49 protein-coding genes (1 of these 49 cut by a window edge) are annotated in these 57,671 nt (G+C 69.9%); 25 read left to right on the plus strand and 24 right to left on the minus strand.

From position 1 onward, the window contains the following. Window positions 1-123: 123 nt before the first annotated feature. The 5 genes from ACFWWR_RS15540 to ACFWWR_RS15560 all read right to left on the minus strand — a co-directional run bounded on the left by ACFWWR_RS15540 (window position 124) and on the right by ACFWWR_RS15560 (window position 4,947). Entirely contained in the window at window positions 124-2,463 is a 2,340-nt protein-coding gene (locus tag ACFWWR_RS15540; protein WP_383858088.1) for an FtsX-like permease family protein, read from the minus strand. After that, a complete protein-coding gene (locus ACFWWR_RS15545; protein WP_384303652.1) occupies window positions 2,460-3,149 on the minus strand; it encodes an ABC transporter ATP-binding protein in 690 nt (229 codons plus the stop codon). The genes ACFWWR_RS15540 and ACFWWR_RS15545 overlap by 4 nt, the downstream gene beginning before the upstream one ends. Further along, window positions 3,146-3,670: a PadR family transcriptional regulator gene (locus ACFWWR_RS15550; protein ID WP_383858094.1), complete on the minus strand. Its 525-nt coding sequence runs from the start codon at window positions 3,668-3,670 to the stop codon at window positions 3,146-3,148. Before ACFWWR_RS15550 ends, ACFWWR_RS15545 begins: the two co-directional genes overlap by 4 nt. A gap of 99 nt (window positions 3,671-3,769) precedes the next feature. Then, a complete protein-coding gene (locus ACFWWR_RS15555; protein WP_383858097.1) occupies window positions 3,770-4,015 on the minus strand; it encodes a hypothetical protein in 246 nt (81 codons plus the stop codon). Next, on the minus strand, window positions 4,012-4,947 hold the full coding sequence (locus ACFWWR_RS15560) for an SPFH domain-containing protein (protein ID WP_383858100.1): 936 nt from the start codon (window positions 4,945-4,947) through the stop codon (window positions 4,012-4,014). Before ACFWWR_RS15560 ends, ACFWWR_RS15555 begins: the two co-directional genes overlap by 4 nt. Before the next feature lie 270 nt (window positions 4,948-5,217). Here ACFWWR_RS15560 and ACFWWR_RS15565 point away from each other — a divergent pair, with 270 nt between their 5' ends. Beyond that, window positions 5,218-7,509, plus strand: coding sequence for a transglycosylase domain-containing protein (locus ACFWWR_RS15565; protein WP_384303654.1), 2,292 nt, complete (start codon window positions 5,218-5,220; stop codon window positions 7,507-7,509). A gap of 155 nt (window positions 7,510-7,664) precedes the next feature. Here the strand turns inward: ACFWWR_RS15565 and ACFWWR_RS15570 are convergent, their stop codons facing one another. The 4 genes from ACFWWR_RS15570 to ACFWWR_RS15585 form a co-directional block, all read right to left on the minus strand. Next, a complete protein-coding gene (locus tag ACFWWR_RS15570; RefSeq protein ID WP_383858105.1) occupies window positions 7,665-9,761 on the minus strand; it encodes a SpoIIE family protein phosphatase in 2,097 nt (698 codons plus the stop codon). Between the two features lie 295 nt (window positions 9,762-10,056). Further along, a complete protein-coding gene (locus ACFWWR_RS15575) occupies window positions 10,057-10,752 on the minus strand; it encodes a DUF402 domain-containing protein (RefSeq protein WP_383858108.1) in 696 nt (231 codons plus the stop codon). A gap of 83 nt (window positions 10,753-10,835) precedes the next feature. Continuing rightward, window positions 10,836-12,245 (minus strand): class II fumarate hydratase, encoded by a 1,410-nt coding sequence (locus ACFWWR_RS15580; protein ID WP_383858111.1) that lies wholly within the window; start codon window positions 12,243-12,245, stop codon window positions 10,836-10,838. A 312-nt stretch (window positions 12,246-12,557) separates the two neighbouring features. Further along, window positions 12,558-14,225: a fumarate hydratase gene (locus tag ACFWWR_RS15585; protein ID WP_384303656.1), complete on the minus strand. Its 1,668-nt coding sequence runs from the start codon at window positions 14,223-14,225 to the stop codon at window positions 12,558-12,560. Between the two features lie 176 nt (window positions 14,226-14,401). Here ACFWWR_RS15585 and ACFWWR_RS15590 point away from each other — a divergent pair, with 176 nt between their 5' ends. Both ACFWWR_RS15590 and ACFWWR_RS15595 read left to right on the plus strand, forming a co-directional pair. Beyond that, window positions 14,402-15,094 carry a DUF1707 domain-containing protein gene (locus ACFWWR_RS15590; protein WP_383858116.1) on the plus strand — a complete coding sequence of 231 codons (693 nt, stop codon included), beginning with the start codon at window positions 14,402-14,404 and terminating at the stop codon, window positions 15,092-15,094. Window positions 15,095-15,266: 172 nt separating this feature from the next. After that, window positions 15,267-15,644 (plus strand): WhiB family transcriptional regulator, encoded by a 378-nt coding sequence (locus ACFWWR_RS15595; RefSeq protein ID WP_217241151.1) that lies wholly within the window; start codon window positions 15,267-15,269, stop codon window positions 15,642-15,644. 94 nt (window positions 15,645-15,738) lie between these two features. On the opposite strand, the gene glpX is transcribed toward ACFWWR_RS15595, so the two are convergent. Further along, a complete protein-coding gene (gene glpX / locus ACFWWR_RS15600) occupies window positions 15,739-16,773 on the minus strand; it encodes a class II fructose-bisphosphatase (protein WP_217241150.1) in 1,035 nt (344 codons plus the stop codon). A 126-nt stretch (window positions 16,774-16,899) separates the two neighbouring features. Between glpX and ACFWWR_RS15605 the strand changes: the two genes are divergently transcribed. Beyond that, entirely contained in the window at window positions 16,900-17,421 is a 522-nt protein-coding gene (locus tag ACFWWR_RS15605) for a DUF4245 domain-containing protein (RefSeq protein ID WP_383858119.1), read from the plus strand. A 121-nt stretch (window positions 17,422-17,542) separates the two neighbouring features. Here the strand turns inward: ACFWWR_RS15605 and ACFWWR_RS15610 are convergent, their stop codons facing one another. From ACFWWR_RS15610 to xseA, 3 genes are all read right to left on the minus strand, one after another. Then, the gene (locus tag ACFWWR_RS15610; RefSeq protein WP_383858122.1) at window positions 17,543-18,133 is read right to left on the minus strand and encodes a malonic semialdehyde reductase; all 591 of its coding nucleotides are present in this window, start codon (window positions 18,131-18,133) and stop codon (window positions 17,543-17,545) included. Between the two features lie 188 nt (window positions 18,134-18,321). Then, on the minus strand, window positions 18,322-18,561 hold the full coding sequence (locus tag ACFWWR_RS15615) for an exodeoxyribonuclease VII small subunit (protein WP_383858124.1): 240 nt from the start codon (window positions 18,559-18,561) through the stop codon (window positions 18,322-18,324). A gap of 185 nt (window positions 18,562-18,746) precedes the next feature. Further along, window positions 18,747-20,000: an exodeoxyribonuclease VII large subunit gene (gene xseA, locus ACFWWR_RS15620; protein ID WP_384303658.1), complete on the minus strand. Its 1,254-nt coding sequence runs from the start codon at window positions 19,998-20,000 to the stop codon at window positions 18,747-18,749. Between the two features lie 165 nt (window positions 20,001-20,165). Between xseA and ACFWWR_RS15625 the strand changes: the two genes are divergently transcribed. Further along, complete coding sequence (locus tag ACFWWR_RS15625) at window positions 20,166-21,182, plus strand: 4-hydroxy-3-methylbut-2-enyl diphosphate reductase (protein WP_383858129.1); 1,017 nt, start codon at window positions 20,166-20,168, stop codon at window positions 21,180-21,182. A gap of 70 nt (window positions 21,183-21,252) precedes the next feature. After that, window positions 21,253-21,999 carry a polyphosphate--glucose phosphotransferase gene (ppgK, locus tag ACFWWR_RS15630; protein ID WP_383858131.1) on the plus strand — a complete coding sequence of 249 codons (747 nt, stop codon included), beginning with the start codon at window positions 21,253-21,255 and terminating at the stop codon, window positions 21,997-21,999. A 3-nt stretch (window positions 22,000-22,002) separates the two neighbouring features. Here ppgK and ACFWWR_RS15635 read toward each other — a convergent pair whose 3' ends face one another. Then, complete coding sequence (locus ACFWWR_RS15635) at window positions 22,003-22,587, minus strand: DUF6542 domain-containing protein (protein ID WP_384303660.1); 585 nt, start codon at window positions 22,585-22,587, stop codon at window positions 22,003-22,005. A gap of 195 nt (window positions 22,588-22,782) precedes the next feature. Here ACFWWR_RS15635 and ychF point away from each other — a divergent pair, with 195 nt between their 5' ends. The 8 genes from ychF (at window position 22,783) to ACFWWR_RS15675 (ending at window position 31,217) form a co-directional block, all read left to right on the plus strand. Beyond that, window positions 22,783-23,871, plus strand: coding sequence for a redox-regulated ATPase YchF (gene ychF, locus ACFWWR_RS15640; RefSeq protein ID WP_383858137.1), 1,089 nt, complete (start codon window positions 22,783-22,785; stop codon window positions 23,869-23,871). Window positions 23,872-24,199: 328 nt separating this feature from the next. Further along, window positions 24,200-24,442 (plus strand): hypothetical protein, encoded by a 243-nt coding sequence (locus ACFWWR_RS15645; protein WP_384303662.1) that lies wholly within the window; start codon window positions 24,200-24,202, stop codon window positions 24,440-24,442. Window positions 24,443-24,531: 89 nt separating this feature from the next. Then, window positions 24,532-25,746: a DUF4190 domain-containing protein gene (locus tag ACFWWR_RS15650; RefSeq protein WP_383858142.1), complete on the plus strand. Its 1,215-nt coding sequence runs from the start codon at window positions 24,532-24,534 to the stop codon at window positions 25,744-25,746. A 147-nt stretch (window positions 25,747-25,893) separates the two neighbouring features. Further along, the gene (locus ACFWWR_RS15655) at window positions 25,894-26,646 is read left to right on the plus strand and encodes a GntR family transcriptional regulator (RefSeq protein ID WP_383858145.1); all 753 of its coding nucleotides are present in this window, start codon (window positions 25,894-25,896) and stop codon (window positions 26,644-26,646) included. Between the two features lie 404 nt (window positions 26,647-27,050). Then, window positions 27,051-27,242 carry an SPOR domain-containing protein gene (locus ACFWWR_RS15660; protein WP_030041955.1) on the plus strand — a complete coding sequence of 64 codons (192 nt, stop codon included), beginning with the start codon at window positions 27,051-27,053 and terminating at the stop codon, window positions 27,240-27,242. A gap of 45 nt (window positions 27,243-27,287) precedes the next feature. Next, on the plus strand, window positions 27,288-27,698 hold the full coding sequence (locus tag ACFWWR_RS15665; RefSeq protein WP_383858149.1) for a (deoxy)nucleoside triphosphate pyrophosphohydrolase: 411 nt from the start codon (window positions 27,288-27,290) through the stop codon (window positions 27,696-27,698). A gap of 180 nt (window positions 27,699-27,878) precedes the next feature. Next, window positions 27,879-28,340 carry an ATP-binding protein gene (locus ACFWWR_RS15670; protein WP_383858152.1) on the plus strand — a complete coding sequence of 154 codons (462 nt, stop codon included), beginning with the start codon at window positions 27,879-27,881 and terminating at the stop codon, window positions 28,338-28,340. 252 nt (window positions 28,341-28,592) lie between these two features. Then, complete coding sequence (locus ACFWWR_RS15675; protein WP_383858154.1) at window positions 28,593-31,217, plus strand: SpoIIE family protein phosphatase; 2,625 nt, start codon at window positions 28,593-28,595, stop codon at window positions 31,215-31,217. 26 nt (window positions 31,218-31,243) lie between these two features. Here the strand turns inward: ACFWWR_RS15675 and ACFWWR_RS15680 are convergent, their stop codons facing one another. Continuing rightward, complete coding sequence (locus tag ACFWWR_RS15680) at window positions 31,244-32,683, minus strand: hypothetical protein (protein ID WP_384303664.1); 1,440 nt, start codon at window positions 32,681-32,683, stop codon at window positions 31,244-31,246. A 200-nt stretch (window positions 32,684-32,883) separates the two neighbouring features. On the opposite strand from ACFWWR_RS15680, the gene ACFWWR_RS15685 reads away from it, so the two are divergent. Further along, the gene (locus ACFWWR_RS15685) at window positions 32,884-34,170 is read left to right on the plus strand and encodes a hypothetical protein (protein ID WP_384303666.1); all 1,287 of its coding nucleotides are present in this window, start codon (window positions 32,884-32,886) and stop codon (window positions 34,168-34,170) included. 334 nt (window positions 34,171-34,504) lie between these two features. Continuing rightward, on the plus strand, window positions 34,505-35,449 hold the full coding sequence (locus tag ACFWWR_RS15690; RefSeq protein ID WP_384303668.1) for a class I SAM-dependent methyltransferase: 945 nt from the start codon (window positions 34,505-34,507) through the stop codon (window positions 35,447-35,449). Here ACFWWR_RS15690 and ACFWWR_RS15695 read toward each other — a convergent pair. The 4 genes from ACFWWR_RS15695 to ACFWWR_RS15710 are packed head-to-tail and all read right to left on the minus strand — an operon-like array spanning window position 35,441 to window position 39,332. Continuing rightward, the gene (locus ACFWWR_RS15695; RefSeq protein WP_384303670.1) at window positions 35,441-36,217 is read right to left on the minus strand and encodes a succinate dehydrogenase/fumarate reductase iron-sulfur subunit; all 777 of its coding nucleotides are present in this window, start codon (window positions 36,215-36,217) and stop codon (window positions 35,441-35,443) included. The genes ACFWWR_RS15690 and ACFWWR_RS15695 overlap by 9 nt on opposite strands. Beyond that, on the minus strand, window positions 36,214-38,148 hold the full coding sequence (locus tag ACFWWR_RS15700) for a fumarate reductase/succinate dehydrogenase flavoprotein subunit (RefSeq protein WP_384303672.1): 1,935 nt from the start codon (window positions 38,146-38,148) through the stop codon (window positions 36,214-36,216). The genes ACFWWR_RS15695 and ACFWWR_RS15700 overlap by 4 nt, the downstream gene beginning before the upstream one ends. A gap of 17 nt (window positions 38,149-38,165) precedes the next feature. Then, window positions 38,166-39,005, minus strand: coding sequence for a hypothetical protein (locus ACFWWR_RS15705; protein ID WP_383858171.1), 840 nt, complete (start codon window positions 39,003-39,005; stop codon window positions 38,166-38,168). Between the two features lie 36 nt (window positions 39,006-39,041). After that, window positions 39,042-39,332: a hypothetical protein gene (locus ACFWWR_RS15710; RefSeq protein ID WP_217241121.1), complete on the minus strand. Its 291-nt coding sequence runs from the start codon at window positions 39,330-39,332 to the stop codon at window positions 39,042-39,044. Window positions 39,333-39,618: 286 nt separating this feature from the next. Here ACFWWR_RS15710 and ACFWWR_RS15715 point away from each other — a divergent pair, with 286 nt between their 5' ends. From ACFWWR_RS15715 to ACFWWR_RS15745, 7 genes are all read left to right on the plus strand, one after another. Then, the gene (locus ACFWWR_RS15715; protein ID WP_384303674.1) at window positions 39,619-41,820 is read left to right on the plus strand and encodes an ABC transporter family substrate-binding protein; all 2,202 of its coding nucleotides are present in this window, start codon (window positions 39,619-39,621) and stop codon (window positions 41,818-41,820) included. A gap of 139 nt (window positions 41,821-41,959) precedes the next feature. Continuing rightward, window positions 41,960-43,867, plus strand: a complete 1,908-nt coding sequence (typA, locus tag ACFWWR_RS15720) for a translational GTPase TypA (protein WP_383858177.1) — start codon at window positions 41,960-41,962, stop codon at window positions 43,865-43,867. A gap of 662 nt (window positions 43,868-44,529) precedes the next feature. Further along, window positions 44,530-45,564, plus strand: coding sequence for an ABC transporter permease (locus ACFWWR_RS15725; protein WP_383858180.1), 1,035 nt, complete (start codon window positions 44,530-44,532; stop codon window positions 45,562-45,564). A gap of 101 nt (window positions 45,565-45,665) precedes the next feature. Then, entirely contained in the window at window positions 45,666-47,474 is a 1,809-nt protein-coding gene (locus ACFWWR_RS15730) for an ABC transporter substrate-binding protein (RefSeq protein WP_383858182.1), read from the plus strand. A 151-nt stretch (window positions 47,475-47,625) separates the two neighbouring features. Then, the gene (locus tag ACFWWR_RS15735) at window positions 47,626-48,606 is read left to right on the plus strand and encodes an ABC transporter permease (RefSeq protein WP_383858185.1); all 981 of its coding nucleotides are present in this window, start codon (window positions 47,626-47,628) and stop codon (window positions 48,604-48,606) included. Window positions 48,607-48,616: 10 nt separating this feature from the next. Then, a complete protein-coding gene (locus tag ACFWWR_RS15740) occupies window positions 48,617-49,678 on the plus strand; it encodes an ABC transporter ATP-binding protein (RefSeq protein ID WP_383858189.1) in 1,062 nt (353 codons plus the stop codon). A 107-nt stretch (window positions 49,679-49,785) separates the two neighbouring features. Further along, on the plus strand, window positions 49,786-50,910 hold the full coding sequence (locus tag ACFWWR_RS15745) for an ABC transporter ATP-binding protein (protein WP_384303676.1): 1,125 nt from the start codon (window positions 49,786-49,788) through the stop codon (window positions 50,908-50,910). Window positions 50,911-51,041: 131 nt separating this feature from the next. Here ACFWWR_RS15745 and ACFWWR_RS15750 read toward each other — a convergent pair whose 3' ends face one another. Continuing rightward, window positions 51,042-51,782: a class I SAM-dependent methyltransferase gene (locus ACFWWR_RS15750; RefSeq protein WP_384303678.1), complete on the minus strand. Its 741-nt coding sequence runs from the start codon at window positions 51,780-51,782 to the stop codon at window positions 51,042-51,044. Window positions 51,783-51,870: 88 nt separating this feature from the next. Between ACFWWR_RS15750 and ACFWWR_RS15755 the strand changes: the two genes are divergently transcribed. Both ACFWWR_RS15755 and ACFWWR_RS15760 read left to right on the plus strand, forming a co-directional pair. Then, window positions 51,871-52,260 (plus strand): VOC family protein, encoded by a 390-nt coding sequence (locus ACFWWR_RS15755; RefSeq protein ID WP_384303680.1) that lies wholly within the window; start codon window positions 51,871-51,873, stop codon window positions 52,258-52,260. A 99-nt stretch (window positions 52,261-52,359) separates the two neighbouring features. Continuing rightward, on the plus strand, window positions 52,360-52,863 hold the full coding sequence (locus tag ACFWWR_RS15760; RefSeq protein WP_384303682.1) for a DinB family protein: 504 nt from the start codon (window positions 52,360-52,362) through the stop codon (window positions 52,861-52,863). Between the two features lie 159 nt (window positions 52,864-53,022). Here the strand turns inward: ACFWWR_RS15760 and ACFWWR_RS15765 are convergent, their stop codons facing one another. The 4 genes from ACFWWR_RS15765 to ACFWWR_RS15780 form a co-directional block, all read right to left on the minus strand. Further along, a complete protein-coding gene (locus tag ACFWWR_RS15765; RefSeq protein ID WP_384303684.1) occupies window positions 53,023-54,069 on the minus strand; it encodes an ABC transporter ATP-binding protein in 1,047 nt (348 codons plus the stop codon). A gap of 26 nt (window positions 54,070-54,095) precedes the next feature. After that, window positions 54,096-55,133, minus strand: coding sequence for an ABC transporter ATP-binding protein (locus ACFWWR_RS15770; protein ID WP_384303686.1), 1,038 nt, complete (start codon window positions 55,131-55,133; stop codon window positions 54,096-54,098). Between the two features lie 48 nt (window positions 55,134-55,181). Next, complete coding sequence (locus ACFWWR_RS15775) at window positions 55,182-56,162, minus strand: ABC transporter permease (protein WP_384303688.1); 981 nt, start codon at window positions 56,160-56,162, stop codon at window positions 55,182-55,184. A gap of 96 nt (window positions 56,163-56,258) precedes the next feature. After that, on the minus strand, window positions 56,259-57,671 hold the 3' portion of the coding sequence (locus tag ACFWWR_RS15780; RefSeq protein WP_384303690.1) for an ABC transporter substrate-binding protein. It continues 345 nt past the right edge of the window; only the last 1,413 of its 1,758 coding nucleotides appear in the window; its start codon lies off the right edge, out of view — the gene reads right to left on this strand; it ends in the stop codon at window positions 56,259-56,261.

Consider the following 57,671-nt stretch of genomic DNA (forward strand, 5'->3'; position numbering starts at 1 on the left):
CACCCCCCCCGCCCCCGCCCCCCCGCGGCGAGATCCCGTCCCCCCCCCCCCGGGGGGCCCCCCCCCCGGGGGGGGGGGGGGGGGGGGGGGCCCCGGGGGCGTCCGGGGCCCCCCCCACTGCCGCTACTCCGTCCGCAGCCCGTCCGGCCGCATCAGTCTGAGCAGCGGCGGCAGGCTCAGCAGCGTCACCACCAGGACGACCGCGGCACCGACGCCCGTCATCGACAGCACGCTCGGCCAGTCCACGCGTACGGTCGTGTTCGTCATCCGCAGCAGGACCGCGCCCAGCGTCAGCCCCACCACCGAAGCCAGCAGCAGACCGAGGGCGATCGGGATCGCCGTCTGCCACAGCACCGACAGACTCAGCGTGCGCCGCCGGGTGCCGAAGGCGACCAGGGCCGACAACAGCTTCTTGCGCTCGCGCAGTTGCTCCAGCTGCGACACCAACAGGCTCGCCCCGATCAGCGCGAGCACGCACGCGGCGCCGACGAACAGGCCGGTGCGGATGGCGACGTAGCGCTCGGACCGGTCGAACGACTGCCAGACCAGCGGGTCGCCCAGCGGGTCGATGGTCGCCGCCGTGTTCCGTACCAGGTCGTGCACGTCCGGCACGGACTCGTCGAGCTTGAGATAGACCTGCCCTGTCAGCGCGGGCGCGGCCGCGGGCGGCACCGCCTTCGGGGTGATCAGGAAGCCGCCCCGCTCCATCCCGGTCGGGTCCTTGCGGGTCTGCGCCTGCTTCAGGTCCGCCGGCAGCACGAAGGGGGCCTCCGCGCTCTTCGGGCCGTCCTCGTAGGACGGGTCGAGGTAGAGCGTGCGGCCGGGCTTCGCCAGCTTCGGGGTGTCGGTGTCGTACACGGCGCCCTGTAGGGCGAACACATCGCCGTCCTGGCAGGAGGGCAGGTCGGCCACCTCGCGCAGCGACGCGCAGTCGCCGACGGTGACCTGGGCGCCGAGCTGCGCATCCCTGCGCCGCTCGCCGAGGTATCCCTCGGAGTAGGAGTAGACCTGGCGCACACCCTCGGTCTGCCGCAACTTCTCGGCGGCCTGGGCGAGCGGAAGTTCCTTCGGCACCGGGACCTGCATCTGGGCCCGTGTCACGTCGTAGCTCGTGTTCTTCGTGTAGTCGCTGTCCACCCCGGCGAACAGCATCTGCAGTGCGATCGCCCCGGCCACCGCGACGGCGATGCCGTTGACCATGCGGGCCGCCGTGCCGCTGCTCAACTGCAGCCTGCGTACGGCCAGCTGCCAGGCCACGCCGCCCCCACCGAGCCGTCCGACGACCGCCTCGACGATCCACGGCAGCAGCGCGGTGACGCCGATGAGCAGCAGGACGACACCACCGGTGACGAGGTACTGGTTGAAGTCGCCGTTGTCGCGCCCCTGCCCGACCATCGGGTAGAGCATCGCGAGCCCGGCCAGCGGCAGCAGCAGCCGCCACCACAGTCGGCGCCGGGCGGGCTGCGCCGTACGCACCACACCGAGCGGCTCGATCACCACACGGCGCAGCGCGAGCAGCGTGACCAGCACGGCGGCCGCCGGTACGGCGAGGCCGACCAGCAGGGCCAGGGCGGGGGAGGGGTTGAGGTAACTCGGGTACACGCTGATGTCGAACACCTCGATCGAGCCCGCTACCTGACGGCCGATCAGGAAGAAGCCCGCCCCGAGGACCAGCCCCAGCACCGCGCCCGCGAGCGCCTCGCCGGCGGCGATCCGCCGGGTGGCCCGGCTGTCGGAGCCCACCAGCCTGAGCGCCGCGAGCCGCCGGTCGCGGCTCTCGCCACCGAACCGTACGGCCGCGGCGATGAAGATGGCGACCGGCATCAGCAGGACGACGAAGACGACGAGGATCAGCAGGAGCAGGACGGGGTCCAACTCGTCGGACGTCTGCTGGGTGACCCCGAACCGCTCGATCCGCGCCGCCCCGCCTCCGTCGAGCCCGTCGGCGAGGCCCTGGCCGCCCCGGTAGAAGGCGAGCTCGGCCGAGCCGACCAGCCCGCTCTCGTTGATCGTGCCGACGATCCGCTGCGGCAGCCGCTCCCGCAGCAGCTTCCCGGAATCGGACTCCAGGAGGTCCTTCAGCGCGCGGGAGACCACCATCTCGCCCTGCGCCGGGAACTTCTCCACCCCCGGCGGCAGCGGTGCCCGCGGTCCCTCCGGCTCCATCTCCCGTCCCCGTACGTTCTTGTCGCGGAAGGCCGTGTCGGCGTTCGCGATCAGGAGGGAGTGGTCCGACCTGGACACCTTGGTGTCGGTGTCGCCGTAGTAGAGGTCGTTGCGGGCGTTCTCCCGGTCGTTCCGCGCGGCCAGCGCGTTCGGCACCGCGGTCGTCAGCAGCAGCAACGCCACCCCGAGCCCCACCCCGACAGCCGTGAGCAGCGCCCGCAACCACCCCTCGCGCCCGCCGGCGAACGCGAACCTGACCCCCATGGCAAGGTCCCTCGTCCACTGCCTGAGGCTCATACGACCCGCTCCATGTCCCGGGACTTCCCGTCCCGTACGACGATCTCGCGGTCGGAGTAGGCGGCCACCCGCGCCTCGTGCGTGACCAGCACGACGGCGGCGTTGGTGGACCTGGCGGCGTCCGTGAGCAGCTCCATCACGCGCTCGCCGTTGAGGGAGTCGAGTGCGCCGGTCGGCTCGTCGGCGAACAGCACGCGCGGGTTGGTGACGAGGGCCCGGGCGACGGCGACCCGCTGCCCCTGCCCGCCGGACACCTCACCGGGCCGCTTCTTGCGCAGGTCGTCGACCTCCAGCCGCTCCATCCACGACAGCGCGGCCCGCTCCGCCTCCTTGCGGGAGGTGCCGTTCAGCCTGAGCGGCAGGGCGACGTTCTCCACGCAGGTCAACTCGGGCACCAGCTGCCCGAACTGGAAGACGAACCCGAACTCGCTGCGCCTGAGCGCACTGCGCCGGGCGTCGTTCATGGTGGCCATCTCGAGCCCGTTGTACGTGATCGACCCGGAGTCGGGCGGCACGATCCCGGCGAGACAGTGCAGCAAGGTCGACTTGCCGGACCCGGACGGGCCCATCACGGCGACGACCTCACCGGCGTGGATGGAGAACTCGGCACCGTCGAGGGCGACGGTCGGCCCGTACGCCTTGCGCAGCTCGTCGGCGGCGAGCAGGGAGCCTGCGGGCGCGGTCACTTGGTCACCACCTCGGCGAGCTTCTCCAGCCGCGCGGCGGTCAGCTCCAGCCAGCGCAGGTCGGCTTCCAGGTGGAACAGCGCGTGGTCGCAGATCAGCTGGTCGGCCAGGTCGCCCTTGCGCTTGCGGTCGGTGAGGATCCGCATCATGCGCAGGTGCTCGGCGCGCTGGGTGTCGAGGATGTCGCCCGCGTCGCGCCGGGTGAGCAGTGCGAGGACGACCTTGGTGTACAGCGTCGACTGGAGGTACGGCTCCGGCTTCTCCGGGGTCGCGAGCCACCGCTGTACGTCGGTGACGCCGGCCTCGGTGATGGCGTACCGCTTCCGCTCCGGCCCGTCGCCGGGTTCGATCCCGTCGACCTCGACGAGCCCGTTCTTCAGCAGGCGGGACATCGTCGAATAGACCTGGCCGTAGTGCAGCGGCCGGTCGTGACCGAACTTCTCGTCGAAGGCCCGCTTCAGGTCGTAACCGTGACGGGGGCCGGACTCCAGGAGTCCCAGGAGGGTGTGACCGATGGACATGGAGAGGACTGTACACGGGGTGTATACCTCGTGTGTATAGACCGAGGAATCCGGGCAGGGACCGAGGCTTCAGGCATTCGGGCGCCGGACCGGGAGTGCTCAGGCGGGGTCGGAGCCCCCGGGCGGCCGTCCCCGCCGGGGGATCGGCCTGGCCTCCCCCGGCAGCCGCCCGGCCTCCGCGAGCGCGCGCCGCAGCAGGAACTCGATCTGTGCGTTCGCCGAGCGCAGCTCGTCCCCGGCCCACCGGGCCAACGCCTCGTACACCGCAGGGTCCAACCGCAGCAGCACCTGCTTGCGCTGCTGCGGCCGACGTTGAGGGGCCGGGCCCTCTGAGGGATCCGTCACTGGTACAGGGTCCCCGTGTTCAGGACCGGCTGCGGTGCCCGGTCGCCACACAGCACCACCATCAGGTTGGACACCATCGCCGCCTTGCGCTCCTCGTCCAGTTCCACGATGCCCTGCTCGGAGATCCGGGCGAGCGCCGCCTCGACCATGCCCACCGCTCCGTCCACGATTTCCCGCCGCGCCGCGACGACCGCGCCTGCCTGCTGCCGCTGGAGCATCGCCGAGGCGATCTCGGGGGCGTAGGCGAGGTGCGTGAAGCGGGACTCGATGATGGAGACGCCGGCCGCCTCCACGCGTGCGTGCAGTTCGACGGCGAGCTTCTCGGTGATCTCCTCGGCGTTGCCGCGCAGCGAGAGGCCGTCCTCCTCGTGGGCGTCGTACGGGTACTCGATGGCGATGTGCCGAACCGCCGCCTCGGTCTGGGTGGAGACGAACTCCAGGAAGTCGTCCACCTCGAAGGTGGCCTGCGCGGTGTCCTCGACCCGCCACACCACGACCGCGGCGAGCTCGATGGGGTTGCCGTAGGCGTCGTTGACCTTGAGGACGGCGGTCTCGTGGTTGCGGACGCGGGTGGAGATCTTCTCCCGGGAGGTGAACGGGTTCACCCAGCGCAACCCGTCCTCGCGGATCGTCCCCCGGTAGCGCCCGAAGAGCTGGACCACCCGGGCCTCGCCCGGCGCCACCGTGTTCAGGCCGCACATGGCGATGAAGGCGGAGAGGGCTATCACGATGCCGACGATGATCAGGGCCGCCTTGGTGCCGGTCGCGGTGAGCGTCGTGGCGGTGACGATCATGCCGATGCCGAGCAGCAGGCCGACCAGCCCCAGCAGCAGCGCGAGGGCGCCGCCGATGCTGTGCGCGGCGAACTCCCGCACGCGTGGGGCGGGCATTCTGGGCAGGTCGGTGGTGGGCGCGGAGTCGTGCGTGGACATGGGTCCCCCCGGTTCTCGTACTGCGAAAGACGAACTGCGAAAGACGAAGTCTGCCTAGCTTCGTTCTATCTAAGTGATAACACTTTACCCCGGCACGGCAACCCTGAAGCCCTCTCGGCGGTCAGGTTCCATGGACGCAGGTGCTGATTCTCACGTCCGTAAAAGACCGGATCGAAGGCCCTTTGTCACAGAGAGCGGTGTTAGCTTTCTGAGCTGACTTGGACCACCAGCCTGTGTGACAGCCGAGAAGGAAGCGGAGCGAGCGGACTCATGGGACGAGCGGAAGAGAGACGAGCGCGGCAGCGCGGTGGTCGCCGCGCGGCGCCCAAGAACCGCCGTTCAGCGGCCGCCGCGGGCGGCAAGCCCGGGAAGAGCGTCATACGCAGGCTCTTCACCTGGAAGAAGATCCTCGGCACCTTCTTCGGCCTCTGCCTGCTCGGCATCGGCGCGTTCATCGCGCTGTACATGATGGTGGGCGTCCCCAAGGGCAACGCGGCCGCCCAGCAGCAGAGCAACGTCTACAAGTACAGCGACGGCACGATCCTGACCCGTAAGGGCGAGACCAACCGCGAGATCGTGGATCTCAGCGTGGTCCCCAAGCCCGTCCAGTACACCTTCGTCGCGGCGGAGAACAAGTCCTTCTACACGGACGCCGGCGTCGACTTCAAGGGCACCGCCCGCGGTCTGATCAACACGCTGTCCGGCAAGGGCAAGCAGGGTGGCTCGACGATCACCCAGCAGTACGTCAAGAACTACTACCTGAACCAGGACCAGACCGTCACGCGCAAGCTGAAGGAACTGGTCATCTCGTTGAAGGTGGACCGCACCACGTCCAAGAGCGACATCCTCGCGGGCTACATCAACACCAGCTACTACGGCCGCAGCGCCTACGGCATCCAGGCCGCCGCCCAGGCCTACTACCGCGTCGACGCCAAGGACCTCACCGTGGAGCAGGGCGCCTACCTCGCCGCACTGCTCCAGGCCCCCAGCCAGTACGACTGGACGGCCGCGAGCGACACCGGCAAGGCGCTGGTCACGGAGCGCTGGAACTACGTCCTGGACAACATGGTCGAGGAGGGCTGGCTGAGCAAGGCCAAGCGCGACGCCATGACGTTCCCGAAGCCGAAGGAGCCGAAGGGCGCCCCCGGCCTGGACGGCCAGAAGGGCTACCTGGTCGACCTCGCCAACCGTCAGCTCGAGGACCAGCTCATGCAGGAGCAGGGCATCTCGCGGGACGAGGCCGAGGCGCAGGTCGACAACCAGGGCTGGACCATCACCCTGAACATCGACAAGAAGGAGCAGGCCCAGCTGGAGAAGGCGGCCAGGACCCAGCTGACCAGCAAGCTGGACCCCGAGAAGCGGCCGGTCGACAAGAACATCCAGGCCGGTGCCGTCTCCGTGGACCCCAAGACGGGGAAGATCCTCGCGCTGTACGGCGGTGAGGACTACTACAAGCACTACCGCAGCAACGCGACCCGCGCCGACTACCAGCCCGCGTCGACGTTCAAGCCGGTGATCCTCGCCGCCGCGCTGGAGGAGAACGCGAAGACGCAGGACGGCAAGCCGATCACCGCGAGCACGATCTACGACGGCACCAGCAAGCGTCCCGTGGAGGGCAGCGACATCGCCTTCTCGCCGGAGAACGAGGACGACCACAACTACGGCGACGTCACCGTCCAGACGGCGATGAACAAGTCCATCAACTCCGTCTTCGCCCAGCTGGGCGTAGACGTCGGCATGGACAACGTCCTCGAGGTGGCCGCCAAGCTCGGCATGGACACCGCCGACCTCAAGGCGGTACCCGCACAGACCCTCGGCACCATGGGCGCCAGCCCACTGCAGATGGCCGGCGTCTACGCCACCCTCGACAACCACGGCAAGAAGGTCACGCCGACCATCCTCAAGTCGGCCGAGCACAACACCCGCACGGTCGAGCTGCCCGACCCGATCGGCGAGCAGGTGCTCAGCCGTGAGACCGCCGACACCGTCACCTCGGTCCTGACCGGTGTGGTCGACGACGGTACGGCCCGCACCTCCGTCCGCGACAACGCCGAGCGCGACGGCCAGCAGGTCGCCGGCAAGACGGGTACCTCCGACGACAACAAGTCGGCCTGGTTCACCGGCTACACGCCCGACCTGGTCACCTCGGTCGGCCTGTTCGGCGAGGACGCGAAGACCAGCGCGCAGACCAAGATGTATGGCGCGGGCGGCGAGGACCGGGTCAACGGCGGCGGCTTCCCGGCGCAGATCTGGGCGGCGTACACCTTCGGCGTCTCGGCCAAGAACTCCAAGTTCGACCTGGACACCGACCAGGGCGCGGCGGTCCAGCCGACGAAGTCGCCGACCCCGACTCGCACCCCCACCCGGACCCCGACCCAAGAGCCGACCACCGAGCCCCCGTCGACGGAGCCCGAGACCTCGGAACCGGCGACGACATCGCCTCCGGCGCAGACCCCGTCGACGACTCCGACGAGCAAACCGCCAACAACTCCGACGACATCGCCTCCGGCGGACAACACCAGCCCGGAGGACCCGCTGGACCCGAGAGACGACGACCTCTAGCAACAGCAAGGGCGCCCGGTACGCACCGGGCGCCCTCGGCGTTCCCAAGGGGCGCGGGGAACTGCGCGACAAGCCACAACGAACCCGCAGCCGCCCTACGACCAAAACCCCCGCGGCGCCGGCGAACCCCGCCCCACCGCCGGGGGTATCAGGCCTCAGCTGCTGTTCAGCTCGAACCAGACGACCTTCCCCGTGCTCAGCCGCGTCGCCCCCCACCGCCGGGCCAGCCGGTTGACCAGGTACAGGCCGCGTCCGCCCTCGTCGGTGGCGCGAGCCTGCCGCAGCCGAGGCAGTTGCGGCACGTCGTCCCCGACCTCGCAGCGCAGCACGTCCGTCCGCAGCAGCCGCAGTGTGATCGGCCGGGTCGCGTAGCGCACGGCGTTCGTCACGACCTCGCTGACCAGCAGCTCCACGGAGTCGGTGATGTCCTCCATGCCCCAGCGGGACAGCGCCCGCCGGGCCAGCCGCCGGGCCCGGCCCGGGGCCGCGTCCTCCGGCTCCAGGAACCAGTAGGCCACGTCACTCGGCGCGATCCCGTCGAAACGGGCGGCGAGCAGGGCGATGTCGTCGTCCCGGTCGCCCGGGCCGAGCATGTCGAGCACCTCGTCGCACAGCGCTTCGAGGGGCGGCGGATGGTCGGGCCCGGTGAGCTGCGCGGTGGCGGCGAGCTTCTCGCGCAGCTGCTCTATCCCGGTCCACACGTCCCGCAGACGCGACTCGACGAGCCCGTCCGTGTACAGGAGCAGGGTCGCTCCGGCCGGGGCGTCCAGCTCCACGGCCTCGAAGTCGACGCCGCCGACCCCGATCGGCGCGCCCGGCGGCACCCGCAGCACCTCTGCGCGGCCGCCCAGGTGCAGCAGGACCGGCGGGGGATGGCCGGCGTTGGCGATGGTGATCCGGTGCGCGACCGGGTCGTAGACGGCGTACAGGCAGGTCGCCATGCGGTCGGTGCCGAGCCGCTGGGCCTGCTCGTCGAGGTGGTGCAGGACTTCCTGCGGCGGCAGGTCGAGCCCGGCGAGGGTCTGCGCGGTGGTCCGCAGCTGGCCCATGATCGCGGCGGACGTCATGGAGTGCCCCATGACGTCACCGACCACCAGCGCCACGCGACTGCCCGGCAGCGGGATCGCGTCGTACCAGTCGCCGCCGACCCGCGCGGTCTCGGCGGCCGGCAGATAGCGGGACGCCAGCCGCACGCCCGTGGGCCGCGGCAGCGTCTCCGGCAGCATCGTGCGCTGCAGCTCGTCGGCGATGTACGCCTCACGGCCGTACAGCACCGCCTTGTCGATGCCGAGCGCGCTGTGCGTGGCGAGCTGGGCGGCGACCAGCAGGTCGTCCGGCTCGAAGTCGATGCGCTCCGGGCGGCGCAGGAACAGCGCCGCACCGATCACCCGCCGCCGGCCGCGCAGCGGGGCGAGGATCGCGCGCTGCCCGGCGGGTACGGCGAACTCGGAGCTCTCGCCGAGAAGTTCGGTCAGCGCGGCGCGTACGTCCGAGGTGTCGGTGAAGACGGGGCGCACCCCGCGCAGCACCTCGGCGAGCGCGCTGCCGGGCCGTACCTCGCACAGTTCGGTGCCGATCGTGTCCAGCTCGGACGGCTCCGCCTGGAGCGCGGAGCTGAACCCGCCGTCGGTGTCCCGCTCCTCCGGGATCCGGTCGGTCCGGCGCAGCCGCAGCACCAGAGGCCCGGTGGGCCGCTCGTCGCCGACCGGCAGCGGGTCGCGCAGATAGACGAGGATGGCGTCGGAGAAGGTCGGCACGGTCGCCCGGCACAGCCCCATCACGATCTCGTCGAGGTCGATGCCACGGGCGATCCGCCGGGTCGCGGCTCCCACGAACCGCAGCCGGTCCCCGTCCCGCCGCATCGGCGTGGGCCGGCCGGGCGGCAGCCCCTGTCCGGAACGGCGCTCCGCGCTGGTGGCGGCGCCGTCGGTGCCCGGCTGGGCCGGGATCACCTCGGACACGGGCCGCGGACGGTGCGTGTCGGGCTCCGCGGAGGCGGCGGGCTGGGAGTGCTCGGGGTCGGTACCTACGGCTCTGGTGTCCTTACCGCTCGATGTCGTCGTGCCGGGACCGGCGGGCGGCGTCTCGCCGGCGCGTGCCTGTGCCGGTAAGGCGCCGGCGCCGGGCGCGTGCGACGGCGTATCGGCGCTGTGCGGATGCGACGGCGTCGGGGTACGCAGGAGCGCCCCGCGGGGATCCGCGGGGGCGACGCCCGCCTGGGGGCGTTCGAAGGAGGTCGGCTGCTCCGTCACGCGTGTCGAATCCGTCCGTCCGGCGCTGAATGCCGCGCGTGCAGTTGGTCCCGCCGAAAACCCGATACCCGGAATACGTGTCCCAGGAACGGATTTCCCGCGTGGTCAGAGGCTGTTTCTGTGCCAGCGGCGAAAACGCTGCCGTCCGCACCGGTGTTGCCCTCGTACCCCTCGCTCACGTCCTGCCGCCCCTCGGTGACGATCGGTCAAGCCCAGAGCGTGCTCCGGTAGTTACCACTGCGCGCCCTTGCGGAGGACGATCCTACGTTTCTTGCCCGGGGGCGCATCAAGGGTCTCATGACGACATGTGCGCGGGCGTACGATCCCAGTCCTCGGGCAGGGCCGGGACACTCCAGGACGGATCGGGACGCCAGTGCTGCCATCCGTCCGAGAACGGCGGCCCCCAGTCCCGGATCACCTCCACCACACGGTGGCCCGCCTCCCGTACCTTCCGCGCCCGTTGGCCGTCCATCAGCCCGTCCCGCTGGGCCTGCGCGAACTCGTCCTCGTCCAGCCAGCGCCAACTGCGGTCGGACTGGACGGAAATGTCGAGGAAGTGATCCTCGGAGTCCACCCCGCCGTCCCAACGCGCCAGAGGCTCCTCCAGGTTCACGTACCAGTTCTTGAACCGCCACCCCGGTTCCCAGAACAGCCACACCGACCACGGCTCGCCGGGCCGCGCGAGCTTCAGCACACCCGTCCCGAACCACCGGTCGCGCTGCACGGACCGCGGCTTGGTGTAGCGGCTCTCCAACGGCTCGACGTGCACGGGCGTACCGTCCGCGAGCACCGGCTTCACGCACTCGGTGCCCGGAGCCATCCACACGGCGAGCAGTTCACTGTCGTCCCGCACGACGGTGACGGGACGCACGATGTGGAACCGCGCGCCGCCGTTCTCCCGGTAACGCCACAGGATGTGACTCCCTGGCGCCCAGAACACCGCCGACCCGCCCGCGTTCACGTCGGCTCTCACCGCTCCACCGTCTGCCATGCACAGATATTAGGTGCCATAGGCATACGACGCTGCGGCGCGTGTCACGGTTCACGCGCGGAGGGCGACGGGTGCGCGATTGGTTACGGGTGCGTCATCCGCAGGACATCCAACGCCTCGTCGAGTTGTTCGGCAGTGAGGTCGCCACGCTCCACGTACCCGTTCTCGACGACGACCTGACGGATGGTCTTCCGCTCCGCCAGAGCCTTCTTGGCGACCTTCGCGGCCTCCTCGTACCCGATGTACTTGTTGAGCGGGGTCACCACGGAGGGCGACGACTCGGCGTACTCACGTGCCCGCTCGCGGTGGGCGACGACGCCGTCCACCGTCCGGTCGGCGAGCAGCCTCGACACGTTGGCGAGCAGCCGGATCGACTCCAGGACGTTCTTGGCGATGACGGGCAGCATCACGTTCAGTTCGAAGTTGCCGGCGGCTCCGGCGGTGGCGACGGTCGCGTCATTGCCGATGACCTGGGCGGAGACCATGAGCACGGCTTCCGGGATCACCGGATTGACCTTGCCGGGCATGATCGAGGAGCCGGGCTGGAGGTCGGGGAGACTGATCTCGGCGAGGCCGGTGCGCGGACCGGAGGCCATCCACCGCAGGTCATTGGCGATCTTCGTCAGCCCGACGGCGATGGTCCGCAACTGCCCGCTGGTCTCGACGATCCCGTCCCGGGCCCCCTGCGCCTCGAAGTGGTCGCGCGCCTCGGTGAGCGGCAGCCCGGTGGTGCGGGCGACTTCTTCGATGACGGCGGCGGAGAACCCGGGGGGCGTGTTGATCCCGGTCCCGACGGCGGTCCCCCCGAGCGGCAGCTCGGCAAGGCGCGGGAGGGAGGCCTGCAGCCGCTCGACGCCGTACCGCACCTGCGCCGCGTACCCCCCGAACTCCTGCCCCAGGGTCACCGGAGTGGCGTCCATGAGGTGGGTCCGCCCCGACTTCACGACGTCGGCGAACTCGTCCGACTTGCGGGCCAGGGAGTCGGCGAGGTGCTGGAGCGCCGGGACGAGATCCCGGGTGACGGCGGCGGTGGCGGCGATGTGGATGGACGAGGGGAACACGTCGTTGGACGACTGGGACGCGTTGACGTGGTCGTTGGGGTGTACGTCCCTGCCCAGCCGCTCGGTCGCGAGCGTGGCGATGACCTCGTTGGTGTTCATGTTGGACGAGGTCCCGGACCCGGTCTGGAACACGTCGACCGGGAAGTGTTCGTCCCAGTCCCCCCGGGCGACCTCGTCGGCCGCCTCCTGGATGCTCTCGGCGATGTCCTTGTCCAGCACCCCGAGACTCGCGTTGACCTTGGCGGCTGCTCCCTTGATCCGGGCGAGCGCTTCGATGTGGGCCCGTTCGATCCGCTGCCCGGAGATCGGGAAGTTCTCCACGGCCCGCTGCGTCTGGGCCCGCCACTTCGCGTCGGCGGGCACCTGCACCTCGCCCATGGAGTCGTGCTCGATCCGGTAGCGCTCGTTGCCGTCGTCGGCAGTCGTCGTCATCGTCGTACCTCCGGTAGGAGAGCATGGCCGCGCGAGGGCGTATTCCCCTGCTGGTTCCCCTGTCAGCATGATCTTCACGAACCGGGTTGTCGCGACGACGAGCCCCACCGTTCTTCGACCGACCGAGACGGGTGGTGGGCTCAGCCCGTCCGGCGCTTGAGGACGAGGCCGTTCAGGCCGATGGGGTCTGGGGCGCGGCCCCGTCGAGGTGCGGGGGCGGAGCCCTGGCGGGGTCGAAGGGGCGGAGCCCCTGGGTGACGGGACGGGTAGGGGCGGCGGGGGAGACATCCCTCCCCGGCCGCCCCGTCGGCGCTACGCCAGCCCAGGCCCCCGCACCGGAATCGACGTGAACGTGGGCGCGGGCGCCGGGTCCTGGAAGAAGTCGTTGCCCTTGTCGTCGACGACGATGAACGCCGGGAAGTCCTCGACCTCGATCTTCCAGACGGCCTCCATGCCGAGCTCCTCGTACTCGACGACCTCGACCTTCTTGATGCAGTCCTGGGCGAGGCGGGCGGCGGGGCCGCCGATGGAGCCGAGGTAGAAGCCGCCGTGGGTGTCGCACGCGTTCGTGACCTGGGCGGACCGGTTGCCCTTGGCCAACATCACCTTGGAGCCGCCGGCGGCCTGGAACTGCTCGACGTAGGAGTCCATGCGGCCGGCCGTCGTCGGGCCGAAGGAACCGGACGCGTAGCCCTGCGGGGTCTTCGCGGGGCCCGCGTAGTACACCGGGTGGTCCTTCAGGTACTGCGGCATCTCCTCGCCCGCGTCCAGCCGCTCCTTGATCTTGGCGTGCGCGATGTCGCGGGCCACGACCAGCGGACCGGTGAGCGAGAGGCGGGTCTTGACGGGGTACTTGGTCAGCTCGGCGAGGATGTCGTCCATCGGCTGGTTCAGGTCGATCTTGACGACGTCACCCTCGGTCTCCAGGTGCTCGTCCGTCGTCTCCGGCAGGAAGCGCGCCGGGTCGGTCTCCAACTGCTCCAGGAAGACGCCCTCGGCGGTGATCTTCGCGACCGCCTGACGGTCGGCGGAGCAGGAGACCGCGATGGCCACCGGGCAGGACGCGCCGTGCCGGGGCAGGCGCACCACGCGTACGTCGTGGCAGAAGTACTTGCCGCCGAACTGCGCCCCGATGCCGATCTTCTGCGTCAGCTCGAAGACCTTCCCCTCCAGCTCCTTGTCCCGGAAGCCGTGGCCCAGCTCCGAGCCCTCGGCGGGGATCTCGTCCAGGTAGTGCGCGGAGGCGTACTTGGCCGTCTTCAGCGCGTACTCCGCGGACGTACCGCCGACGACGATCGCCAGGTGGTACGGCGGACAGGCGGCCGTACCCAGCGAACGGATCTTCTCCTCCAGGAACTTCATCATGGAGGACTCGTTCAGGACGGCCTTCGTCTCCTGGTAGAGGAAGGACTTGTTGGCGCTGCCGCCGCCCTTCGCCATGAACAGGAACTTGTAGGCGCCGCCGTCCGTCGCGTACAGCTCGATCTGCGCCGGCAGGTTCGAGCCGGTGTTCTTCTCGTCCCACATGGTGAGGGGGGCCATCTGCGAGTAGCGCAGGTTCAGGTTCAGGTACGCGTCGTAGATGCCGCGGGACAGGGCCGACTCGTCGCCGCCGTCCGTGAGCACGTTCTGGCCGCGCTTGCCCATGACGATCGCCGTGCCGGTGTCCTGGCACATCGGCAGCACGCCCGCGGCCGCGATGTTCGCGTTCTTCAGCAGGTCCAGCGCCACGAACTTGTCGTTGCTCGACGCCTCGGGGTCGTCGATGATCCGGCGCAGCTGGGCCAGGTGGGCCGGGCGCAGGTAGTGCTGGATGTCATGGATGGCCTCCTCGGCGAGCTTGCGCAGCGCCTCCGGCTCGACCTTGAGGAACGTCCGCCCGTCGGCCTCGAAAGTGGAGACACCCTCGGAGGTCACCAGCCGGTACGGGGTGGTGTCCTCTCCCATGGGGAGCAGATCGGTGTACGCGAACTCAGGCATCTCGCCCATTCCTCACTCGACAGACGGCCGCTGGCCTCCATTGGCAGCGCCCACCAGCGTAGAACCTGCCGCTGACAGCGGTCTTGTGAGGTAAGGCTCAGTTCGTGGGATCGAAGCCGGGTCGAGGTTGTCCACACCCCTAGTCGCGATCTATCGCGTTTGGGTACGCTGCTGCCGTGGACCTTCAGAAGCACACCGAACCGCAGGTGCAGTCCCCGGCCGAACTCCGCGCCTCGGACGCCGACCGCGACCGGATCGCCGACATCCTCCGCGAGGCCCTCGCGGAGGGCCGCCTCACCGCCGACGAGCACGCCGAGCGCGTCGAGGGGGTGCTGAACGCCAAGCGGCTCGGCGAGCTGGAGGTCTTCATCCGGGACCTGCCGGCCGCCCACGAGCGCCGGGCCACCCCGCTCTACACCCCGGCCCCGAACCGCCCCACCGACGCGATCCCGCACGACCCGGACGACAACGTGGTCGCGGTCTTCAGCAGCGCCGTCCGCAAGGGCCGCTGGCGAGCGGGCCGCCGTATCCACGCGTACGCCGTGTTCGGCTCCGTGGAGATCGACCTCAGCGAGGCGATCTTCGAGTACCGGCAGGTCGTCATCAAGGCGATCTCGGTCTTCGGCAACGTCGAGGTCCGCGTCCCGGAGAACGTCTCGCTGCGCGGCACCGGCGGTGGCGTCCTCGGCAACTTCGAGGTGGACACGCTGGATTCGACGGATCCCGACGCGCCCGTCGTCTACGTGGACGGCTGGTCCGTGCTCGGCAACATCGAGGGCAAACCCAAGCGCGGAAAGCTCGTCGCGGACATCCTGGACCGCGTGCACCGCAAGGTCGACAGGAGTTTGCGCAAGCACCTGGATCATTGACGGTTGTGAATTCGACGGCATGCGCAGCCGAGGGATCGTCGTCCGTCGCGCCTGAGAGCGCGTACAAGCCCCTGGATCCCAGCGGTTGGGAACTCAGTGCATAGGCGCGCGCACAGCGGGTAGGCCTTGCTGCATCGTCGCTCGCTCGCGAAGCCGTCGTCAGGAGTAGACCGTGCTGCAACCGCCGCATTCGTCCCTGCAGGTCGCTGCCGTTCCGGCCCAGCGGGTGCCAGTGCGGGACAGGGACCAAGACGCACCCTGGCACACCGAGGCGGTGTGCCGGCGCGACGAGGCCGGCCTGTTCTTCGCACCGTCCAAGGAACCCACCGCCGCCCGGCTGTCCCGCGAGGAGGCCGCGAAGCGTGTCTGTGGGCGCTGTCCGGTCATGGTCGAGTGCCGCGAGCACGCGCTCCTGCAACCGGAACCGTACGGCGTCTGGGGCGGCCTGACCGCCGCGGAACGCCGAGTGGTCCTGGCCAGGCGCCGCCGCCGCGACCTGGAGCTGAAAAAGGCGACGAGGCCGGCGGACCGCATAGCGGCCGCGGGCTGACCGGCCCGCCCGACATACGCCGAGGGGCGCCCCCACCGCACCGGGGGCGCCCCTTCGACGCTGGACGGGGGTTGCGCACCAACCCCCGGCGGACCTACTTCGCCTTGTCGAAGTCGATCGCGCTGTAGGCCCGCAGCTTGCTCAACCGGTGCTCGGAGTCGATCCGCCGCACCGTCCCCGACTTCGACCGCATGACGATCGAGTCGGTGGTCGCGGTCTCCGACCGGTACCGCACGCCCCGCAGCAGCTCACCGTCGGTGATGCCCGTCGCCACGAAGAACACGTTCTCGCCGGAGACCAGGTCGTCGGTCGTCAGCACACGGTCCAGGTCGTGCCCCGCGTCGATGGCCCGCTGCCGCTCCTCGTCGTCCTTCGGCCACAGCTTGCCCTGGATCGTGCCGCCCAGGCACTTCACGGCACAGGCGGAGATGATGCCCTCCGGCGTGCCGCCGACGCCGAGCAGCAGGTCGACGCCGGTGCCCTCGCGCAGCGCCAGGATCGATCCGGCCACGTCACCGTCGGAGATCAGCCTGATGCGCGCGCCGGTCTCCCGAACCTCCTCGATGAGGCCCTGGTGCCGCGGCCGGTCCAGGATGACGACGGTGACGTCCTCGGGTGTGGACCGCTTGGCCTTGGCGACCCGGCGGATGTTCACGGACACGGGCGCGTTGATGTCGACGAAGTCGGCGGCCTCGGGGCCGGTCACCAGTTTGTCCATGTAGAAGACGGCGGACGGGTCGAACATCGACCCGCGGTCGGCGGCGGCCAGCACGGCGATCGCGTTGGTCATGCCCTTCGCGGTCAGCGTGGTCCCGTCGATCGGGTCGACGGCGATGTCGCACTCGGGCCCGGTCCCGTCGCCGACGCGCTCCCCGTTGAAGAGCATCGGGGCCTCGTCCTTCTCGCCCTCCCCGATGACGACCACGCCGTTCATCGAGACGGTGGAGACGAGCGTCCGCATGGCCCGAACCGCGGCACCGTCGGCGCCGTTCTTGTCGCCGCGCCCGACCCAGCGGCCCGCGGCCATGGCCGCGGCTTCGGTCACCCGGACGAGTTCCAGGGCGAGGTTGCGGTCGGGAGCTTCGGAGGGAACCTCGAGCTCGGACGGCAGATGATGATGCTCGGTCATCGGAGCGCACCTTTCTGATACGGCGACGGCCGGATGAGGGTATGGGCCCGACTCTATCGTCAGGCAGACAAAATGAGCAGGGGGCCCCACGGATGAGCGGACCAGGGCACCTGCGACGATAGGGGCGTGGCAGGTTCGAACGGTAAGCAGAAGACGGTCCGGGACATGATCCTCTCCCTGGGTCTGATCGGGCTCATGGCGGGTGTCATCTACCTCTTCATCCCGCACGACGACTCCGATCCGGAGATCAAGAAGGTCGACTACCGCGTCGAGCTGCTCACGGCACGCCGCGCCGCGTCCTACCCGGTGGCGGCGCCCGAGGGTCTCTCCGCGGGCTGGAAGGCCACCTCCGTCCGCTATCAGGGCGACAACTTCGACACCTGGCACCTGGGCTTCCACGCCCCCGACGGGGAGTACGTCCAGGTCGAGCAGTCGACTCAGAAGCCGTCGGCGTTCATCGACGAAGCCAGCCAGGGCGGCGAGGCGACGAAGACCACCCAGGAGATCGGCGGCCGGACCTGGACGCGGTACACCGGAGGCCGGTACGACGCGCTCGTGCACCAGGGTGACGGGGCGACGACGGTGGTGGCGGGCACGGGCTCGTTCGAGCGGCTGACGGAGATGGCCGGGTCGCTCAAGACGGCGTGAGCCGCGTCGGCGGGACGAAGACCCCGGCGCGCACAGGCAGGACGCGGGCTCTCGTGCGACAGGCATGACGAAGGCCCCCGGCGTTGCCGCCGGGGGCCTTTCGTGTCTGTGGGTCGTTCGCTCAGACGGTGGTGACGACCTCGTCGTAGGCCAGACGCGGGGAGCGCGGGAACCAGGCGTCGTCGCCCGGCTTGCCGATGTTGACGACCATCAGCGGGGTGTGGTCGTCGTCGAGGAACTCCTTGCGGACGCCCTCGAAGTCCAGACCGGTCATCGGGCCCGCGGCGAGACCCGCGGCACGGACGCCGATGATGAAGTACGCGGCCTGAAGGCCGGCGTTCAGCGCGGCGGCACCCTCACGGGCGGAGCGCTCGCCGAAGAAGACGTCCTTGGCCTGCGGGAAGTGCGGGAAGAGCTCCGGCAGCTCCTCGTGGAACTCGTTGTCCGCGGAGAGGATCGCGACCAGCGGGGCGGTGGCCGTCTTGGGCCGGTTGCCCTCGGCCATGTGCTGGACCAGGCGCTCACGGGCCTCGGCGGAGCGGACCAGGGTGACGCGCAGCGGGGACTGGTTGAAGGCGGTCGGACCGTACTTGACCAGGTCGTAGATCGCCTGCACCTGCTCGTCGGTCACCGGCTCGTCGGTGAAGGTGTTCGCGGTACGGGCCTCACGGAACAGGAGGTCCTGGGCGGCGGGGTCAAGGACGAGAGACATGAATGAACCTTCTCGAGACGTACGTCGGGTCTGGGGTACCGGACCGGCTGACATCGACGACCGTACGTGAATGAAGTTCAACCTTCAACAAAAACCGGAGCGTGGTGATCCGCCTCACAGGGCCGGAGGCCGCCCTCTCGTCGCCGCGGGGGCTGCCCCGCTTCCCGGCCGCTCCTCGTACCTGGCCGCTACTCGGCGTCGCCGGTGCCTTCCCGGTCAGCCGGCGCCTCCTCCGCGAGGGCCGCGTCCAGCCGTGCCCGCGCCCCCTCGAGCCAGCGCCGGCACACCTTGGCCAGCTCCTCGCCCCGCTCCCAGAGCGCGAGGGACTCCTCCAGCGTCGTACCGCCCGCCTCCAGCCGCCGCACCACGTCGATCAGCTCGTCCCGCGCCTGCTCGTACCCGAGCGCCTCATCCACCTTGCTGCTCATTCGCCCACCCTAGAGCCTGTCCGGTGGCCCACCACGGGGCCGCGGGGCCTGGCACGCACATCTGCCGCGTTGTCGTCAGTCGCCGACTCCCCCACTCTCGACTTCGCTCGAGCGGGGGGACCCCCATCGCGTCGACTCCCTCCTCCGCCTTGCAGCCGCACGCACCAGGCCCCGCTCACCCGTGCCTATTCGGCGCGGTGAGTCGGCGTCGGGCTGGTCCGCCGGAAAGGCCCTGCATCGACTCGAACCACGAACTCACCCTCGGCGACCCGCGCCCGCAGGACCTCGTCCCCCGTGACCTCGTCGGGGTCGCGGACGACGTGGCCGTCGGTCTTCTGGAGCACGGCGTACCCCCGCTTGAGGGTGGCGGCGGGGGAGAGGGCCACCACGCGTGCGTGCGTGTGCGTCAGCTCGGAGTCGGCGCGGTCGAGGTGATGGCCGAGGGTGCGCCGGCCGCGGTCGAGCAGGGCCGCGACCTGGTCGGCCCGCTCGTCGATCATCCGGTGCGGATCCTCTATCACCGGCCGGGCGAGCGCCTGGGCGAGCCCGCGTTCCTCCCGGTCGACGAACGCCTGCACACACCGCCGGGCCCGGTCCCGCAGCATCCGCACCCGCTCGAACTCCTCACCGACGTCCGGCACCACCTTCTTGGCGGCGTCGGTCGGGGTGGAGGCGCGCACATCGGCGACATAGTCGAGGAGCGGTGTGTCGGGTTCGTGCCCGATGGCGGACACGACGGGCGTACGGCAGCTCGAGACGACCCTGATCAACTGCTCGTCGGAGAACGGCAGCAGATCCTCCACGCTGCCGCCCCCGCGCGCGACGACGATCACGTCCACCTCGTCGATCTCGTCGAGCTCCTTCACGGCCTGCACGACCTGCGGCACGGCGTGCACCCCCTGCACGGCCACATTGCGCACCTCGAAGCGGACGGCGGGCCAGCGGTGCCGGGCGTTCTCCAGCACGTCCCGCTCCGCGGCGGACGCCCGCCCGCAGACCAGCCCGACGAGCTGGGGCAGGAAGGGCAGCGGCTTCTTGCGCTCCGGCGCGAACAGCCCCTCGGCGGCGAGGGTCTTCTTCAACTGTTCGAGCCGGGCGAGCAGTTCGCCGACGCCGACCGGCCTTATCTCCGCGGCCCGCAGCGAGAGCTGCCCCCGCGGGGCGTACCACTCCGGCTTCGCGAGGACGACGACCCGCGCACCCTCGCTGACGACATCGGAGACGGCGTCGAACACCTGCCGATAACAGGTGACGCCCACGGAGATGTCGTACGACGGATCCCGCAACGTGAGAAAGACGACCCCCGCTCCCGGCCGCCGCGACAACTGGGTGATCTGCCCCTCCACCCACACCGCCCCGAGCCGGTCGATCCACCCTCCGATGAGCCGGGAGACCTCACCGACGGGCAGGGGCGTTTCGGGGGACGTGTTGACAGCCATGCCGCGAGGGTAACGGCCGCGTACGACAACGCCCCGTCGTGCGTCGCCCGGTCTCGCGAGTGCCCCGTGCGCGTGGTCCTCGCCGCACGCCCGCCCCGCTCACCGCCGGTCTCCCCACCGGCCCGGCGCCCGGGCGATCTTCGACCCGCCGAACGCGGCCTTACGATGGGGTGCATGACTGCTTCGCCTGGCCGCCGTGTCCTGCTCGCCGCCCCCCGTGGCTACTGCGCGGGTGTGGACCGCGCCGTGATCGCCGTCGAGAAAGCCCTGGAGCAGTACGGCGCTCCCGTCTACGTCCGGCACGAGATCGTCCACAACAAGTACGTCGTGCAGACCCTGGAGAAGAAGGGCGCCATCTTCGTCGAGCAGACGGAGGAGGTGCCGCCGGGCAACATCGTCATGTTCTCGGCGCACGGCGTCGCCCCGACCGTCCACGACGAGGCCCAGCAGGGCCGGCTCGCCACCATCGACGCGACCTGCCCGCTGGTCACCAAGGTCCACAAGGAAGCCGTCCGCTTCGCGAGCGAGGACTACGACATCCTCCTGATCGGGCACGAGGGCCACGAGGAGGTCATCGGCACCTCCGGCGAGGCCCCCGACCACATCCAGCTCGTCGACGGCCCGGCCGACGTCGCCAAGGTCGAGGTCCGCGACGAGTCGAAGGTCGTCTGGCTCTCCCAGACCACCCTCTCCGTCGACGAGACCATGGAGACCGTCGACGCCCTGAAGGAGAAGTTCCCGCAGCTCATCTCCCCGCCCAGCGACGACATCTGCTACGCCACGCAGAACCGTCAGCTCGCGGTGAAGCAGATGGGCGCCGAGGCCGAGCTGGTGATCGTCGTCGGCTCCCGCAACTCCTCCAACTCCAAGCGCCTGGTCGAGGTCGCCAAGCTCGCGGGCTCGCGGGAGGCCTACCTCGTGGACTTCGCCGACGAGATCGACGAGGCGTGGCTGGAGGGCGTGTCCACGGTCGGCGTCACCTCCGGTGCCTCCGTGCCGGAGATCCTGGTCGAGCAGGTCCTGGAGTGGCTGTCGCAACGCGGCTTCGAGGACGTCGAGTTGGTCAAGGCGGCCGAGGAGTCCATCATCTTCTCCCTGCCGAAGGAACTGCGCCGCGACCTGCGCGAGGAGGCGGCGGCGCTGATGGAGCAGCGCGGTGGATCCGGTGCGGATGGTGTGTGAGAAGTCCTCGGCCGATGCCTGAGGGCACCTCGGCCGAATAACTGTCAGTCGTCCGTCGTAACGTAGAGCCATGCAGATCTTCGGCGTGGACATCGGTGGATCCGGGATCAAGGGCGCCCCTGTGGACCTGGACAGGGGCGACCTGGCGGACGAGCGTTTCAAGGTGCTGACTCCGCATCCGGCGACCCCGGACGGGGTGGCCGACGGCGTCAAGCAGGTCATCGACCACTTCGGCTGGACCGGACCGGTGGGGCTCACCTTCCCGGGTGTGGTGACCGGCGGGGCCACGATCCGTACGGCGGCCAATGTCGACAAGGGCTGGATCGACATGGACGCGCGGGCGCTGTTCAGCGACCGTCTGGGCGGCCTGCCGGTGACGGTGGTCAACGACGCGGACGCGGCGGGCGTCGCCGAGATGAACTTCGGCGCCGGCCAGGGCCGCAAGGGCACGGTCGTCCTGCTCACCTTCGGCACGGGCATCGGCAGCGCCGTCTTCGTCGACGGCGTCCTCGTCCCCAACACCGAGCTGGGTCACCTGGAACTGCACGGGCACGACGCGGAGACGCGCGCCTCCAGCAAGGCCAGGGAGGTCGAGGACCTGACGTGGGAGCACTGGGCCCACCGCGTCCAGAAGTACCTCGCCCACGTCGAGATGCTCTTCTCGCCGGAGCTGTTCATCATCGGCGGGGGCGTCAGCCGAAAGTCACAGAAGTTCCTGCACCACATCGAGGGCATCAAGGCGGAGATCGTCCCGGCGCAGCTGCTGAACAACGCGGGGATCGTGGGGGCGGCGATGCACGCGGTCGAGGGGAACTAGGGATCACACGGGCGGGCGGTTTCTCGCGGCCCGGCGGTTCATCAGGCGGATCTTCCGAACCGTGGCGATCAGGCCGGCGATGAGCGTACCCCCGTACAGCCACCCGGCCTGCGTGGCGAGCGCCGTGAACAGCCCCATCAGCCGCCCGCCGGCCCCGCCCCCGGTCTCGGCCACGGGGATGAGCCCCACGGCGAAGGCGATCGGTACCACGATGGGGGCGGTCAGCAGATCGCCCCGCCGGATCCACACGGCGGTCACCACGCACACCGGCAGGAACAGGACGCCGTACACCGTGAGTGAGGCGCCGAACAGCAGCTGGTCGAGGCAGCCCAGCGCGAGCATCAGCGCCGCGCAGAACAGCCCGCCGCCGAGCCCGGTCAGCCGCGGGTTGGGCATCCGGCGTACGGACTGGACGATCGGCGGCGCGGTCGACCGTACCGCCGCGGGCCGCCGTGGCGGCACACCACCAGGCGCCGAAGGCGAACCGGTTCTGCCGGCCTTCGCGCTCCGTGTTGCCTGGGGCGGCAGGGGCGGCGGCACACCGCGTCGCGTTCCGTCGTGCGGGGATCGTGTCCTGTGTTGCTCCACCGGACCAACTTAGGTCGTTTTATGTGTCGAATCGCTCCTCAGACACGCCGTCGACCGGACCTTGGCCAAGCATTCGACACGTCGCCGGGGCGGGAGCGGGCACGCCGTAGACTGGTGGATCGGCCCCCAGGGGCCTGACGCCAGGGGCCCGCCCCCGGTCCTCTCGCCAGCCCTCTCACTCCGGGAAGTCGCACCGTGTCGCTCACGATCGGAATCGTCGGACTGCCGAATGTCGGCAAGTCGACCCTGTTCAACGCCCTGACCAAGAACGACGTGCTGGCGGCCAACTACCCGTTCGCCACGATCGAGCCGAACGTCGGCGTGGTGGGCGTCCCGGACGCCCGGCTGACCAAACTGGCCGAGATTTTCTCCTCCCAGCGGATCCTCCCGGCCACCGTCGACTTCGTCGACATCGCGGGCATCGTGAAGGGCGCCTCCGAGGGCGAGGGCCTGGGCAACAAGTTCCTGGCGAACATCCGTGAGTCCGACGCGATCTGCCAGGTCATCCGCGCCTTCAAGGACGAGAACGTCGTCCATGTCGACGGCAAGGTCTCGCCCAAGGACGACATCGAGACGATCAACACCGAGCTGATCCTCGCGGACCTCCAGACGATCGAGAAGGTCCTGCCGCGCCTCCAGAAGGAGTCGCGGATCAAGAAGGACATCGCCCCGAAGGTGAAGGCCGTCGAGGAGGCGAAGGAGATCCTGGAGAAGGGCGACACGCTGTTCTCGGCGGGCATCGTCCAGGGCTCCGGCAACGAGGAGCTGCTGCACGACCTGCACCTCCTCACCACCAAGCCGTTCCTCTACGTCTTCAACGTCGACGAGGACGAACTGGTCGACGACGACTTCAAGGCCGAGCAGCGCGCCCTCGTCGCCCCCGCCGAGGCGATCTTCCTCAACGCCAAGCTGGAGCAGGACCTCGCCGAGCTCGACGAGGAGGACGCGATGGAGCTCCTCCAGTCCGTCGGCGCCGAGGAGCCCGGCCTCACCACCCTCGCCCGCGTCGGCTTCAACACCCTCGGCCTCCAGACCTACCTGACGGCCGGCCCCAAGGAATCCCGCGCCTGGACCATCAAGAAGGGCGCCACCGCCCCCGAGGCCGCCGGCGTCATCCACACCGACTTCCAGAAGGGCTTCATCAAGGCGGAGGTCATCTCTTTCGGCGACCTGGTGGAGACCGGTTCGGTGGCCGAGGCCCGCGCGAAGGGCAAGGCCCGCATGGAGGGCAAGGACTACGTCATGCAGGACGGGGACGTGGTGGAGTTCCGCTTCAACGTGTGATCGCCCGCGGAATGTCAGAAGGGGCCGGTTCCGCCGGGACCGGCCCCCGTCGGTGGCGCCGGTCGGCACCACCGACACCCCTTACCGGCGTTCGGTCCTCCCCTTCGCGAGCCCGGCCACCAGGCCCAACAAACGCGACAGTTGACGCCTGCCCATAACGAGGCAGGATTCGGGGAGAGTTGTTCCGGCACCGGATCGATCTTGCACTCGCTGTGCGTCCGGCCTCGCGATGTGCGGTAGTCGATGCGCCAGTTGCAGAAGCCGCTGCTGAGGGCTCCGACGAAGGCACAGTCGACACTCGCATTGACGGCGGGGGCTCAGGCCCCGGATGTCCGCCGTCGTTGCGAGCAACTCCCGTGCCGGGTCGGCGGCCTGGTCGGCCGGCAGGCCGGTCGCCGCCGCCAGTTCCTCGCGCGCCGCCCCCGCCGCTCCGTCGGCCGGAAGGGCCGGCAGCGGCCGGACGCCGGGCGCGGAGAACACCGTCCCGCCCTCCGTGGCCGCCGCCCACCTCGCGGTCAGCCCGTTCGCCGCCCGGATCGTCGTATTCGTGACCGGCATTCCGCACCTGTGAGCCCCGCGCTTACCATGCGCTCTGTCGTACGTCAGTTCCGTACGGTCAACACCCCGGCCCCGCCGCCCGAACCAGGAAGCACGGTACCCGTGTCCATACCCCCGCCCCCTGGGCCCTACCAGCCTCAGGAACCCCAAGGGCCGTACCCGCAGGGCCAGTACCCGCCGCCGCCTCCGCCGTCCCCGCAGGGCCCGTACGGCCCTGCCTACGGCCCCTACCCTCAGCCTCCCTACCAGGGCTGGGGCCAGGGCTACAGCCCGTACAACCAGCCGGCGCCGGTCAACGGGCTCGCCATCGCCGCCCTCGTCCTCGGCATCCTGTGCTGCCTGCCGGCCGTGGGACTGGTCCTGGGACTGATCGCGCTGCGGCAGATCAAGAAGAGGGGCGAGCGCGGCAAGGCCATGGCCGTCATCGGGTCGGTGCTGTCGTCCCTCGGGCTCGCCCTGTGGGTGCTGACGCTCGCCACGAACGGTGTGTCGGAGTTCTGGGACGGGTTCAAGGAGGCCGCGAGCAGCAGCTCGCCGGCCAAGGGTGAGTGCTTCGACTCGCCGAGCGGCCTGGAGGGTTCGACGTACGACCTCGACGAGGTGTCCTGCTCCGGCACGCACGACGGCGAGGTGTTCGCGGTCGTCGTGCTGCCGGACGGCGACTTCCCCGGTGACACCTCGGTCACCGACACCGCCGAGGACAAGTGCTACAAGCTCCGCTCCGCCTACGCCATGGACACCTGGGCCGTACCGGACGACGTGGACGTGTACTACGTGGTGCCGTCCCAGGAGAGCTGGGATCTCGGCGACCGCGAGATCACCTGCGCGTTCGGCAATACGGACAGCGACGCGGCCATGGAGGGCGGCTCGCTGCGCAACGACGAGACGACGCTCGACGCGGACCAGCTCGCGTACCTGAAGGCGGTCAACGTCCAGCAGGCGGCCATGGAGTCGGTGCCCGAGGACCTTCCCGAGGACGATCTGGAGGCCAACAAGGAGTGGGCGGCGCGCATCGTGTCCGCGCTCGCCGAGGAGGCCGGCCTGCTGCGCGGCCACACGTGGCCCGCCGACGCCCGAAAGCCGGTCGAGGCCGTCGCCAAGGAGGTGGAGGCCCTTCAGGCGCCGTGGTCCAAGGCGGCCGTGGCCGCCGACGTGGACGCCTTCTACCTGCATTACGGCGAGGCCCTGGAGCTGGAGGACTCCGCCCTGTCGGTCACGGCACGCAAGGCTCTGGGGCTGGCCACCACTCCGCCGCCCGACGACGAGGGCGGCACCGGCGGAGACGTCGGGGGATCGGGTGACGACCTGGAGGTGTGACGGCGCCCATAGCGGGGAGAAAGCGCCTGCGTAAAGCCCTGCGAGGGCTTATGTCATCACATCGAGTGATTCTCTGGCCTTTGCTTGCATGGCACAACCCACGGTTGCCAGGCTGTTGCTGTCTGTACAAGCTGATGGGAGCGGCCAGTGACTTTCGGTGAGCAGCCGGCGTACCTGCGTGTCGCGGGTGATCTCCGCAAGAAGATCGTCAACGGTTCGCTGCCACCGCACACCCGCCTCCCGTCCCAGGCCAGAATCCGCGAGGAGTACGGCGTCTCGGACACCGTCGCGCTGGAGGCGCGCAAGGTGCTGATGGCCGAAGGGCTGGTCGAGGGCCGCTCCGGGTCCGGGACGTACGTGCGTGAGCGGCCGGTGCCCCGCAGCATCGCCCGCTCCGGCTACCGCCCGGCCGGCGGGGCCACGCCTTTCCGGCAGGAGCAGGCCGACGGCGGGACGCGCGGCACCTGGGAGTCGAGCAGCGAACAGGCCGAGGCGAGCGGTGCCGTGGCCGAGCGGCTCGCCATCCGGCCCGGCGACCGCGTGATGTGCACGAAGTACGTCTTCCGGGCGGCCGGCGAGGCGATGATGCTCTCCACCTCCTGGGAGCCCCTCGCCGTCACCGGCCGTACGCCCGTGATGCTGCCCGAGGAGGGCCCGCTCGGCGGCATGGGCGTCGTCGAGAGGATGGCCGCCATCGACGTGGTGGTGGACAACGTCACCGAGGAGGTCGGCGCCCGCCCCGGCCTCGCCGAGGAGCTCCTCGCGCTCGGCGGTGTCCCCGGCCATGTCGTCCTCGTGGTCCAGCGCACGTACTACGCCTCGGGCCGCCCGGTGGAGACGGCCGATGTGGTGATTCCGGCGGACCGGTACCGGGTGGCGTACCACCTCCCGGTGAAGTAGCGCGCATACCGGCCGACTTCTGCTGCGGCCGAGGTGACTCGATGCAGCCGGATGTGAAGTGGCGCACGCCCTCCTGGCAGTTGCCCCCGGCGAACGCCCAACGGGCTTATCTTCGTACGGCGTTCGAATTCGGCCGTTCCTGCAGGTCGGTGCCGATGCCGGGGTCATGTCGCCGGCCGGATGCGTCGACGCATAGAGGGGGCGCGTTCGACGATGCGCGCCCCCGGGCGCGCCGGTCGGTGCTGGCTGGTTGCGTACCTCTTTGTGAAAAGGCGAGTTCGCTGCGTAAAGGTTGGGCGTAGGCTCGGGCATATGCGGATTGCGGTTTCCTTAGCGGGCGGGGCTCGTCGCAGGCTGTGGGTGGGAAGCGGCCGGGCCGGGGCGGGAAGGAGCAGTGGGGCGCGATGAACGACGGCACGATCACTCTTCCCTGGCTCGTCATACGGCAGGACGACAACGGCAATCGCTACCGAGTGGGAAGGTACGCGACCCGCGCCGAAGCCCAGAAGATCGCGGACAGCCTCGACGGCCGCGGCCACAAGCAGCTCTACTGGGTCGAACGGATCGGGCAGAACGGCACCAGCTCGGCCGACTGAGCGCTCCCGTCCCGTCGGCCCCTGCGCTGTCGTAGGCTCCGGCGCATGACGGAACGGATCGTGGTGGTGGGGGCCGCCCTCCTCGACGGCGGCCGCCTCCTCGCCGCCCGCCGCAGCGCGCCCCCCGAACTCGCCGGACGCTGGGAACTGCCCGGCGGCAAGGTCGAGGCGGGCGAGACGCCCGAGGCGGCGCTCGTGCGCGAACTGCGCGAGGAACTCGGCGTCCGGACCGAGCCCGTCGAGCGGGTCCCGGGCGAGTGGCCCCTGAAGCCGCCCTACGTCCTCCAGGTGTGGACAGCCTGTCTCCTCCCCGGCTCCGACGACCCCAAGCCCCTCCAGGACCACGACGAACTCCGCTGGCTCGCTCCCGCCGAGATCTGGGACGTGCCCTGGCTGGACCAGGACGTGGCGGCGGTGCGCGAGGCGGCGACCCGGCTCGAGACCAGGACGCGCTGAACGTCGTAAGGCCGGGCGGCCGGGGGCCGGGGCGTGCTGAACGCCATGCGGCTGGGGCAGCCAGGGCCGGGGCGTGCTGATGGACGTGCGTTGTTCTTGACCGGCGTGCGCTGATCATCCCGTACGCCGTTGGTGTCACAGTGCGCCCCCGTGGGCGGTACTGCCGGCTTGATATCGGGTATGTGCCCATTAACCCCACGAAAACGGACATGGGTGAGCCGGCTGGCCCGGGATGTGATCGGCGTGATCGACACCGAAGGCGAGTGCGCCGAGTGGACCTTCCCGGCGGACCCGGGCGCCGTGCGCAGGGCTCGGGCCGTCGTCCGGGGGCGGCTGCGCGACTGGGCTCTCGGCAGCCTCGCGGACCTCGCGGCGCTCCTGGTCAGCGAGCTGGTCACGAACTCCCTGCGGCACGCGACCGGCCCCATCGGCGTACGGCTGGTGCGCCCCGCCGGCCTCGACGGCGTCCTGCTGGTGGAGGTCTCCGACCCGCTCCCGGACCCGCCCCGCGAGCGCGTCGCCCGGCCCGAGGACGAGAGCGGCCGGGGCCTGCAACTGGTGGCCCACTCCTCCCGCCGCTGGGGCACCCGGCCCGACGACGCGGGCAAGACGGTGTGGTTCGAACTCGCGGTGCCGGGATGAGCCGGCGGTGTACGGCCGCTTCCGCTCTGTCGAGCAACTGGTTCAGGCCAGTGGCGGTTGTGGATCCACGTGGTTCGACGACGTGTCCGCTGGTTAGAAGACTGTAGGTGTTGTCACGGTCCGGACCGAAAACCATCGGGACCGTGCTGTGATCGTGAACACCGTGTTGTGCGGCGCCGTAGTGCTGGATACTGCGGGCAGCCGCCCCCGGTGACCGGTGCCGGACGCGGTGAGCTGGAGGGGACGGTTCGCGTGAGCGAGATACCAGCGAAGGCCACGGAGTCGAAGGACCCGTCGGACGGCGCGAGGACGGAGGCCGCGGGTGATGCCGCTGCGGGCATCCGTCCGGAAGACGTGCCGCCCGGGGATGCCATGTGGCAGAGCAGTCCGCCTGGTTCGATCTACGACTACATCAAGGTCGCGTCCTTCTCCATCGGCCCCGACGGGCTGGTCGAGCAGTGGAGCCTGCGCGCCGAGCAGCTCTTCGGCATCGCCGCCGAGCGGGCCGTCGGCATGGACCCCATCGAGGCGTTCATCGACCCGGACCTGCAGGAGCGGGGCCAGCGGAAGATGGCGGAGATCCTCGACGGGCGGGAGTGGACCGGCGTGGTCCCCTTCGGCGTGCCGGACGCCGCGACCGGCGAGCGCGGACGGCAGGGGCTCGCCGAGGTGTACGTCATGCCGACGCGCACCGAGGACGGCGAGAAGGCCGCCGTCTGCATAGTCGTCGACGTCCGCACCCTGCGCAGCATCGAGACCGACCTCGCCGCCTCGCAGTCGATTTTCGGTCAATCTCCGTTCGGCTTCCTGCTGATCGACCCCGATCTGCGGGTGCGCCGCGCCAACCTGCAGTTCGCCAACACCTTCGGCGGCACCCCCGACGACCACCGCGGCAAGGGTGTGTACGACTATCTGCAGGGCCCGGAGGCCGAGCGGGTCGGCGCGACCCTGCGCCGGGTGCTGGAAACCGGCAACTCCATCACTGACATGCACGTCACGGGTTTCGTGCCGGGTTCCGACGAGCGCCGCCACTGGTCCATCAACCTCTACCGCGTACACAGCGGCTCCGGCCGCCCCATCGGCATCGCGTGGCTCGGACTCGACATCACCGCCCGTCGCGCCGCCGCCCGCGAGGCCGCCAACGCCCGGCGCAATCTCGCCCTCCTGAACGAGGCCGGTGCCCGCATAGGCAACTCCCTCGACCTGGAGACCACCGCCCGAGAACTCCTCGACGTCGTCGTCCCCGGCTTCTGCGACCTGGCGACGGTCGACCTCTACCAGGGCCTGCTGGCCGGCGACGAGACTCCGCCGGGCCTCGCCGACGGCAGCGCGGAACTCCGCCGCGTCGCCTTCGCCAGCGCCGTCTCCGACGCGCCCTTCGCCGGTTCGGGCGACCCGGTCGCGGTCGGCGCGGTCCACCACTACCCCTTCAACTCGCCCTGCGCGGACGCCCTGCGCACGGCCCGCCCGCAGTGGGTGCCCGCCGAGGACGGCGGCCTCGTCCAGTCCACGCTCGCCGTGCCGATGGTCGCCCACGACACGGTCGTGGGCATCGCGCAGTTCGCCCGGACGAAGGGCAGCGAGCCGTTCGGAGACCGGGACCGGGACCTCGCGGTGGAGCTGGCCGCGCGGGCGGCCGTCTGCATCGACAACGCCCGCCTGTACCGGCGCGAGCACGAACGCGCGTTGATACTGCAGCGGTCGTTGCTGCCCCCCGGCGACCCGGTCGCCTCCGGCCTCGACATCGCCTGCCGCTACCTGCCCGGCAACTCCTCCTCGGACCGGCCGAGCGAGGTCGGCGGCGACTGGTTCGACGTGATCGAACTGCCGGGGCACCGTACGGCGCTGGTGGTGGGGGACGTGATGGGCCGCGGCCTGCGGGCCGCGGTGGCGATGGGTGAACTGCGGTCGGCCGTACGCACACTGGCCCTGCTGGACCTCGAACCGGCGGAGGTCCTCTCCGCGTTGGACGAGATCGCGCGCGGCCTCGGGGCGCCGGGAGGCGTCCAGCAGGCCACCCGCGCGGCCCGTCGCCCCCGCGAGGCCGACCTCTCCGAGGTGTATCTGGCGACGTGCGTGTACGCCGTCTACGACTCGGTGACCCGCAGGTGCACGTTCGCGAACGCCGGCCACCTGCCTCCCGTCCTGGTCGAACCCGGTGAGGCGGCGCTGATGCTCGACGTGCCGCCGGGCATGCCGCTCGGCGTGGGCGGCGAGCCCTTCGAGGAGGTGGAGGTCGAACTGCCGGAGGGCGCCCTGCTCGCGCTCTACACGGATGGACTGGTCGAATCGCGCGACCACCCGCTGGACGAGGGCCTCCAGGCCTTCGTAGGAGCGCTGACGGACCCCTCCAGCCCCCTGGAGGACGTCTGCGACCACGTCCTGCACACCCTCGACAGCCTCCACGGCGAGGACGACATCGCCCTGCTCATGGCACGCGTCCAGGGCCTGCCCGCCGACTCGGTCGGCGACTGGACGCTGCCGCGCGAGCCGCGCAGTGTGGGCAAGGCCCGCGAGTACGCCCGCGGCCAGCTGCAGCGCTGGGACATGGAACCCCTGGTCGACACGACGGAGCTGCTGGTCAGCGAACTGGTCACGAACGCCCTGCGCTACGGCGAGGGCGACATCAGGCTGCGGCTGCTGCTAGACCGCACGCTGGTGTGCGAGGTCTGGGACTCCGGCCTGGTCCAGCCCCGCCGCCGCCGCGCCCGCGACACCGACGAGGGCGGTCGCGGCCTGCAACTGGTCGGCCTCCTCAGCGCGGCCTGGGGCTCCCGCCGGACGCCCCGCGGCAAGACGGTGTGGTTCGAACTCCCGCTGCCGGACGGGGAGACCGGCCTGGCGGATCCGGCGGAGGCCCTGCTGAGCCTGTTCTGAGCGAGGCGGGTGAGCCCGAGGGGGCCTCACGAGGTCGGGGAGTCGCGGTGTGCCCGGCTGCCGGGGCCGCCGAAGCCCGCCGGCGGGGCGGTGTCCGTGTGGGGGTTGCCGCGCAGGCGGACGTCCTGCTCGGCGAGCTCCCGCGCCCGGCGGGCCAAGGTGTCGGCGTGCAGTCGGTCCATGAGCGTGGAGGGCGGCGCGGCCGGTCCGGTCGGCGCCGTGTCCCGGGCCGCCGCCAGCAGGGTGCGGGCCTCGGCGCCCACCGCGGCCCGGTGCACCGCGATGAAGGCGTCCGCGTCGGCGATCGCGTGGTGCGCCGTGAGCAGGGCGGCGGCCGGGAGGACGCCGCCGCGGCCGGTGGCGAGTGGTGCGGCCGCCTCGACGATCCGTCGCAGGAGGTCCAGAGGGTCGTACGGACGGGCGCCGGTCAGCGTTTGCCGTACGGAGGCCAGGACGGCGTCGGCGTGCCGGAGCCGGGCGCGCAGTTCGCCCACGGGAACGTGGGACAGGGGGCCGTTCGAAGGTCCCTGCTTTCCGGTGGCCGGCATTGCTCGTACCACCGCCAACTCCGCCTCCGCGCCCGTCAGGGTGGCCGCGAGCATCTCCCGGGCCGTCGTCAGATCCGCCGCCAGCCGCTCCACCCGGTCGAGCAGTACGGCGGCCCGCGCGATGGCGCCCTCGGCGGCGCGGAGATCGCCGGCCGTGCGGTCCCGGTCGCCGGAGTCGGCGGCCTGGCGGGACCGGTTGAGGTGGGTGGTGGCGAAGACCAGGTGGTCCTTGGCCTGCTCGACGTAGCCGGTGACCGGGGCGGTGGCGGAGGGCGCGTAGTGCCGGGTGACGTCCGTGAGGGTCGTCTCGCTGGTCGCCGTGCGGGCTGCCAGTTCGCGGAACCGGGTCTCCGCGAAGGCCAGGGCCTCCCCGGACTCCAGGGCCGGCCCGCGCAGTCGGTCGAAGGCCGCCGCCTCCCTGTCCAGTCGGCGGGCCGCCTCCTGGCATCGGCCCACGATCCCGGTCAGCGCGTGACGACGGGATGGCTCGTCCTCCGGGACGCCCGCGTCGTACCGGTGGCGGATGCGGAAGGCGGCGGACAGTTCGGCCTCCGCCTCCCGTACGGCCCGGCTGAGCGGCGCGACGGCCGCCGATCCCGCACGCGGCCCGGCGAAGCTCAGTTCCTCGCGGCCGGCGCGGATCCGGTCGTCGGCCTCGGCCAGCAGCGTCCGTGACTGTTCGTCGAGGCCGGTGAGGGGCGCGGAGGGGGGCGCCGGGTGGGTGCTGCCGCCCGGGGTCGTACGGGTTCGGGCCCGCCGGGTGCGTCGCAGGTAGCCGTATCCGGCCAGGACTCCTGCCGCGCCCACCACGGCGAGCGGCAGGACCAGGTCGGCGGCCGACGTCTCCTCGTCCTCCTGCGCGGCGGCGACCTGGGCGTCGGTGCTGATCGCAACCGGAACGTCCGTGTTGATCGTCATCCCTGGCAACACCAGCCACACGAGCCCGGCCGCACCGCCCAGCAAGGCATGCGCCACCCGCACCGATATGTGAGAGCGAGTGCGCCGCGGGCGGCTCCGGATCAACGATGACGTCACGTTTCGGAGCGTATGAGGAGGAATGCGGGGGCGCGACCGGGGTGGCGGCTGGCCGTACACCGATGGGGGAGGGGAACGCCGTCATGGAACGTTCTGGGGGGACGGGGATGGAAGCACAGCGGGAGCCCGAGAAGGGCGAGACACCTGCGGCAGCGGAAGCGGACAGTGATCAGGCCGCGCCACCGCAGCCGAAGCCGGACCCGGAGGCAACGCCGGGTGCGGACCCGGACGCGGGCCCGAACGCGGACCCGGGCCCGAACGCGGACCCGGGCCCGAACGCGGACCCGGACCCGGGCCCGAACCCGGACCCGGGCCCGGACCCGGACGCGGACCCGGAGCCCCTGCCCGAGCAGAAGCGGCGGCGGTCCTGGGGCCGATGGGTCCGTCGCACCGCCCTCGCGGTCGTCCTGGTCGTCGTCCTGCCGGTGCTCGCGGCCCAGATCGCCCTCCGGGTGAACTACACCGGCGATCCGGCGGCCGGCACGCACACCCGCGACAAGGACGCGATCTGGCTCGGGCACGCCTGGGTCGACGGGCGGAAGAAGGACGCCGACGTCACCGCTCTGGCCCGGCGGCTGCAGACGACCGGGATCCGTGACCTCTACGTCCACTCCGGGCCGCTGGAGCACGACGGCACGCTTCCCGAGTCGGCGTATCCCAGGGCGCGTTGGTTCATCGACGCGATGCACGGCGCGGCGCCCGGCATCCGTGTGCAGGCCTGGCTCGGTGACGTGCTCGCCACCGAGAGCCCGAACGGCATGCGGCTGGAGCGGCCGAAGACCCGGGCCGCCGTCGTCGCGTCCACCCGGCAGATCCTGGCCGTCGGCTTCGACGGCGTGCACTTCGATCTGGAGCCGCTGCACTCGGGCGACCGGAACTACCTCACCCTCCTCGACTCGCTGCACCGCGTCACCCGCGCGCGGGACGCACAGCTGTCGATCGCCGCGCACCAGATCGATCCGGTGCCGGGGTTCCACTCCTTCTGGGGCACGGTCGCCGGGCACCCGAAGTGGTGGTCGCAGAAGTTCTTCGGGCAGGTCGCGCGCCGGGTGGACCAGATCGCGGTGATGTCGTACGACACGATGCAGCCGTTGGAGAGCACGTACGGCGGTTACGTCGCCCAGCAGACCGCGTTGGCTCTGGAGGTCACCCCGCAGTCCACCGACCTGCTCATGGGCCTGCCCTTCTACCACGAGAACCGGTTCGGCCACTGGAATCACGCCGAGACCGTCTCCGCCGCGGTGCGGGGGGTCCGGCTGGGTCTGTCCCGCACGGACGCGGACCGCGCGAACTTCGGCGTTGCCGCGTACGTGGACTTCGCGGCCACGGAAGAGGACTGGACGGCGTACCGGGAGGGATGGGTGCGCTGAGGCATACCCGGCGCTACCTGAGAACCGGCTGCGGTCGGCTCCCGTCGGCGCGAGCATCCGACGATGACGGCCGACCGCAGGCCCCTCACCCGCGACGACCTCACCCCCCTCGCCCGGGCGGCGGAACCGCCCCCTCCGGCTCCTGGACGGCGACCACCCGGGACCGGGGACGATGCGGGCCGGAGCGGAGCACCATCTGGGCCGGGCCCTGGAGCTGATCAAGCGCCGGGGTACGGCGACGTAAACATCCCGTGGCCGAGACGTCATGCGCGCTTCGCCCGCACGGGCCCCTCCGTTGGTTGTGAGTGGGCTGTGGCCGCCCTACCGTCCACGGATGCGAGCGCTACTCACCAGCAAGACCGCCCGGCGTGCCCTGCGGCCGATCGTCGAACTCCTCGACCAGCGCATCGAGCGCCAGGTCCGCCGGGTCGTGACGAACACCGTCGGGAACACCCCGGGAAGCACCGCGCCCGACGCGACGACGCAGCAGGAGCTGAACAAGCTGCGCAGCCGCCAGCGCCCCCTGGAGCTGTTCTTCGACGGCACCGGGCGCGGCGCGTCACGGCTGCCGTCCGCGCCCCACCTCGACCGCACGATCGCGGAGCTGGCGCGGGTGACCGGGGACAAGGACGGCGCCGAGCGCAATGTCGCCCAGGCGTTCCGGCTGCTCATCGCGTTGGAGGCGCTCGGGGTCGGCCGGATCGCCGGCGGCACCATGAACATCGTCGGCAAGCTGTCCGCCGTACCGCTGCTCGATCCGCCGAACGACGAGATCCTGGAGATCGGCACCCTGTACGGGATGTTCGGCGCCGCCCTGATCCGGATGATGGAGCGTGCGGGGCGTGACCCGCGGCTGACGATCGTCGATCCGCTCGCGGGAACACAGCTGCAGCCCGGCGCCACCATGGGCGCCGACGCCTCGGGCACCCCCGTGCGGGGAGCCGCGGTGCGCACCAACCTGGCCCTGGCTGGCGCGGCCGGCACCGCCACCCGCATCCAGCAGGGCTTCTCCGAGGACCCCGAGGTGCGCGCCCTGGTATCCGACCGCTCCTACGGCGTGATCGTCGTCGACGGCGACCACTCCGCCTCCGGTGTGGCGGCGGACCTGGAGTGGGCCGAGCGGATCGTCGCCCCCGGCGGCATCGTCGTGCTGGACGACTTCGGGCACCCGAAGTGGCCCGGCATCAAGGAGGCCTTCGAGAAGCACATGGCCACCGAGACCCGGTTCACCTACCTCGGACAGGTGGCGCACTCGGGCTATCTGCGGGCATCAGCCTGACGAAGGCCGGCGCCGGATCCTGTCGCCGAGCCACACGAGCGGGTCGTACTTGCGGTCGACCGCCCGTTCCTTCAGGGGGATCAGCGCGTTGTCCGTGATCTTGATGCCCTCGGGGCAGACCTCCGTGCAGCACTTGGTGATGTTGCAGTAGCCGAGACCGTGCTCGTCCTGGGCGGTCTTCTTGCGGTCGAGGCCGGTCTCGTCGGCCGCGTCCAGCGGGTGCATGTCCAGTTCCGCGACCCGCATCAGGAAGCGCGGGCCGGCGAAGGCCGGTTTGTTCTCCTCGTGGTCGCGGACCACATGGCAGGTGTCCTGGCACAGGAAGCACTCGATGCACTTGCGGAACTCCTGTGACCGGTCCACGTCCTCCTGCATCATCCGGTACTCGCCGGGACCGAGATCGGCGGGCGGTACGAAGGCGGGCACCTCGCGGGCCTTCGTGTAGTTGAAGCCGACGTCGGTCACCAGATCCCGGACGACGGGAAAGGCGCGCAGGGGAGTGACGGTGATCGTCTCCTCGGGGGTGAACACCGACATGCGGGTCATGCACATCAGGCGGGGGCGTCCGTTGATCTCCGCCGAGCAGGAACCGCACTTGCCCGCCTTGCAGTTCCAGCGGACGGCGAGGTCGGGGGCCTGGGTGGCCTGGAGGCGGTGGACGATGTCCAGCACCACCTCGCCCTCGTTCACCTCGACCTCGAAGTCCTTCAGCCCGCCGCCCCGCACGTCACCCCGCCACACCTTGAAGTGGGCCGTGTAGCCGCTCATTCGTACAGCTCCTCTTCGGCGAGGTACTTGACCAGCTCCTCCTTGTCGAAGAGGGCGAGCAGGTCGGGGCGGATGGGGTCGGTGGACTCACGGGTGAGGTCGATCTGGCCGTGGACCGGGTCGGTGGCGGCCAACCCACCGGTGGGATCCGTGAGTCGGCACAGGAGGTTGACGGGGCGCCACTCGCGGTCCATCGCCGGGTGGTCCTCGCGGGTGTGGCCGCCGCGCGACTCGGTCCGCTCCAGCGCGGCCCGGGCCACGCACTCGCTGACCAGGAGCATGTTCCGCAGGTCCAGGGCGAGATGCCAGCCGGGGTTGAACTGGCGGTGGCCCTCGACGCCGGCCCGCCGGGTCCGCAGGCGCAGATCGGCCAGCTTCTCCAGGGCCTGCTCCATCTCCGCCTCGCGGCGGATGATGCCCACCAGGTCGTTCATGGTCTGCTGGAGTTCCTGGTGGAGGGTGTACGGGTTCTCCGGTGGCCCCTTGGCGGGCTCCGGGCCTTCCGCCGAGAACGGCCGCAGGGCCTCCGCCGCCGCCGTGTCCACCTGGGTGTCGTCCACGGGCGGGCGGTCCGCCCCGAGCCCGACCGCGTAGTCCGCCGCGTGCAGGCCCGCGCGCCGGCCGAAGACCAGCAGGTCGGAGAGGGAGTTGCCGCCCAGGCGGTTGGAGCCGTGCATGCCGCCCGCGACCTCACCGGCCGCGAACAGACCCGGCACCCCGCGCGCGGCCGCCGTGTCCGACTCCACGGCGATGCCGCCCATCACGTAGTGACAGGTGGGCCCGACCTCCATCGGCTCCGCCGTGATGTCGACGTCGGCCAGCTCCTTGAACTGGTGGTACATCGAAGGCAGCCGGCGCCGGATCACCTCGGCGGGCATCCGCGTCGACACGTCGAGGAACACGCCGCCGTGCGGGGAGCCGCGGCCCGCCTTCACCTCGGAGTTGATCGCGCGGGCCACCTCGTCACGGGGGAGCAGCTCGGGCGGGCGCCGGTTGTGGTCCGGGTCCTCGTACCAGCGGTCGCCCTCCTCCTCCGACTGGGCGTACTTCTCCTTGAAGACGTCGGGGATGTAGTCGAACATGAACCGCTTGCCCTCGGAGTTCCTGAGCACCCCGCCGTCACCGCGCACCGACTCGGTGACGAGGATGCCCTTCACCGACGGCGGCCAGACCATGCCCGTCGGGTGGAACTGCACGAACTCCATGTTCAGCAGGGGCGCCCCGGCAAGCAGTGCCAGCGCGTGGCCGTCCCCGGTGTACTCCCACGAGTTCGACGTCACCTTGAAGGACTTGCCGATGCCGCCGGTCGCGATCACCACGGCGGGGGCTTCGAGGACGAAGAAGCGGCCGGTCTCGCGGTCGTAGGCGAAGACGCCGGACACCCGCGAGCCGTCCTTGAGGATCCGGGTGACCGTGCACTCCTGGTACACCTTCAGGCGCGACTCGTAGTCGCCGGTCTCCTTGAAGTCCTCCTGCTGCAGCGACACGATCTTCTGCTGGAGGGTGCGGATCAGTTCCAGGCCCGTGCGGTCGCCGACGTGCGCCAGGCGCGGGTACTCGTGGCCGCCGAAGTTGCGCTGCGAGATCCGGCCGTCCTTCGTACGGTCGAACAGGGCGCCCCAGGTCTCCAGCTCCCACACCCGGTCCGGCGCTTCCTGCGCGTGCAGCTCGGCCATCCGCCACTGGTTGAGGAACTTCCCGCCGCGCATGGTGTCGCGGAAGTGGACCTGCCAGTTGTCGCCGGAGTTCACGTTGCCCATCGCCGCCGCGATGCCGCCCTCGGCCATCACGGTGTGCGCCTTGCCGAACAGCGATTTGCAGATGACGGCCGTACGGGCACCGCGCTCGCGTGCCTCGATGGCGGCACGCAGCCCGGCTCCGCCGGCGCCGACCACGACGACGTCCCATTCCTGCCGGTCGACCACGGACATCACAAGGCCCCACTCATCTAGAAGAAGCGCGGATCGTCGAAGGCGCCGGACGCGACCAGGTACACGTAGAAGTCGGCGAGCGCCACGCTCACCAGCGAGGCCCAGGCGAGCAGCATGTGCCGGGCGTTGAGCTTGCCGACCCACTGCCACATCCGGTAGCGCACGGGATGCTTCGAGAAGTGCTTGAGCTTGCCGCCGACGATGTGCCGGCAGGAGTGGCAGGAGATCGTGTACGCCCAGATCAGCACGATGTTGATCAGGAAGACCAGGGTGCCGAGACCCATGTGGCCCCACGCGTAGTGCTCGTCGCGGAAGGCGAGCACGGTGTCGTAGGTCAGGATCCCGGCGACGACGATCGCGGCGTAGAAGAAGTACCGGTGGATGTTCTGCAGGACCAGCGGGAAGCGGGTCTCGCCCGTGTACTTCTTGTGCGGTTCGGCCACCGCGCAGGCCGGGGGCGACGCCCAGAAACCCCGGTAATAGGCCTTGCGGTAGTAGTAGCAGGTCAGGCGGAAGCCGAGCGGGAAGATCAGGATGATGATCGCGGGGGAGATGCCCCACCAGCCGCCGAAGAGATCGGCGTTGGGGCCGCTCCGCATCGGCTCGCAGTTGTCCGCCAGACAGGGGGAGTAGAAGGGCGAGACGTACGGCGCCGCGTAGTAGTCGGTGTTCGCGAACGCCCGCCACGTCGAGTAGACGACGAAGGCGAGCAGACCGGCCGCCGTGGCGGCCGGGGCCAGCCACCAGCGGTCGGTCCGCAGGTGCGGGGCGTCGATGGCGGCGCGCGCAGGGGTGCGTACGCCGCCGCGGGCGGGGTGGGGGTCTTCTGTGGCTGGAGGTTCCGTACCAGTGGCCAATTCATGACTCCGGTCGGGTCGGGACTCCGGGACGGCTCAGGGGGCGCGGCGGTCCCGGGCGCCGAGTCCCTCGTCGTCCGAGTCGATCCACAGTGAGTCGTCGTACGGGGTGTCGGGGATGGTGACGAGATCGGGGCGCCTGGGCGAGGCCGGTGTGGAGGCCGCCTCACGCAGCAGCGCGACGCTCTCGCGCAGGTGTTCGGCATCGGCGCGGACGCGGCGCATGTCGAGCCCGCCGCTGCCCAGCTGCTGTTCCAGGCGTCCGACCGACCGGGTCAGATCGTCGAGGCAGCGCTGCACCGATGTCAGTTCGTCGTGCACGGACATGACGTGACCTCACTTCCGTGGGGCGGGTTTGCCCTGGGCGGCAACGTTCATGCGCCTGCGAGTGTTGCGCGTCACACCTGTCGGTGGGAAGGGACGTGCACCGATTGGCCGAGGCGTATGGGTGCATTCCGTGGTGCGTTGCGCCGCACGGGTGGCCTTCCCGGCTGTCGTCGCCGTGTCGCCGTCCGTTGCCGAACCCTTTCCTCTTCAGTGGCCGCATACATGTGATCAGCTCCATATACCGCCAAAAGTGATCATAACGCCCGCCGCTCCCGGAGGTAAGCAGATGTCCCACGACGGCGTCAGACTGCGCGCGGTCATGCGCTCGGTCTCCTTCCTCACCGCGGGTGCGCTCGCGGTGTCCGTGCTCGCCGGATGCAGCTCCGAGGAGGACCAGTCGGGCAAGCCGCTCGCCGGCCAGGACATCGCCCCCGCCGCCCGGGACCGGATCGCCGACGGCGGCACGCTGCGCTGGGCCGTGGACGCCGTCCCGGAGACGCTGAACACGTTCCAGGCGGACGCGGACGCGGGGACCCACCGGATCGCGCAGGCCGTACTGCCCTCGATGTACCGGATGGACCGCAACGGCCGGCCCGAGCGCAATCCCGACTACCTGGAATCCGCGAAGGTCGTCGAGACCGAGCCGAAGCAGGTCGTGCTGTACAAGCTGAACCAGCAGGCCGTGTGGAGCGACGGCCGGGAGATCGCCGCCGCCGACTTCGCCGCCCAGTGGCGGGCCCTGTCCGGCAAGGACACCGCGTACTGGACCGCGCGCAACGCCGGGTACGAGCGCATCGAGAAGATCGAGCGCGGGGCGAACGACCTGGAGGTGCGGGTCACCTTCGGGCGGACGTACGCCGACTGGCAGTCGCTGTTCTCGCCGCTGTACCCGAAGGACGTCATGGGAGCGCCGGACGCCTTCAACGACGGGGCGCGGCGGAAGCTCAAGGTCACCGCAGGCCCGTTCGCCCTGAAGAAGGTCGACCGCAAGGACGCCGAGGTCACCCTCACCCGTAATCCGCGCTGGTGGGGGTGGCCCGCCAAGCTGTCCGAGATCGTGCTGCGGGCCGTACCGCGCGACAAGCGGGCCGCCGCGCTGGCCGCCGGGACGATCGACCTCGCCGAGATCGACCCCGACGCCGCCGGACGCATCACCCTCGCCGCGCGCGCCGCGGGCAGGGGCACGAGCACTCCGCTCCAGGGCCCGGGCGGCACGAAGGAGGACAGCGCCCGCGAGCAGCGGCGCAAGGCGGTCGCCAGGTACCGCAGCGGGCAGGCGGCCCTTCAGGGCTTCGAGGTCCGCAAGTCCCTGGAGCCCGCCTACACCCAGCTCGCCCTCAACGGCGTCGGCGGTCCGCTCGCCGACGAGCGCGTGCGCCGGGCCGTGGCCCGCGCCCTGGACCGGAAGGCGCTGGCGAAGGCCGTCCTCAAGCCGCTCGGGCTGCCCGCCGAGCCGGTCGGCAGCCACCTCGCGCTGTCCGGACAGGCCGCCTACGCCGACAACAGCGGCGCCCTCGGCGGGCAGGACGCCGCGGAGGCGCGGGCACTGCTCGCGGACGCCGGGTGGGTGCTCGGCGGGCCGGTCAAGAAGAAGGGTGAGGAGGCGGCCGGCGCCGAGCGGGAGAAGGCCGGGAAGTCCGGGAAGGCCGAGGAGGAGGAGTCGGCGGAGGGCGACGACGGGACGTACATCGTCGGGGCGGACGACAAGGCTCCCCACGAGGCCGACCAGGAGGAGAAGGAGAAGCACGCGACGAGCCGCACACAGAGCGACGCCGAGAACCACTCGGAGCAGGGCGAGGAGGGCGGCAAGCACCTCGCCCAGGACGGCAAGCAGTACGCGAACCAGCTGCAGCAGGGCGGCGCTCCCGGCGCGTACGCCCCCAAGGGCACCGCGGCCCCGGCGGGCACCGCGGCCGGGGCGCTCGCCAAGGACGGCAAGCCGCTCACCCTCCGTTTCGTGCTCCCCTCGGGAGCGGGCTCGCAGACGCTCCGCACGGTCGCCGACCGGATCAGCCGCATGCTGCGGAAGGTCGGCATCCGCACCGAGATCTCCAAGGTCGCCGACGAGAGCTACTTCAAGGACCACATCGCGTCCGGACAGTACGACCTCGCCCTGTACTCCTGGCCCGCCTCCGCCTTCCCGGCGACCGACGCCCGTCCCATCTTCGCCAAGCCGGTGCCGGCCGCCGACGGCTCCCTGAACGTCGAGCAGAACTACACCCGCGTCGGCACCGACCAGGTCGACCAGCTCTTCGACCAGGCCGTCGCCACACTCGACCAGGACGAGAGCCGCGACCTCATCCGCAAGGCCGACTCCCGCATCTGGGCGGCGGCCGGCTCCATCCCCCTCTACCAGCGCCCCCAGCTCACGGCCGCACGAAAGAGCCTGGCCAACGCCGGTGCCTTCGGCTTCCAGACGCCGGTCTACGAGGACATGGGCTTCCTGAAGAAGGGCATGAAGCCGTCCGCGAGCGCTTCGCCGAAGTGAGCCCCGTGGCCCTGTGGAGGCCGTCTCCGCCAGGGCCACGTACCATGGGGTGAGGCCGTGGCGTGTCCAGCCCGGCAGGGTCCCGCGTAACACAGATGTACGCGCAGGCCTTCCTCACACTCCGGGAGATCGCCGCAATATGGCCACGCGCCACGACATCCGCAACGTCGCCATCGTCGCCCACGTCGACCACGGGAAGACGACCCTCGTCGACGCCATGCTCAAGCAGGCGGGTGCCTTCGCCGCGCACGCCGCCGAGTCGCTCGACGACCGCATGATGGACTCGAACGACCTGGAGCGTGAGAAGGGCATCACGATCCTGGCCAAGAACACGGCGGTCAAGTACCACCCGAAGGATGGCAGCGATGTCATCACCATCAACATCATCGACACCCCCGGCCACGCCGACTTCGGCGGCGAGGTCGAGCGCGGCCTGTCGATGGTGGACGCGGTCGTGCTGCTGGTCGACGCCTCCGAGGGCCCGCTCCCGCAGACCCGCTTCGTGCTGCGCAAGGCGCTGCAGGCCCGCCTGCCCGTCATCCTGTGCATCAACAAGACGGACCGCCCGGACTCGCGCATCGACGAGGTCGTGAACGAGGCCTACGACCTCTTCCTCGACCTCGACGCCGACGAGGACCAGATCGAGTTCCCGATCGTCTACGCGTGTGCGCGGGACGGCGTGGCCTCGCTGACCAAGCCCGAGGACGGTACCGTCCCGGCCGACAGCGACAGCCTGGAGCCGTTCTTCTCCACGATCCTGTCGCACGTCCCGGCCCCCGAGTACGACGAGGAGGCCCCGCTCCAGGCGCACGTCACCAACCTGGACGCGGACAACTTCCTCGGCCGTATCGCGCTGCTCCGCGTCGAGCAGGGCGAGCTGCGCAAGGGTCAGACGGTCACGTGGATCAAGCGTGACGGCACGATGTCCAACGTCCGCATCACCGAGCTGATGATGACCGAGGCGCTCACCCGTAAGCCCGCCGAGAAGGCGGGCCCCGGTGACATCTGTGCCGTGGCCGGTATCCCGGACATCATGATCGGCGAGACGCTCGCCGACCCCGAGAACCCGATCGCGCTGCCGCTGATCACGGTCGACGAGCCGGCGATCTCGATGACCATCGGTACGAACACCTCGCCGCTGGTCGGCCGCGGCGGCACCGGCAAGGGCGCCACCGCGAAGGCCGCGGTCAAGGACCGCAAGGTCACCGCCCGTCAGGTCAAGGACCGTCTGGACCGCGAGCTGGTCGGTAACGTCTCGCTCCGCGTGCTGGACACCGAGCGTCCGGACGCGTGGGAGGTCCAGGGCCGTGGTGAGCTGGCGCTCGCCATCCTGGTCGAGCAGATGCGCCGCGAGGGCTTCGAGCTGACCATCGGCAAGCCCCAGGTGGTCACCCAGGAGATCGACGGCAAGGTCCACGAGCCGGTCGAGCGCATGACGATCGACGTGCCCGAGGAGCACATGGGCGCGGTCACGCAGCTCATGGGCGTCCGCAAGGGCCGCATGGACAACATGTCGAACCACGGCTCGGGCTGGGTCCGCCTGGAGTTCGTCGTCCCCTCCCGCGGCCTCATCGGCTTCCGTACCGAGTTCCTGACGGGCACGCGCGGCACGGGCATCGCCCACTCCATCCACGAGGGCCACGAGCCGTGGTTCGGCACCCTGACGACCCGTAACAACGGTTCGCTGGTCGCCGACCGCGCGGGCGCCGTCACCGCCTTCGCGATGACGAACCTCCAGGAGCGCGGCGTGCTGTTCACCGACCCCGGCACCGAGGTGTACGAGGGCATGATCGTCGGCGAGAACTCCCGCGCCGACGACATGGACGTGAACATCACCAAGGAGAAGAAGCTCACCAACATGCGCTCCGCCGCCGCCGACTCGTTCGAGGCGATCGTCCCGCCGCGCAAGCTCTCCCTGGAGCAGTCCCTGGAGTTCTGCCGCGACGACGAGTGCGTCGAGGTGACCCCGGAGGCTGTTCGCATCCGCAAGGTCGTCCTCGACCAGAAGGAGCGCGGACGCTCCGCGAGCCGCGCCAAGCACGGCTGACGCTCGGTCGGCGCACAGCCTGAAGCCCGGTTGCCCCCCATGGCGGGGCAACCGGGCTTTTTGCAACCGGTTTTGGCCTGATCCTCAGGTACCGCGTGTCCGGATTGCGGAGATCCTCGCCCGGTACCCATGTAACACGTCCGTTTCGCACCCTTCTCGTGCCGAACAGTTTGTCCAAGTTTTGGAAGATGTACGCGTCAGCTGTGACTGAATTGAGATTTAAAGACGGTGGTCGGTAGTTGGCTCATGGCAGATAGTTAGCCGCGTAACGCTCGGGTCAATGGGTCTCGCGCTGTGGGGACAGCGCCGACTCACGAGCACCAGGGGGTGTCTGACCCTCCGTCAGGGGTGTCGGAGGACAGACATGCGCCCCCTCCTGTTGGTGAACACGTGGAGTCATGAGGAGGAGTCCCATGCGCGGTGTCACAAGCACCAGGTGGGTCACAGCATCCAAAGCCGTCAACTGTCCGCCCCTGTACGGCGATTGCCTCTGAGCGCAGGCGGCCGGCCGCTCAGCACGCCCTGGCGCCTACGCGCGTCCGGCTGCGGGTTTCCCGTCTCCCTCGGGGCGCCCTGACGCTCCCTCATGACCCGGTCCGCGATCGCGCACGTCTGCGTCGGTCGCCGGCTCGGCACACCCACATCTGTGAAATGGGCGAACTGTGACAAGTCCTATCGACATCGAGGGCGGCGGGACGTCGGTCGTCGTCGACGGCGACCCCGAGCCGAAGAAGAAACCCGAGGATCAGCAACTGGTCGGCCGTTCTCCCGGCCAGCTGATGTGGATCCGCTTCAAACGGGACCGCACCGGCATGCTCTCGGCCTGCGTGGTCATCTTCTTCTTCGCGATCGGACTGCTCGCTCCGGTGATCTCCAAGCTGTACGGCAAGGATCCGTACACGGTGTACGCCGACGAGCGCCCCGAGCTCTTCGACAGCGCGGGTGTGCCAGTGCAGCCCAACGGCGGCATCAGCGGCGAGTTCTGGTTCGGCCTGGAGCCGGGCAACGGCTACGACGTCTTCACCAAGCTGATCTACGGCATCCGCAACTCCCTGATGATCTCCCTGGCGGTGACGGTCGCCACCGTCGTCACCGGCATCCTCCTCGGGGTGGCCGCCGGCTATCTCGGCGGCAGGACCGACTACTGGATCAGCCGGGTGATCGACTTCCTGCTGGCCTTCCCCGCGCAGCTCTTCTTCATCGCGAGCATGCCGGTCATCGTCTCGCTCTTCGTGAGCCCGCGGGACGAGACGCCGGTGTACGTCCGGGTGGTCGCCCTCATCGCGGTGCAGTGGTTCCTCGGCTGGATGAGCCTCGGCCGCATCCTGCGCGGCACCACACTCGCCCTGCGAGAACGGGAGTTCATCGAGGCGGCCAAGGTGAGCGGAGCGTCCCCCAGGCGCATCATCCGCAAGGAGATCCTGCCCAACGTGGTCACGCCGATCCTGGTGCAGTCGACCTACATGCTCCCCAACTTCGTGACCGCCGAGGCCGGTCTCTCCTTCCTCGGTGTGGGCATCGTCGAACCGACGCCGGACTGGGGGCAGATGTTCTCCAAGGCGTCGACCGAACTCGTGATGCAGAACGACATCACCTACATGTTCTTCCCGGGCATCTCGATGATCATCTTCATCGTCGCGTTCAACCTGCTCGGGGACTCGGTCAGGGACGCCTTCGATCCCAAGACGGCGCGCTGACCGCCACGTTCTGGGCGTCCTCGCCCGACACGACCGGATGGCACCGACGGCCGGTCGGCACTTCATTCGCACTGGTGACACAAGATGGGTGGATCTGAGTGATGGGTAAAGGTGGACGCCACGCGTACGCCGCGCTGTCACTGCTCGCAGCGGGGGCTCTCGTGCTCACCGGCTGCAGCGAGGGTGGCAGCAAGGGAAGCGACAACAACAAGGAGGACAAACAGAACGCCGAGCGGCAGCAGGCCGGCATCTCCTTCGGGGACGCCAAGGCCTCGACCGGCCCGGCGGCCGAGATCGCGGGTGCCAAGCCGGGCGGCGCGGTGACGGTCCTCCAGCGGGACAGCTTCGCGCACCTCGACCCGGGACAGATCTACGTCTCGGACGAGATGGCGCTCTCGCAGCTGATCCACCGTGGCCTGACCTCCTACAAGGCCACCAGCGACGACGGCGAGAAGCACGAGGTCGTCGGTGACCTGGCCACCGACAGCGGCAAGACCACCGACGGCGGCAAGACCTGGACGTACAAGCTGAAGGACGGGATCAAGTGGGCCGACGGCTCCGCGATCACCGCCGCGGACGTACGGCACACCTTCGAGCGGCTCTTCGCGCCGTTCGTCTCCAACGGCCCCACCTACATCCAGCAGTGGATGGCCAACACCCCGGGCGCGGAGTACCGCAAGCTCCTCCCGGACGGCCCGTACAAGGGCAAGCACCTGCCGGACAGCGTCCTGTCGACACCTGACGACAAGACCATCGTCTTCCACTTCGAGCAGGCCAAGCCCGACCTGCCGTACGCGCTGGCCATGGCGGGCTACTCCCTGGTGTCGGAGAAGAAGGACACCAAGGAGAAGTACGACAAGGCCCCGATGACCGCGGGCCCGTACAAGATCCAGGACTTCAAGTCCGGCAAGTCGATGACCCTGGTGAAGAACACCAACTGGGACCCGGCCACCGACGCGGTCCGCCACCAGTACGTCGACCAGTTCAACTTCGAGTTCAACAAGCAGTTCGAGGACTCGACCAAGGCGATCCTCGACGACGGCGGCGCGAACGCGACCGCGATCAGCTTCAGCAACCAGGTCGACGCGGGCAACCTGTCCAAGGTCCTGCGCGACGCGGCCATGAAGTCCCGCACGGTCTCCGGCTACCAGCCGTACGTGGGACAGGTGAACATCAACCTGTCGCAGCCCGAGATGCAGGACAAGGCGGTCCGCGAGGCCATCGCCTACGCCCTGCCCGTCACCCCCTTCGTGCGTGCCTTCGGCGGCACCGACGCGATGGAGGTCGCCGGCGGTCTGATCAGCCCGACCGTCTCCGGCTACGACCCGACCTTCGACCCGTTCGGCAAGAAGAAGAAGCCCGCCGGTGACCCGGCCAAGGCCAAGGAACTGCTGGAGAAGGCCGGCAAGACGGGCCTGAAGCTGACGTTCGGCTACATCAACACCCCCGAGGGCCAGCAGTACTCCACCGCCATGGCGGCGGGCCTGGAGAAGGCCGGCTTCGACGTCCAGCGCCAGGAGATCCCGGCCGAGACGTACTACGACCAGGTCAGCAAGGTGAAGAACAACTACGACATCTACCACACCGCGTGGGGTGCCGACTGGCCGAGCGCGTCGACCGTGATCCCGCCGCTGTACGACGGCCGCCAGATCCAGGACGGCGCCTCCAACTACTCGCACCTCAACGACCCGAAGGTCAACGCGGACATCGACCGGGTGAGCGCCATCACCGACCCGGTCAAGGCCGCGGAGGAATGGAACAAGATCAACGAGTACATCGTGAAGGACATGGTCTCCAACATCCCGACGGCGTACTACAAGCAGACCCAGATCGCCGGATCCAAGATCGGCGGCCTTGTGTACGACGACGTCATCGGCGGCGTCGACCCGCGCAGGCTGTTCGTGAAGTAACGCCCGTCCAAGCGGTGTCAGGTGCGCCCCGTCCCGTGACGGGGCGCACCCAGGGCCTGTGGGAAGCGGCGCCTGCCGCGCTCCGGGCGGACGACGCTTCCGACACAGGTCCTGGCCGCCAGCCTTCCGACGCCCGAAAGCTGCCACTGAGATGCTGCGCTTCCTCTTCCGCCGGATCCTCGGCTCACTCGTGATCCTGGTCCTGCTGACCGTGGTCGCCTTCCTGCTCTTCTTCGGCATGCCCCGCGATCCGGCGCTGCTGATGTGCGGCAAGACGTGCACCCCCGACGCCCTGGCGAACATCCATCACACCCTCGGGCTCGACAAGTCGATTCCGGAGCAGTACTGGATCTTCCTGCAGGGGCTGGTGATGGGCCGCGACAACTTCCCGCAGGGGCCCTGCCCCGCCCCGTGTTTCGGCTACTCGTACCACACCAACGAAGCGGTCTGGTCGACCCTGATGGACCGGCTGCCGCTCACGCTCTCGCTGGCCTTCGGCGCCACCATCCTGTTCCTCTTCGTCGGGCTCGGCACCGGACTGCTGGCCGCGTGGAAGCGCGGAACCCTCGTCGACAAGTCCTTCACCGCGGGCTCCATGGTGATCAGCTCGATGCAGATCTACTTCCTGGGCCCGCTGGCACTGGCGATCCTGGTGTACCAGGCGCACCTCTTCGACGAGCCCAAGTACACGAGCCTCACCGAGAACCCGGCCGCCTGGTTCACCGGACTGCTGATCCCCTGGGCCGTCCTGTCGACGATCTTCGCCGCGCAGTACACCCGTATGGCCCGCTCGGCGATGATCGAGCAACTCCAGGAGGAACACGTCCGCACGGCCCGCGCCAAGGGCATGGCCCGGCGGTACGTCTTCTTCCGGTACGCCTGGCGCGGCTCCCTCATCCCGATCATCACCATCCTCGGCATCGACCTCAGCTCGCTGCTGGGCGGCGCGATCATCACCGAGTACACCTTCGGGCTCCCGGGACTCGGACGGCTCGCGGTGGAGTCGGTGCAGTTCAGCGACCTCCCGCTGCTGCTGGGCGTGATGATCTTCTCCGCCGCCGCGATCCTGCTGTGCAACATCGTCGTCGACGCCTGCTACGCCTTCATCGACCCGCGCGTGCGGCTGTCCTAGGAGCACTGTCGTGACCACTCTGACCAAGGAAGCCGCATCCCCGAACCCGGCGGACGCGGACGCCTTCCTGTCGGTGCGGGACCTGTACGTCAGGTTCAAGACCGAGGACGGCATCGTGAAGGCCGTCGACGGACTCTCCTTCGACCTGCACCGCGGCAAGACGCTCGGCATCGTCGGAGAGTCGGGCTCCGGCAAGTCCGTCACCAACCTGACCATCCTGGGGCTGCACAGCCCGAAGTTCACCACCATCGAGGGCGAGATCCTCCTGGACGGTCAGGAGTTGACCACCGCCCGCGAGTCCGAGCTGGAGAAGGTGCGCGGCAACAAGGCCGCCATGATCTTCCAGGACCCGCTCACCGCGCTGTCCCCGTACTACACGGTGGGCCGGCAGATCGCCGAACCCTTCATGAAGCACACCGGTGCCTCCAAGAAGGCGGCCTGGGACCGCGCGGTGGAGATGCTCGGCAAGGTCGGCATCCCCAACCCGAAGCAGCGGGCCACGGACTACCCGCACCAGTTCTCCGGCGGCATGCGCCAGCGCGCGATGATCGCGATGGCGCTGGTCTGCGACCCCGACCTGCTGATCGCCGACGAACCGACCACGGCCCTCGACGTGACCGTCCAGGCCCAGATCCTCGACCTCCTGAAGGACCTCCAGCAGGAGTTCGGCTCGGCGATCGTCTTCATCACGCACGACCTCGGGGTCATCGCCGACATGGCCGACGACATCATGGTGATGTACGCGGGCGGAGCGGTCGAGCGCGGCACCGTGAACGAAGTGCTGCGCTCGCCCCAGCACCCGTACACCTGGGGCCTGCTGAACTCGATGCCCCGCCTGAACTCCGACCTCGACGCCCCCCTCTCGCCGATCCCCGGCGCCCCGCCGTCGCTGCTCACCCCTCCGTCCGGCTGCCGTTTCCACCCCCGCTGCACCTTCCAGGACCGGGTCGGGGGCTCCCGCTGTGTGACCGAACGCCCGCTGCTGGGACCGGACCGGGCCTCCGCGTGTCACCTCACGGCGGAACAGAAGCGGACCATCTTCATCGAGGAGATCCGGCCCCGACTGGGGTAGGACGACAGCGTCGTGACGGACAGGTCATGGCGGACACGGTCATGACGGACAGGTCATGGCGGACAGGTCATGACGGCCACGGTCGTGACGGACATGAAAGAGGAGCTATGAAAGAGGACCTCGTCCTCCCCGCCCCGCGCGAGGCCGTCGCCGACGGCGCCGGGGAACCGCTGCTCGTGGTGGAGGGGCTGACCAAGCACTTCCCGGTCAAGGGCGGCTTCCCGATCCGGCGCACGGTCGGCGCCGTGCAGGCCGTCGACGGCATCGATCTGACCGTGAACGTCGGTGAGAGCTTCGGCCTGGTGGGCGAGTCGGGCTGCGGCAAGTCCACGACCGGACGCCTGATCACCCGGCTCCTGGAGCCGACGGCCGGCACGATCTCGTACCGCGGCCAGGACATCAGCCATGCCGGGCGCAAGGAGCTGGCGCCGATCAGGTCCGAGATCCAGATGATCTTCCAGGACCCGTACTCCTCTCTGAATCCGCGGCAGACGGTCGGAAAGATCATCTCCGGTCCGATGGAGATCAACGGGATCGAGCCGGAAGGCGGCCGGGAGAAGCGCGTGCGCGAACTCCTGGAGATCGTCGGTCTCAACCCCGAGCACTACAACCGCTTCCCGCACGAGTTCTCCGGCGGCCAGCGCCAGCGCATCGGCGTGGCCCGCGCGCTGGCCCTGGAGCCGAAGCTGATCGTGGCCGACGAGCCGGTGTCCGCGCTGGACGTCTCCATCCAGGCGCAGGTCGTCAACCTGCTCAAGAAGGTCCAGCAGGAACTCGGCATCGCGTTCCTGTTCATCGCTCACGACCTGGCCGTCGTACGGCACTTCTCCCACCGCGTGGCGGTGATGTACCTCGGCAAGATCATCGAGGTCGGCGACCGCCAATCCATCTACACCCGCCCCCGCCACCCCTACACCCACGCCCTGCTGTCGGCCGTACCCGAGGTGAACCTCACGGACGCCGAGGCGGGCCGGCGGGAGCGCATCCGGCTGGCAGGTGACGTCCCCTCGCCCATCTCGCCGCCCTCCGGCTGCCGTTTCCGCACCCGCTGCTGGAAGGCGCAGGACAAGTGCGCGGCGGAGGAACCGCCGCTGATCCGGCTCTCCGGCAACCACGACGGCCATCTGACGGCCTGCCATTTCCCGGAGGACCCGACGATCGAGGGCCGCGAGGAGGACATCATCCTGGACCCGGCGCTGGCGGCGCTGGAGGAGGGCTTGGAGGAGGGCTGAGGGAGGACCAGGGGTGGAGCAAGGGCCGTCCGGCGGACGGGCGTGCCAGACCCCGAGCCTGCGGCGTGATCCGCCGCGGACCCTAGGGGACGGGGTGCGCCGGGGGCCCTGGAGGACGGGGCCCGCCGGTTCTACAGGGCGGGGCGCGCCACGGTGATGATCTCAGGGCTCGCGGGTGTGCACGGCCCCCGCCCCCAGTCGCCGTACTGCTCGGTGACCCTGAGCCCGGCCTCGCCGAGGAATTGGGACAGGGTGCAGGCGTCGAGGAACCGCAAGGTGGTCCTGCTGATCACGGGCCGCTTCCATGGTCCGCCCTCGAAGGTCTCGGTGAACGTCACCCGGTCTCCGAGGACGGGCTGCTCGACCTCGTGCCACACGAGTACGGGGGCGCCGTCCGGGCCGGTGATCTCGTACCCGCGCTCCGGGGTCCAGGTCTCCCAGGCGCGGGCAGCGGGGTTCCGTGTCTCGAACACGAACCGTCCGCCGTCGGCGAGCGCGGCGCGCACGGCCCGCAGGGCGAGCCGCACCTCTTCGTCGCTGACGAGCACCTGGAACGCATGCCCGGTCATCACGACGAGATCGAACTCCCCGTGCCACCTGCGCGTCAGCAGATCACCGAGCACCCATTCCACCCGCGGTGCGTTGTGCCGCGCCAGTACGAGCATCGCGGCCGCCGGATCGAGCCCCACCAGTCGCCCGCGGTGCCCCTGTGCCCGGGCCCTCCTGAGCAGCCGGCCGGTGCCGCACCCGACGTCCAGCACGGACCCGGCGGACATCACGAAGTCGAGGCAGAAGTCGTCCCCCGCCTGCCACGGATTGAGCGTCTCGTACAGTGCGGCGAGCTCGGGGTCCGCGAACGACCGATCGACCATCGCGGCAGTCTGCCACAACGGCGTGCGGCTGATGACAGGATCGTGGGTTCGTGAGGGCTTGTCCCTACGGCCTTGGAGAGGGCGGAAGTTGCTGCATCACGTGGAGCTGTGGGTGCCGGACCTGGAGCGCGCGGTGGGCTCCTGGGGATGGCTGCTGAAGCGGCTGGGCTACGAGGAGTACCAGAACTGGGCCGCCGGGCGCAGCTGGCGGATGGCGGACACGTACATCGTCCTCGAACACTCACCGGCACTGCGTCCCGGCGAGCCGTACGACCGTATGCGCCCGGGCCTGAACCACCTGGCCTTCCACGTGCAGAACCGGGCCGACCTCGACGCGCTGGTCGAGGCGGCGCCGGAACACGGCTGGACCCTGATGTTCCCCGACCGGCACCCGTACGCGGGCGGGCCCGAGCACTGTGCGGGGTATCTGGAGGACGGGGACGGGTTCGAGGTGGAGCTGGTGGCGCGGAAGGACTGAGCCGGCTCGGCGGACGGGACGTGCCCGCGACTCCGCGGCGACGAGGGGATCCGCTTAATAGTTCGACACGCGGACGCGGGTCCGGGAGCATCCTCCCCGATGACAAGAACCGATACTCCCCCCGCGTGGGACGAGCGCAGCCAGCTGACCACCTTCCTCGACTACGCCCGCGACACCGCCCGCGCCAAGTGCGAGGACGTGTCGCCGGAGAACGCCCGCAAGGCCCCGCTGCCGGGCTCGCCGCTGATGACCCTGAGCGGGCTGGTCAATCACCTCCGGTGGGTCGAGTACTTCTGGTTCCAGGTGGTCTTCCTCGGTGAGGAGGACGAGGGTCCCTGGACGGACGAGGACCCCGACCGCGAGATGCGCATCGCCGTCGACCTCCCCCTCGCCGACGTCCTCGGTGAATACGCGGAACAGGCCGCCCGCTACCGCGAGTTGGTCACCGCCAACGACCTGGACACCAAGGCCAAGCGCTCGAACAGCGACGGCCGCCAGGTCGACCTCCGCTGGATCCTCCTCCACCTGATCGAGGAGACGGCCCGCCACAACGGGCACCTGGACATCGTGCGGGAACTGGTCGACGGCACGACGGGCGTGTGAGGTTCGGTGGCGTCCGTACGGTGATGCCATGAACAGGGTGAAGGCCCGCGCCTGGGTGGGCGCGGGCCTTCGTCCCCTGGAGCGGACGTTCATGGGCTCGGGTCAATGGGCCGGGAAAGTCCGTTCCGTAAGGAGGCGGCCGACGGAAATGGGGTGTTGTCAGGCCGCCGCCTGGGGGTCCTTGGAGAGGCGGGGGGCGGGAACCGTGTCCGCCGTCTCGGGGTAGTGGCAGGCGGTGAGGTGGCCGGACCTGTTGCCCTCGGCCTCGACCAGCGGCGGGGCCTCGCTCGCGCACTTGTCCGTCGCCTTCCAGCAGCGGGTGCGGAAGCGGCAGCCGGAGGGCGGGTTGATCGGGGACGGCACGTCGCCCTTGAGGAGGATGCGCTCACGGGCCGGCACGTCGTCCGCGGTGGCCTCGGGCACGGCGGACAGCAGCGCCCTCGTGTACGGGTGGCGCGGGTTGCCGTAGAGGTCGTCACGGTCGGCGATCTCGACGATCTTGCCGAGGTACATGACCGCCACGCGCTGGGAGAAGTGGCGGACGATCGCCAGGTCGTGGGCGATGAAGACGAAGGCGATGCCCAGGTCCTTCTGGACCTTCTGGAGCAGGTTGACGACCTGCGCCTGGATGGAGACGTCGAGCGCGGACACCGGCTCGTCGGCGACGATGAGCTTCGGTTCCAGGGCCAAGGCGCGCGCCACCCCGATGCGCTGGCGCTGGCCGCCGGAGAACTCGTGCGGGAAGCGGTTGTAGTGCTCGGGGTTGAGGCCGACGATCTCCAGCAGCTCGCGGACGCGGTTCTCGCGGCCGCCCGCCGGATTGATGTCGTTGATCTCCATCGGGCCGGCGATGATCTTGCCGACCGTCTGCCGCGGGTTCAGGGACGCGTACGGGTCCTGGAAGATCATCTGGATCTCGGACCTGATCGGCGCGAGCTGCTTGCGGCCGGCGTGCGTGATGTCCTGGCCGCGGTACGAAATCGTGCCGCCGGTCGGCTCCAACAGGCGGGTGATCAGGCGGCCGGTCGTCGACTTGCCGCAGCCGGACTCGCCGACCAGGCCCAGGCTCTCGCCCTCGGCGACCGAGAAGTCGAGCCCGTCGACGGCCTGAACGGCTCCGACCGTGCGCCGGATCGGGAAGCCGCCCTTGATCGGGAAGTGCTTGGTCAGACCGCTGACGTCCAGGAGGGGGTTCGCGTTGCTCATGATGGTGAAGTCCCGTCTCGTGTCCGTCAGTTGTGCCGTGATGCGGCGAAGTCGGCGAAGAATTCCCGGCGCTGGTCCGGCGTGAGGTGGCAGGCGGAACCCCTGCCCTCCACGACCTCGAGCGCCGGCTGCTCGGTGGCGCACAGCCCGCCCGCGACCTTCTCGGCGAAGGTGCACCGCGGGTGGAAGCGGCAGCCCGTCGGCGGGTTGAGCAGCGAGGGCGGCGACCCCGGGATCGGCGACAGCGGCACGTCGACCGGGCCGTCGAGGCTCGGCATCGAGTTCATCAGCCCCAGGGTGTAGGGGTGCCGCGGGGCGCGCAGCACCTCCTGCTTGGTGCCGCGCTCCACGCACCGGCCGCCGTACATCACCAGCACGTCGTCCGCGATGTCGGCGATGACACCGAGGTCGTGGGTGATGAAGACGATCGCCGTGCCGAACTCCTGCTGGAGGTCCTTCAGGAGGTCCATGATCTGCGCCTGGACCGTCACGTCGAGAGCCGTGGTCGGCTCGTCCGCGATCAGCAGCTCGGGGTCGCAGACCAGGGCCATCGCGATCATCGCGCGCTGCCGCATACCGCCGGAGAACTGGTGCGGGTAGTCGTCCACCCGCATGTCCGGCTGCGGGATCCCCACCCGCTTCAGCATCTCTACCGCCCGCGCCCGGGCCTCCTGCTTGGAGGCGCCGGTGTGCTTGCGGTACGTCTCACCGATCTGCTTGCCGATGGTGTGGTACGGCGACAGCGAGGCCAGGGCGTCCTGGAAGATCATCGCCATCTTGTTGCCGCGCAGCCGCTCCAGCTCCTTCTCGGAGGCGGTGAGCAGCTCCTTGCCGTCGAGCAGGATCTCGCCGTCGATCGCGGTGCGGGCACGGTCGTGCAGGCCCAGGATCGTCAGGTTCGTGACGGACTTGCCGGACCCCGACTCGCCCACGATGCCGAGCGTCTTGCCCTTGGCGACGTCGAAACTGAGGCCGTCGACGGCCTTGACGATGCCGTCCTCGGTGGAGAAGTGGACTTTCAGGTCCCTGACGGACAGGAAGGGCTGCTGATCGGTGCTCGTCACGGGGACGCTCCTGAGGGGGGTGATGCGAGGTCGGGGCTGGGGCGGAGGTCAGGCGAGCCGGATCCGCGGGTCGATGAGGGCGTAGACGGCGTCCACGATGATGTTGGCGAAGACGATGCCGGCGGCCGCGACGACCGTGACACCGAGCAGCATAGGCAGGTCGCTGTCGGTGACCGCGCGGACGGCGAGCGTGCCGATGCCCTGGAGGCTGAAGGTCGACTCGGTGATGATCGCGCCGCCGATCAGCGTGCCCATGTCGATGCCGAAGATCGTCACGATCGGACCCATGGCACCGCGCCAGGCGAAGCGGAAGAAGACCGAGCGGCGTGACAGGCCCTTGGCCCGGGCCGTGCGGACGTAGTCCTCGCTCAGCTGCTCCACCAGCTGCGAGCGGGTCATACGCGTGTAGTTGGCCGTGAAGATGATGGACAGCACGAGCCACGGCAGCAGGAGGCCCGAGACCCAGGCGCCCGGGTTCTCGGTGACCGGTGTGTACGAGGGCTGGCTCAGGATTCCGGCCTGCTGGACCAGGAAGAACATCGCGATGTAGCCGACGAAGTAGATCTGCATCGACGAGCCGAGCAGCGAGACGGAGCTGGCGATCTTGTCCAGGGCCTTGCCCTGCTTGACCGCGGCCAGCATGCCCGCGCCGACGCCGATGATCAGGAAGAAGAAGGCCGCACCGAAGGCGAGGGACAGCGTCGTCGGGAAACGGTCCATGATCGTCTGGAAGACCGGCTCGCTGTTGGCGAACGAGTAGCCGAGGCACGGTGCGTCGCAGTTCCCGACGCCTGTGTACTCACGGCCCACGAAGATGCCCTGCAGCCAGTGCCAGTACTGGACCGGCATCGGGTCGGCGATCCCGAGGTTCTGCCGTACCTGCGCGAGCAGTTGGGCGTCACAGACCTTGCCGCAGGCCATCCGCGCCGGGTCGCGCGGGATGGCGTAGAACAGGAAGAAGGTGACGGCGCTGATGATCAGCAGAATGACGAGCGCGCCGAGCACTCGACGGATCAGGAAACGGAACATGGGTGAGGGCTTTCCGGACGGGGCGCCGTCGCCGGGGGTGGGGAGCGTGGACGGGGCCGGGGCGGCGGTCGCGAGGACCGCCGCCCCGAGGAAACGTCAGGCCTTGGCGAAGACCTTGCCGATGGCGACGCAGGTGTCACCGGCGTTGTAGATGACGCCACCGACCTTGGAACCGTAGAAGTAGTTGCGGACCGGGTTGTAGTCCGGGACGCAGGCCGCCATCTCCATGATCTGCTTGTCGATCGCGCCCCAGGCCGCGTTGGCCTTGTCCGCGTCGGTGATGGCGGTGGCCGCGGCGATGGCCTTGTTCACGCTCGTGTTGTTCAGCTGCGACCAGTTGACGCCGCCGTCGGAGATCTGGCTGCCGTCCCAGCAGGGCTGGATGACCGCGTAACCGGCCGGCCAGTCCGGGCCCCAGCCCGCGGCGAACATGTCGAACTTGTTGTCCAGCTGGCCGATCTGGCTGTAGAAGGTCGTCTTGTCGACCTGCTGGGTCACCACCTCGAAGCCGGCCTTGGTGAGCGCGGTCTTGATGGTGACGGCCGACTTGACGGCCTGGTCGGACTGCTGGAAGGCGATGACGATCTTCTGGCCCTCGGCACCGGCCTCCTTCAGCAGCGCCTTGGCCTTCTCCGGGTCGCCCATCGGCTTGGTCTTCTTGCCGTACAGGTCGAAGTCCACGTGGCCCGGGGTGAGCGGGCTGATGATGGTGGTGGCGGTCGAGGTGACGGCCGAGCCACCGCGCAGCTGCTTCAGCTGCGCCGCGGGCCACGCCCAGTTGAGCGCCTGGCGGACCTTGACGTCCTTGACGCGGGTCAGGTTGATCGGGAAGTAGTAGCAGGTCGTGTCGACCTGGGTCAGCACGCGCTTCTTCAGCGTGGCGTCGCCGAGCACCTTCGTGATGCGCTCGGGGGCGACCTCGTTGAGCAGGGAGAGCGAGAACTGGTCGTTGCCCGAGTCCGCGATGTAGCGGTCCGTGGAGGCCAGCGCCTGGAAGCCGAACTGCATGACGACCTTGTCCGGGTAGCCGTTGCGGCACGGGTCCTTGGCGGCGTCCCAGTGCTCGTTGCGCACCAGGGTCAGGGACTTGTCGACGCTGCGGGACTGGATCTTGTACGGGCCGCAGGAGTAGGGGCGCTTGTCGTACTTCTTCTGCGTGTCGTGCTTCTTCGGCACGATCGCGAAGCCGCGCATGGCCAGCATGAACGGGAAGTCGGCGTGCGCCTCCTTGAGGCGGAAGGTGATGGTGCTGCCGTCGACCTCGATCGACGACAGGTGCTTGCCGTCGTAGGGACCCTTGTACTTGTCGCCGCCCTCGAGCCAGTTCTGCGGGTAGCGGGGGCCCTCGGTGACGAAGGAGGCGAAGAGGCGCTCGAAGCTGTGACGGACGTCGTCGATGGTGACGTCGGCGCCGTCCTCCCACTTCACGCCGTCCTTCAGGGTGAAGGACCAGGTCTTGCCGCCGTCCTTCACGGTGCCCGCGTCCGTGGCGAGGTCGCCGACCAGGGT

Origin of the sequence: Streptomyces sp. NPDC058678 (genome assembly GCF_042714835.1) — a bacterium.
In the GTDB taxonomy this organism is placed as follows: domain Bacteria; phylum Actinomycetota; class Actinomycetes; order Streptomycetales; family Streptomycetaceae; genus Streptomyces.

Bases quoted from the DNA above. Each gene is read 5' to 3' on its own strand.
- ACFWWR_RS15735 (WP_383858185.1), top strand. From the start codon at position 47,626: ATGCTGCGCTTCCTCTTCCGCCGGATCCTCGGCTCACTCGTGATCCTG.
- ACFWWR_RS15745 (WP_384303676.1), top strand. From the start codon at position 49,786: ATGAAAGAGGACCTCGTCCTCCCCGCCCCGCGCGAGGCCGTCGCCGAC.
- typA (WP_383858177.1), top strand. From the start codon at position 41,960: ATGGCCACGCGCCACGACATCCGCAACGTCGCCATCGTCGCCCACGTC.
- ACFWWR_RS15625 (WP_383858129.1), top strand. From the start codon at position 20,166: ATGGGGTGCATGACTGCTTCGCCTGGCCGCCGTGTCCTGCTCGCCGCC.
- ACFWWR_RS15700 (WP_384303672.1), bottom strand. From the start codon at position 38,148: ATGTCCGTGGTCGACCGGCAGGAATGGGACGTCGTCGTGGTCGGCGCC.
- ppgK (WP_383858131.1), top strand. From the start codon at position 21,253: ATGCAGATCTTCGGCGTGGACATCGGTGGATCCGGGATCAAGGGCGCC.
- ACFWWR_RS15750 (WP_384303678.1), bottom strand. From the start codon at position 51,782: ATGGTCGATCGGTCGTTCGCGGACCCCGAGCTCGCCGCACTGTACGAG.
- ACFWWR_RS15680 (WP_384303664.1), bottom strand. From the start codon at position 32,683: ATGACGATCAACACGGACGTTCCGGTTGCGATCAGCACCGACGCCCAG.
- ACFWWR_RS15585 (WP_384303656.1), bottom strand. From the start codon at position 14,225: ATGCCTGAGTTCGCGTACACCGATCTGCTCCCCATGGGAGAGGACACC.
- ACFWWR_RS15690 (WP_384303668.1), top strand. From the start codon at position 34,505: ATGCGAGCGCTACTCACCAGCAAGACCGCCCGGCGTGCCCTGCGGCCG.
- ACFWWR_RS15645 (WP_384303662.1), top strand. From the start codon at position 24,200: ATGTCCGCCGTCGTTGCGAGCAACTCCCGTGCCGGGTCGGCGGCCTGG.
- ACFWWR_RS15715 (WP_384303674.1), top strand. From the start codon at position 39,619: ATGTCCCACGACGGCGTCAGACTGCGCGCGGTCATGCGCTCGGTCTCC.
- ACFWWR_RS15550 (WP_383858094.1), bottom strand. From the start codon at position 3,670: ATGTCCATCGGTCACACCCTCCTGGGACTCCTGGAGTCCGGCCCCCGT.
- ACFWWR_RS15730 (WP_383858182.1), top strand. From the start codon at position 45,666: ATGGGTAAAGGTGGACGCCACGCGTACGCCGCGCTGTCACTGCTCGCA.
- ACFWWR_RS15710 (WP_217241121.1), bottom strand. From the start codon at position 39,332: ATGTCCGTGCACGACGAACTGACATCGGTGCAGCGCTGCCTCGACGAT.
- ACFWWR_RS15760 (WP_384303682.1), top strand. From the start codon at position 52,360: ATGACAAGAACCGATACTCCCCCCGCGTGGGACGAGCGCAGCCAGCTG.
- ACFWWR_RS15615 (WP_383858124.1), bottom strand. From the start codon at position 18,561: ATGAGCAGCAAGGTGGATGAGGCGCTCGGGTACGAGCAGGCGCGGGAC.
- ACFWWR_RS15560 (WP_383858100.1), bottom strand. From the start codon at position 4,947: ATGTCCACGCACGACTCCGCGCCCACCACCGACCTGCCCAGAATGCCC.
- ACFWWR_RS15540 (WP_383858088.1), bottom strand. From the start codon at position 2,463: ATGAGCCTCAGGCAGTGGACGAGGGACCTTGCCATGGGGGTCAGGTTC.
- ACFWWR_RS15775 (WP_384303688.1), bottom strand. From the start codon at position 56,162: ATGTTCCGTTTCCTGATCCGTCGAGTGCTCGGCGCGCTCGTCATTCTG.
- ACFWWR_RS15685 (WP_384303666.1), top strand. From the start codon at position 32,884: ATGGAACGTTCTGGGGGGACGGGGATGGAAGCACAGCGGGAGCCCGAG.
- ACFWWR_RS15660 (WP_030041955.1), top strand. From the start codon at position 27,051: ATGAACGACGGCACGATCACTCTTCCCTGGCTCGTCATACGGCAGGAC.
- ACFWWR_RS15580 (WP_383858111.1), bottom strand. From the start codon at position 12,245: ATGACGACGACTGCCGACGACGGCAACGAGCGCTACCGGATCGAGCAC.
- ACFWWR_RS15695 (WP_384303670.1), bottom strand. From the start codon at position 36,217: ATGAGCGGCTACACGGCCCACTTCAAGGTGTGGCGGGGTGACGTGCGG.
- ACFWWR_RS15665 (WP_383858149.1), top strand. From the start codon at position 27,288: ATGACGGAACGGATCGTGGTGGTGGGGGCCGCCCTCCTCGACGGCGGC.
- xseA (WP_384303658.1), bottom strand. From the start codon at position 20,000: ATGGCTGTCAACACGTCCCCCGAAACGCCCCTGCCCGTCGGTGAGGTC.
- glpX (WP_217241150.1), bottom strand. From the start codon at position 16,773: ATGACCGAGCATCATCATCTGCCGTCCGAGCTCGAGGTTCCCTCCGAA.
- ACFWWR_RS15670 (WP_383858152.1), top strand. From the start codon at position 27,879: ATGTGCCCATTAACCCCACGAAAACGGACATGGGTGAGCCGGCTGGCC.
- ACFWWR_RS15565 (WP_384303654.1), top strand. From the start codon at position 5,218: ATGGGACGAGCGGAAGAGAGACGAGCGCGGCAGCGCGGTGGTCGCCGC.
- ACFWWR_RS15575 (WP_383858108.1), bottom strand. From the start codon at position 10,752: ATGGCAGACGGTGGAGCGGTGAGAGCCGACGTGAACGCGGGCGGGTCG.
- ACFWWR_RS15610 (WP_383858122.1), bottom strand. From the start codon at position 18,133: ATGTCTCTCGTCCTTGACCCCGCCGCCCAGGACCTCCTGTTCCGTGAG.
- ACFWWR_RS15765 (WP_384303684.1), bottom strand. From the start codon at position 54,069: ATGAGCAACGCGAACCCCCTCCTGGACGTCAGCGGTCTGACCAAGCAC.